The 57,105-nt window shown below is 70.2% G+C and carries 49 protein-coding genes and 2 pseudogenes (1 of these 51 only partly in view); 31 read left to right on the top strand and 20 right to left on the bottom strand.

Features of this window, described 5'->3' with window-relative positions:
* Both J3A75_RS34575 and J3A75_RS34570 read left to right on the top strand, forming a co-directional pair.
* Positions 1-130: the final stretch of a hypothetical protein gene (locus tag J3A75_RS34575; RefSeq protein WP_053622222.1), read on the top strand. It extends 257 nt beyond the left edge of the window; 130 of the gene's 387 nt are visible here — the last part of the coding sequence; its start codon lies off the left edge, out of view; its stop codon occupies positions 128-130.
* Between the two features lie 45 nt (positions 131-175).
* Positions 176-349: a hypothetical protein gene (locus tag J3A75_RS34570; protein WP_209651264.1), complete on the top strand. Its 174-nt coding sequence runs from the start codon at positions 176-178 to the stop codon at positions 347-349.
* A gap of 6 nt (positions 350-355) precedes the next feature.
* On the opposite strand, the gene J3A75_RS34565 is transcribed toward J3A75_RS34570, so the two are convergent.
* The gene (locus J3A75_RS34565) at positions 356-649 is read right to left on the bottom strand and encodes a hypothetical protein (protein WP_012329981.1); all 294 of its coding nucleotides are present in this window, start codon (positions 647-649) and stop codon (positions 356-358) included.
* A gap of 155 nt (positions 650-804) precedes the next feature.
* On the opposite strand from J3A75_RS34565, the gene J3A75_RS34560 reads away from it, so the two are divergent.
* Positions 805-1,062, top strand: coding sequence for a hypothetical protein (locus J3A75_RS34560; RefSeq protein ID WP_053622221.1), 258 nt, complete (start codon positions 805-807; stop codon positions 1,060-1,062).
* A 92-nt stretch (positions 1,063-1,154) separates the two neighbouring features.
* Positions 1,155-1,364, top strand: a complete 210-nt coding sequence (locus tag J3A75_RS34555) for a cold-shock protein (RefSeq protein WP_012329983.1) — start codon at positions 1,155-1,157, stop codon at positions 1,362-1,364.
* 37 nt (positions 1,365-1,401) lie between these two features.
* Here the strand turns inward: J3A75_RS34555 and J3A75_RS34550 are convergent, their stop codons facing one another.
* Entirely contained in the window at positions 1,402-1,653 is a 252-nt protein-coding gene (locus J3A75_RS34550) for a hypothetical protein (protein WP_012329984.1), read from the bottom strand.
* A 159-nt stretch (positions 1,654-1,812) separates the two neighbouring features.
* Here J3A75_RS34550 and J3A75_RS34545 point away from each other — a divergent pair, with 159 nt between their 5' ends.
* Together J3A75_RS34545 and J3A75_RS34540 are read left to right on the top strand one after the other, a co-directional pair.
* Positions 1,813-2,481 carry a spermidine synthase gene (locus tag J3A75_RS34545; protein WP_043342501.1) on the top strand — a complete coding sequence of 223 codons (669 nt, stop codon included), beginning with the start codon at positions 1,813-1,815 and terminating at the stop codon, positions 2,479-2,481.
* 390 nt (positions 2,482-2,871) lie between these two features.
* A complete protein-coding gene (locus J3A75_RS34540) occupies positions 2,872-3,180 on the top strand; it encodes a hypothetical protein (RefSeq protein ID WP_012329986.1) in 309 nt (102 codons plus the stop codon).
* Between the two features lie 18 nt (positions 3,181-3,198).
* Here the strand turns inward: J3A75_RS34540 and J3A75_RS34535 are convergent, their stop codons facing one another.
* A complete protein-coding gene (locus tag J3A75_RS34535) occupies positions 3,199-3,594 on the bottom strand; it encodes a TIGR02300 family protein (RefSeq protein ID WP_012329987.1) in 396 nt (131 codons plus the stop codon).
* A 390-nt stretch (positions 3,595-3,984) separates the two neighbouring features.
* On the bottom strand, positions 3,985-4,179 hold the full coding sequence (locus J3A75_RS34530; RefSeq protein ID WP_029359789.1) for a hypothetical protein: 195 nt from the start codon (positions 4,177-4,179) through the stop codon (positions 3,985-3,987).
* A gap of 2,079 nt (positions 4,180-6,258) precedes the next feature.
* On the opposite strand from J3A75_RS34530, the gene J3A75_RS34525 reads away from it, so the two are divergent.
* Positions 6,259-6,525 carry a hypothetical protein gene (locus J3A75_RS34525; RefSeq protein ID WP_012329992.1) on the top strand — a complete coding sequence of 89 codons (267 nt, stop codon included), beginning with the start codon at positions 6,259-6,261 and terminating at the stop codon, positions 6,523-6,525.
* Between the two features lie 295 nt (positions 6,526-6,820).
* Complete coding sequence (locus J3A75_RS34520; protein ID WP_058608122.1) at positions 6,821-7,051, top strand: hypothetical protein; 231 nt, start codon at positions 6,821-6,823, stop codon at positions 7,049-7,051.
* Here J3A75_RS34520 and J3A75_RS34515 read toward each other — a convergent pair.
* Entirely contained in the window at positions 7,048-7,608 is a 561-nt protein-coding gene (locus J3A75_RS34515) for a PAS domain-containing protein (protein WP_024827416.1), read from the bottom strand. The two genes, J3A75_RS34520 and J3A75_RS34515, sit on opposite strands and share 4 nt — an antisense overlap.
* Before the next feature lie 1,440 nt (positions 7,609-9,048).
* Here J3A75_RS34515 and J3A75_RS34510 point away from each other — a divergent pair.
* From J3A75_RS34510 to J3A75_RS34490, 5 genes are all read left to right on the top strand, one after another.
* Positions 9,049-9,555 carry a DUF2867 domain-containing protein gene (locus J3A75_RS34510; protein WP_175654104.1) on the top strand — a complete coding sequence of 169 codons (507 nt, stop codon included), beginning with the start codon at positions 9,049-9,051 and terminating at the stop codon, positions 9,553-9,555.
* Positions 9,556-10,270: 715 nt separating this feature from the next.
* Entirely contained in the window at positions 10,271-11,320 is a 1,050-nt protein-coding gene (locus J3A75_RS34505) for an ABC transporter ATP-binding protein (RefSeq protein WP_052516987.1), read from the top strand.
* Positions 11,321-11,403: 83 nt separating this feature from the next.
* Entirely contained in the window at positions 11,404-12,429 is a 1,026-nt protein-coding gene (locus J3A75_RS34500; RefSeq protein ID WP_012329997.1) for an extracellular solute-binding protein, read from the top strand.
* A gap of 16 nt (positions 12,430-12,445) precedes the next feature.
* Positions 12,446-14,074, top strand: a complete 1,629-nt coding sequence (locus J3A75_RS34495) for an ABC transporter permease (RefSeq protein WP_058608125.1) — start codon at positions 12,446-12,448, stop codon at positions 14,072-14,074.
* Positions 14,075-14,126: 52 nt separating this feature from the next.
* Complete coding sequence (locus J3A75_RS34490) at positions 14,127-14,813, top strand: HWE histidine kinase domain-containing protein (protein WP_245365099.1); 687 nt, start codon at positions 14,127-14,129, stop codon at positions 14,811-14,813.
* Positions 14,814-14,882: 69 nt separating this feature from the next.
* On the opposite strand, the gene J3A75_RS34485 is transcribed toward J3A75_RS34490, so the two are convergent.
* The 3 genes from J3A75_RS34485 to J3A75_RS34475 form a co-directional block, all read right to left on the bottom strand.
* Positions 14,883-16,211, bottom strand: a complete 1,329-nt coding sequence (locus J3A75_RS34485; RefSeq protein WP_209651263.1) for an HlyD family type I secretion periplasmic adaptor subunit — start codon at positions 16,209-16,211, stop codon at positions 14,883-14,885.
* A complete protein-coding gene (locus J3A75_RS34480) occupies positions 16,208-17,917 on the bottom strand; it encodes a type I secretion system permease/ATPase (protein WP_312892959.1) in 1,710 nt (569 codons plus the stop codon). The genes J3A75_RS34485 and J3A75_RS34480 overlap by 4 nt, the downstream gene beginning before the upstream one ends.
* Before the next feature lie 118 nt (positions 17,918-18,035).
* The gene (locus J3A75_RS34475; RefSeq protein ID WP_209651261.1) at positions 18,036-20,645 is read right to left on the bottom strand and encodes a hypothetical protein; all 2,610 of its coding nucleotides are present in this window, start codon (positions 20,643-20,645) and stop codon (positions 18,036-18,038) included.
* Between the two features lie 507 nt (positions 20,646-21,152).
* On the opposite strand from J3A75_RS34475, the gene J3A75_RS34470 reads away from it, so the two are divergent.
* The gene (locus J3A75_RS34470) at positions 21,153-22,436 is read left to right on the top strand and encodes a family 16 glycosylhydrolase (protein WP_209651260.1); all 1,284 of its coding nucleotides are present in this window, start codon (positions 21,153-21,155) and stop codon (positions 22,434-22,436) included.
* Between the two features lie 336 nt (positions 22,437-22,772).
* A complete protein-coding gene (locus J3A75_RS34465) occupies positions 22,773-23,828 on the top strand; it encodes a YihY/virulence factor BrkB family protein (RefSeq protein WP_043074932.1) in 1,056 nt (351 codons plus the stop codon).
* Between the two features lie 93 nt (positions 23,829-23,921).
* Here the strand turns inward: J3A75_RS34465 and J3A75_RS34460 are convergent, their stop codons facing one another.
* Positions 23,922-24,140, bottom strand: a complete 219-nt coding sequence (locus tag J3A75_RS34460) for a hypothetical protein (protein ID WP_076729047.1) — start codon at positions 24,138-24,140, stop codon at positions 23,922-23,924.
* A complete protein-coding gene (locus J3A75_RS34455) occupies positions 24,137-24,280 on the bottom strand; it encodes a hypothetical protein (protein ID WP_012330005.1) in 144 nt (47 codons plus the stop codon). Before J3A75_RS34455 ends, J3A75_RS34460 begins: the two co-directional genes overlap by 4 nt.
* Before the next feature lie 356 nt (positions 24,281-24,636).
* Between J3A75_RS34455 and J3A75_RS34450 the strand changes: the two genes are divergently transcribed.
* Entirely contained in the window at positions 24,637-24,774 is a 138-nt protein-coding gene (locus tag J3A75_RS34450) for a hypothetical protein (protein ID WP_165851062.1), read from the top strand.
* Positions 24,775-25,427: 653 nt separating this feature from the next.
* Here J3A75_RS34450 and J3A75_RS34440 read toward each other — a convergent pair.
* Complete coding sequence (locus J3A75_RS34440) at positions 25,428-25,793, bottom strand: ArsR/SmtB family transcription factor (RefSeq protein ID WP_029359805.1); 366 nt, start codon at positions 25,791-25,793, stop codon at positions 25,428-25,430.
* Positions 25,794-25,899: 106 nt separating this feature from the next.
* On the opposite strand from J3A75_RS34440, the gene J3A75_RS34435 reads away from it, so the two are divergent.
* From J3A75_RS34435 to J3A75_RS34410, 6 genes are all read left to right on the top strand, one after another.
* Positions 25,900-26,646, top strand: coding sequence for a glucose 1-dehydrogenase (locus tag J3A75_RS34435; protein ID WP_012329512.1), 747 nt, complete (start codon positions 25,900-25,902; stop codon positions 26,644-26,646).
* Positions 26,647-27,223: 577 nt separating this feature from the next.
* Entirely contained in the window at positions 27,224-28,111 is an 888-nt protein-coding gene (locus J3A75_RS34430; RefSeq protein WP_012329513.1) for a VOC family protein, read from the top strand.
* 932 nt (positions 28,112-29,043) lie between these two features.
* A complete protein-coding gene (locus J3A75_RS34425) occupies positions 29,044-31,173 on the top strand; it encodes a chemotaxis protein CheA (protein ID WP_209651259.1) in 2,130 nt (709 codons plus the stop codon).
* Positions 31,173-31,754, top strand: coding sequence for a chemotaxis protein CheW (locus J3A75_RS34420; protein ID WP_071000219.1), 582 nt, complete (start codon positions 31,173-31,175; stop codon positions 31,752-31,754). Before J3A75_RS34425 ends, J3A75_RS34420 begins: the two co-directional genes overlap by 1 nt.
* Before the next feature lie 83 nt (positions 31,755-31,837).
* Entirely contained in the window at positions 31,838-33,955 is a 2,118-nt protein-coding gene (locus tag J3A75_RS34415; RefSeq protein WP_209651345.1) for a methyl-accepting chemotaxis protein, read from the top strand.
* Between the two features lie 113 nt (positions 33,956-34,068).
* Positions 34,069-34,542 carry a chemotaxis protein CheW gene (locus tag J3A75_RS34410; protein WP_024827401.1) on the top strand — a complete coding sequence of 158 codons (474 nt, stop codon included), beginning with the start codon at positions 34,069-34,071 and terminating at the stop codon, positions 34,540-34,542.
* 21 nt (positions 34,543-34,563) lie between these two features.
* On the opposite strand, the gene J3A75_RS34405 is transcribed toward J3A75_RS34410, so the two are convergent.
* On the bottom strand, positions 34,564-34,878 hold the full coding sequence (locus J3A75_RS34405) for a hypothetical protein (protein ID WP_012329519.1): 315 nt from the start codon (positions 34,876-34,878) through the stop codon (positions 34,564-34,566).
* A gap of 164 nt (positions 34,879-35,042) precedes the next feature.
* Positions 35,043-35,404: pseudogene (locus tag J3A75_RS34400) on the bottom strand (hypothetical protein); the annotation flags it as partial.
* A 329-nt stretch (positions 35,405-35,733) separates the two neighbouring features.
* Here J3A75_RS34400 and J3A75_RS37165 point away from each other — a divergent pair.
* A complete protein-coding gene (locus J3A75_RS37165; protein WP_268821237.1) occupies positions 35,734-35,865 on the top strand; it encodes a hypothetical protein in 132 nt (43 codons plus the stop codon).
* A gap of 496 nt (positions 35,866-36,361) precedes the next feature.
* Here J3A75_RS37165 and J3A75_RS34390 read toward each other — a convergent pair whose 3' ends face one another.
* Positions 36,362-37,075, bottom strand: a complete 714-nt coding sequence (locus tag J3A75_RS34390; protein WP_012329521.1) for an SDR family NAD(P)-dependent oxidoreductase — start codon at positions 37,073-37,075, stop codon at positions 36,362-36,364.
* A 900-nt stretch (positions 37,076-37,975) separates the two neighbouring features.
* On the opposite strand from J3A75_RS34390, the gene J3A75_RS34385 reads away from it, so the two are divergent.
* Positions 37,976-38,254 (top strand): hypothetical protein, encoded by a 279-nt coding sequence (locus J3A75_RS34385; protein WP_209651257.1) that lies wholly within the window; start codon positions 37,976-37,978, stop codon positions 38,252-38,254.
* A 149-nt stretch (positions 38,255-38,403) separates the two neighbouring features.
* Here the strand turns inward: J3A75_RS34385 and J3A75_RS34380 are convergent, their stop codons facing one another.
* From J3A75_RS34380 to J3A75_RS34365, 4 genes are all read right to left on the bottom strand, one after another.
* The gene (locus tag J3A75_RS34380; protein ID WP_012329523.1) at positions 38,404-39,363 is read right to left on the bottom strand and encodes a UDP-glucuronic acid decarboxylase family protein; all 960 of its coding nucleotides are present in this window, start codon (positions 39,361-39,363) and stop codon (positions 38,404-38,406) included.
* Positions 39,360-41,255: a hypothetical protein gene (locus J3A75_RS34375; protein WP_029361162.1), complete on the bottom strand. Its 1,896-nt coding sequence runs from the start codon at positions 41,253-41,255 to the stop codon at positions 39,360-39,362. Before J3A75_RS34375 ends, J3A75_RS34380 begins: the two co-directional genes overlap by 4 nt.
* Positions 41,256-41,844: 589 nt before the next feature.
* Positions 41,845-44,229, bottom strand: a complete 2,385-nt coding sequence (locus J3A75_RS34370; protein ID WP_209651256.1) for a hybrid sensor histidine kinase/response regulator — start codon at positions 44,227-44,229, stop codon at positions 41,845-41,847.
* Positions 44,230-44,446: 217 nt separating this feature from the next.
* Positions 44,447-46,063 carry an FAD-dependent oxidoreductase gene (locus J3A75_RS34365; RefSeq protein WP_209651255.1) on the bottom strand — a complete coding sequence of 539 codons (1,617 nt, stop codon included), beginning with the start codon at positions 46,061-46,063 and terminating at the stop codon, positions 44,447-44,449.
* Positions 46,064-46,363: 300 nt separating this feature from the next.
* Here J3A75_RS34365 and J3A75_RS34360 point away from each other — a divergent pair, with 300 nt between their 5' ends.
* The gene (locus J3A75_RS34360) at positions 46,364-46,573 is read left to right on the top strand and encodes a hypothetical protein (protein WP_024827396.1); all 210 of its coding nucleotides are present in this window, start codon (positions 46,364-46,366) and stop codon (positions 46,571-46,573) included.
* 19 nt (positions 46,574-46,592) lie between these two features.
* Here J3A75_RS34360 and J3A75_RS34355 read toward each other — a convergent pair whose 3' ends face one another.
* Together J3A75_RS34355 and J3A75_RS34350 are read right to left on the bottom strand one after the other, a co-directional pair.
* Positions 46,593-46,961: a response regulator gene (locus tag J3A75_RS34355; protein ID WP_012329527.1), complete on the bottom strand. Its 369-nt coding sequence runs from the start codon at positions 46,959-46,961 to the stop codon at positions 46,593-46,595.
* An 888-nt stretch (positions 46,962-47,849) separates the two neighbouring features.
* On the bottom strand, positions 47,850-48,068 hold the full coding sequence (locus tag J3A75_RS34350) for a DUF6894 family protein (protein ID WP_012329528.1): 219 nt from the start codon (positions 48,066-48,068) through the stop codon (positions 47,850-47,852).
* A gap of 270 nt (positions 48,069-48,338) precedes the next feature.
* Here J3A75_RS34350 and J3A75_RS34345 point away from each other — a divergent pair, with 270 nt between their 5' ends.
* The 6 genes and pseudogenes from J3A75_RS34345 to J3A75_RS37160 all read left to right on the top strand — a co-directional run bounded on the left by J3A75_RS34345 (position 48,339) and on the right by J3A75_RS37160 (position 56,806).
* Positions 48,339-48,536 carry a hypothetical protein gene (locus J3A75_RS34345; RefSeq protein ID WP_012329529.1) on the top strand — a complete coding sequence of 66 codons (198 nt, stop codon included), beginning with the start codon at positions 48,339-48,341 and terminating at the stop codon, positions 48,534-48,536.
* A 385-nt stretch (positions 48,537-48,921) separates the two neighbouring features.
* Positions 48,922-49,105, top strand: a pseudogene (locus tag J3A75_RS37450) (AMP-binding enzyme); the annotation flags it as partial.
* Positions 49,106-49,274: 169 nt separating this feature from the next.
* Complete coding sequence (locus J3A75_RS34340; RefSeq protein WP_209651254.1) at positions 49,275-51,422, top strand: PAS domain-containing protein; 2,148 nt, start codon at positions 49,275-49,277, stop codon at positions 51,420-51,422.
* Between the two features lie 597 nt (positions 51,423-52,019).
* Positions 52,020-53,687 carry a methyl-accepting chemotaxis protein gene (locus tag J3A75_RS34335; RefSeq protein ID WP_106427957.1) on the top strand — a complete coding sequence of 556 codons (1,668 nt, stop codon included), beginning with the start codon at positions 52,020-52,022 and terminating at the stop codon, positions 53,685-53,687.
* Positions 53,688-54,119: 432 nt separating this feature from the next.
* Positions 54,120-55,358 (top strand): cache domain-containing protein, encoded by a 1,239-nt coding sequence (locus J3A75_RS34330; RefSeq protein ID WP_209651253.1) that lies wholly within the window; start codon positions 54,120-54,122, stop codon positions 55,356-55,358.
* Entirely contained in the window at positions 55,352-56,806 is a 1,455-nt protein-coding gene (locus tag J3A75_RS37160) for a putative bifunctional diguanylate cyclase/phosphodiesterase (protein WP_312892950.1), read from the top strand. The genes J3A75_RS34330 and J3A75_RS37160 overlap by 7 nt, the downstream gene beginning before the upstream one ends.
* The last annotated feature ends 299 nt before the right edge of the window (positions 56,807-57,105 follow it).

Raw genomic sequence — 57,105 nt, 5'->3', positions numbered from 1 at the left:
GATCACCGGCAACCGGGCTCAGACTGTCGAACCGACGCGGGTGGTGTTCGAGCGCGGCTCGGCCTACCGGACCAAGCAGGGGCAGGTCTGGGGCATTCCGGTCTGGGAGTTCGCGAAGAAGGGCCGCTAACGCGCGACGCAGGGAGCGCTCCGCGGGCCCGATCGTTGCCCCCGGATGCGCACAGCCCTCGTCGTCCTGATCATGCTCGTTCGCTTCGGCCCCGACCTCGTGTACGCGGCGAACGCCACGCTTCCGCAGCCGGACTCGTCGCGCCAGGTGGCAGCGCAGAAGTGGATTGTCAGCCCGCCCGCGGTGGTGGTGATCCGGCCACCGCATCGAGGGCGCTGATCCCGGTCAGTCGCGCCTCGCCTCGGCGCTCGCGCGTTCGACCACGGCCCGCAACGCTGCGCTGCCTTCCACAGCGAACCAAGCGCGCAGCATGCTGGAGGTTTCGGGTGTGTCGTCCGACCGCTCGCGAAAGAGGTCGGCGTAGCGGGCCAGTTCGCGCTCCACGAACATGTCGAGGTAGGCGGCACCGCGCGTCCTGGCGAGATCTGCCAGGGCGTCTTCCAGAACGCGCTGCATCATCTCACCGACCATGGCGGAGACGTAGATCGCCGCCTCGCTACCCTGTTCGAGCTCTTTCAACCAAGCCTCCTACTCCCGTGGAAGCCCGGTCCTAAGCTTGACCGGAGGCACGATGCAACGCTGGCTGAACGGACCGGCGGTCAAGCGGGCCGTCGGCAGCGGCACCCTCAGGCCCACCCCGCGGGTTTCCAGTTCGAAGAGCGTGCGTGAAGCCCATGACCTACACCGTCGAACAACTCGCGCCCGGCAGCTATGACGTGCTGCTGTATCCCGTCGTGACCGCAGCGCTGGTTCGGGTCGTCTCCGGCACGGAGCCGAGCGATGCGTGGCAGATCAAGTTGCTCGATGAGGTGCCACAGGCAGACCGGCCGGCGCCGTTCACATCACAGGGGCACACCTTCAGATCGCGGGCGGCCGCGCTGGAGTGGCTCGGCACCGGCGAGCGTCCCGGAGATCGGACCCGCGGCTCCTGATCGCGGGTGCCTCTGGAACAGCCGGCCGCGGCGACCCGTTCAGGCGTCACGGCCCGTCACGTGGGCGAGCCGGTGACGACCAGGATACAGCCATGGCTACAGGCACCGTGAAGTGGTTCAACGAGACCAAGGGCTACGGATTCATCCAACCCGACGATGGCGGCAAGGACGTGTTCGTTCACATCTCGGCCGTCGAGCGTGCGGGCCTTCGCTCCCTCAACGAGGGTCAGAAGATCGCCTATGACGTCGAGGCGGACCGCCGCAGCGGCAAGGAGAGCGCCGCCAACCTGAAGGCGGGCTGATCACCGCGCGACGAGTGGCCTGTGCAGGGGCCGCTCGTCACAGATCGGGCTTCGAGCTGGGAGCCGGAGACCGCATCAGGCGCTCGATCTCGCGCTTCGGCCTCCCCGATTTGCGGGCAATCTCCTCTTCCTGCTCGCCGATGAGGGCGCGCGCCGGCTCATCGCCGTCGAGGCCACCCAGGATCTCGGCCGGCACGCGTCGATTCGAGGCGCGGCTGCCGTCGGCGTAGGTGACGTCGAACAGTACGAACCCCTGCACCTTCGGCAGAGACTTGGTACGCTTGGCCATGGGAGGTGATACCGGCTTCTCGGTCGAGGCGAACGCCGTCGCGACCCGTGCTCGATGCGAGCGCGGCGCGCGGTCAGGAGCGCGTCTCATAACTCATCCTTCCCGTTTGCCGGAATAATCGAGACGCCGGCCCACAGAGGGACGCCCGTGACATCGTGGATGCATATCGACACCGGCATCGTTCCCGGCGGCACGCCGTTGCACCTGATGCGGCGGGGCCACGAGTTCTCGATCGTCGCCGACACGATCGAGTTGATGAACAGCACCCGCGGCGCCTCCGAAGAGGCGCTGGCGATCCTCGCCTGCGGCCGTGTGCGCGGCCGGGGTGCGGCGCGCGTGCTGGTCGGCGGCCTCGGAATGGGGTTCACCCTGCGCGCGGCCCTGCGCAACCTCGGGCCCGAGGCGAGCGTCACGGTCGCCGAGCTGGTGCCGACGGTAGCGGCTTGGGCACGCGGACCGCTCGCGGGCGTCTTTGCCGGCTGCCTCGACGACGCGCGCGTCGACTTGCGCGAGGCCGATGTCGACGACCTCATCCAGTCCGGTCCGGCCGCGTGGGACGCGATCCTGCTCGATGTCGACAACGGACCAGAAGGATTCGTGCGCCCGGAGAACGATCGCCTCTATGGCAGCCCCGGCTTGGCGTTGGCGCGGCGGGCGCTGCGGCCGGGCGGCGTGCTCGGCGTCTGGTCGGCGACGCCCGACCGCAAGTTCAAGGCGCGCCTCCAGCGCTCGGGTTTCGTCGTCGAGGAGGTTCGGCCCCACGCGAACGGGCACAGCGGCCCGCGGCACGTGGTGTGGATCGCGACGTCCGTCGGCCCAACAGCCTGACCATTCCGCCTCTGCGCCTGAATGAGAGCGCATTGCGGCGCTGACGGCACGGCCTCGGCAGGGGGCCTGCGTCTTCCGCACGCGATCCTTCGCGTCCGCCTGCACCGGTTCGCCGCGGACGGCAGCGACCGCGGCACGGCCCTCATCCGGGCCCGAGACGACGCGGAGGCAAGGGATCGGGCCGACAGCCTGGCCGAAGGGTTGCTGGCCGAGCTGTGGTCAGGGGATCGGCTTCTGGATCACCTCGCACCGGCCGGCCACCCCGTCGCAGATCGCATCCGTCCAACCCGCGATGGCCCTCGAGCCCGCGGACGCGCTGGCCTGCCGGCGATGAGGGCAAGATCCTGTTACATTATTGCATGCCCTCGCGAGAGGTGCGATACGCCGCGGATGTCAGTCGAGGCCACGCTCTGGGATCTGGTGACCGCCGAGCGTATCGCCATTGAAGATGTCGGCGCCGCAATCGACGCCTATCTGGCCGAACCGACCACCCAGGATCACTCGATCGGTCCAGACCACGTGCTCGATCTTGCGGCGGCTGTCGCGGCCCACCCCTCCGCGCCCGCGATCGTGGTTGACGCCGAGGCCAACGAGCCGTCGCGCCGCATGGCGGTACGGGCGGCCCTGCTCATGAGCCGCCCCACCACCCGCTCGAACAGCGACGAAGACCGCACCGACGATCAGCTGTCCACCCAATGACCGGCGGCGCAAGCGCGGCTATTGATCGTCATCGTCATCGTTGACTTCGACGAGATCGCTGGTGTCGTCATCGTCCTCATCGACGACGAGGTTGTCATCGTCGACTTGCTCACCGTCGTCTTCGATATCGAGAGCGTCATCGTCTTCAGCATTGCTGTCCGTGTCTTTCTCGGCCTCTTCAGCCTCGACCTCGTCCAGCGATACGAGCTCGGGGCCCTCCGTCTCATCCTCTTCGTCGCTCGGCGCCTCTTTGCGGGCGACAACGGGAGCGCTCCCCCGCGAGTACGATGTCGCCGCAGCGATCGGCACGACCTCGCCTGAATAGGGCGAGATCACAGGATTCTTGCCGAGGTCGTAGAACTTCCTACCCGTCGTCGGGCAAACACGCTTCGTACCGAGGTCCGGACGCGCCACTGCAACTCTCCCTGAGGGCCATGAGACGCTGGATCGCCAGCGCGCATGCGGTGACGTCTACCACAGTCAGCGGCCCACCGCCCGGCATCTTCACGCCGGCCGAGGCGTGTCTGAGCGTCGGAGGCGTCGAGCCGCGCTGGATCGACTCACCGGCTCCGGATGGCGGCGCCGCGCGCCTCGACCATGTCGCGCGTTCGCGGAGCAGCCGACCTGCGACGGGCGGTGGGGAAGCGCTGGGCGGGGCCGTATTCCGCAGGTGCCGAGAACGGTCGCCCGACCGCGAGGGGACGGGCGGCGCTCGGTCGCGTCTCGACAGTTCAGCCGTGCCTCATCGAGGGTGGACGGGCGCTGCCCGCCGCCCACCTTCACTTCGCGGAGCAGGCGGCATCGTCAGGCCGAACGCCGAGGCGCGATCTGAGCCCTGGCCCACGCGGCCCGTGCCCTCTGGGCAGCAGCCATCTCGGCGAAGGCCCTGGCGGCGCCCGTCGCTTCCATGGCCCGCATCTTCTCGGCCAGGATCGCCGCCTTCATCGCTTCGGTCTCGGCCACGATCGCTTGGGCAACGAACGGATGAGTCAGGGGCATCGGCTTCCTTCGGGCTCGGCCGGCCCGGAGGTCTGCGCGCAGATGGTTAATAAGACGTTGATCGACCCCGGTTGCAGGACTGCCTGCCGGAACAGGCCCACGGGGTTGCCCGGACAGGTCCCGGAGCAAGACATGATGACGGGCGGCCTTCTGTGGTTCTCGGTGGGCCGAGCCCTGTCCTGATCTGGTTCTTCTTCCTGCGCGACCAGTAACGCGCAGCATCGTACGCAGAAGCCCGCGCCGGAGGACCGGGCGGGCTTGCTAGGATCCGCTCAGCGGGGAGTGTCAGAAGCCGCCGCGGCGCCCGTAGCCGTAACCATGGCCGGGCCCATATCCGCGGCCGTAGCCGCGACCATACCCGCGCCCATACCCGCGCCCATAGCCGTAGCCGCGCCCACGGAAGTGCGGGCCACCGTAGCCCCGGCGACCGTAACCGAAGTGCCGTCCGAAGCGCGGGCCGCCGTAGCCATACTGGACGTCTCGCACCGCCGAACCGGCCTCCGGAACGGCTCCGATGCCAATCTGGGCCGCAGATGCCGGGGCGGGGGCGAGAAACATGCTGGCTGCGAACAACCCAGCCGTCAGTGCGGGTACTTTGAACAAGGGCTCTCTCCTGGCCACGGCCGCGAGCCTGCGGCAGTCGCTTCAGGCCAACCGGACGGGCGCAGTCACTGTTCCGTATCGCCCGTCCGCCTTCGCCATCCGACGCCCGTGGTTCAGCACGATGTCGCGGACGCGGTGAGCCGGCGGCCAAGCCGTCCGCCACCCAGGCAGAGCATCATCCGAATAGGGGTAGTGTTCTGCAGCACATCGCGACGTGATGTAAGGTACTCAAACAGGTCTCGCACCATCATCGCCGATGGGACTGTGCGGCGAGGTGCTGGAGGGTCTCCACCATGTTGACTCGCACCGTCGTCAGCCTCGCCGCCCCCGCCCTCCTCGCCACCGCGTGGGCCGCTCCGTCCTCGGCACAGCCAGCCGCGAACGGCGGGCCGAAGTTTCTCATCCACGGCAACTACTGCGGCCCCGGCAACAACGCTCCTCTGCCGCCTGTCGACGCCCTGGACGCCGCTTGCGCCCGTCACGACGCCTGCACGCCGGATGTCGGCCTCCCGACAAAGGCCTGTAACCTTCGGCTGGAACGGGGAGCCGCCGCGGTCGCTCGAGACCCGCGACAACCGGACGATGTACGTTCCCTGGCCGGCTTCGTTGCCTCGTTCGCGGCGTCGAACGCGTCCCGCCCGGCGCCGACAATGCTCCCCGCGAAGCTGGCTCGCTGAGAAGCCGACGTGTCGGCCTCCTCGCCCGTGCGATCGTCAGGCCCCGGCCCGGATCAGATCCCGTGAGAGTGCCGGAAGCTGAGGTCCCTTCCACCTGCGCCCTCTGCCGCCCACGGTCCTGCACGTTGCCGCAGAGCAGGGATCCGGTGGCGGAGACGTCGCACGTGGCAGCCCGCCGCGGCGGCCTGAGCGCGCTGAGATACGCGCGCGTGAGAGCCTACCGTCCGCTGGGCGCGGCGTAGCTGCCGGTGACCCCGTTGCCCCGGCTGCTGCCGCCCGGAGCGCCGGGCGTCTTGTTCCGGACGAAGCTCGCACCGGGATAGCGCCGCTGGATCCGCGACATCGAATGGCGCCGCACGTGATGGCGCCTTATCCGAACGTCGGTGAGCATGTCGGACGGTGACGAGATGCCGGTCACGGGACCGGCTGGCACGGCCGAGGCGGGGACGGCCAGGACGCCGAGGCTCACACCCGCGAGCGCGGCAAGAACTGGAATACGCATGGAGATCCTCCGTGCCTCGGCGAAGTTGGATCGCGTCGGCTTTCAGGCAAAACCTGAAGCACGCGTCTGGTTCAACGATCGGGCCCTGTGAGCGCGATCTGCCGCCCGGTCTCGAAGCCGCGGCGGAGGCAGCCTGTTCGCGCGCGGTCACAGCAGCGCCACCGCCCCGATTAATCCCGGACGCTGCGTGCGCAGCGGCACGCCGCCACGGGACAGCCGTCCCCATATCGGTATCACGCAAGAGAGAGCAGGCCGAACATCTCGGACTGTACTGCGCAAAGGAGCAAGGATTAGTTCATGAAGACCCGCATCGCCGCTGCCGTCACTGCCCTCGCACTCACCGCAGCACCGATCTCGTCCGCGATGTCCTACGACCGTCCCGCCTGGACGGGCTACGCGCCCTACGATGTGGAAACCACGGGCTCGTTCGACGCCCCGTTCGGCAGCCGCTTCGACCGCGACCCCTCGACTTGTCCGCAGAGCTCGGCTGCCGAGGGCAATGCCAACCAGCAGAACTTCCCAGTCAAGCAGTACGGCCAGACCGCGGGCGGCAACCGCTGCTGAGCGCCGGGCGTCATGATGCGCAAGGCCATATGCGCAAGGCCATGTCCTGCGCGATGATCGGCGCCCTCGCTGCCGGTCCCGCGGTGACGGTCACGGGCTTGGCTGGGGTGCTCCGCCCGACGTGTCGCAACCGATCACGCGCAGGCGCATTATCACAGCGGCGCGCCCGCACAGGTTGCAGGCGCCGGATACCGGGCGGTGTCCATCCACATACCTTGGGCAGGTTCGGGTGTTCGTTTCGCTTCCTCCAGCGGTCGCGTACCTGCGACCGTTTACCTGGGGCCGGAGCGCAGCAATGACCGAAGAACGAACCACAAGCGGCAGCATCCTGCGGCGCATCGCTGCAGCGCTCGGGGACGACGTCGCGATCTTCCGGGACAGGCCCGCAAGCGTCAGAGCGGCGGAAGAAGCGCTCGCGCTCTTGACCGCCTTCGAGCGCGTCGTCGATCGCGATGATCGCCGCTCCTGTATTGACTTCGTAAGTTCTGTCGCCGCCCAGCAGGATAGGCATCGAGGAAACTGTTAATTCAGTTGGCGTGCGGTTCGCTTCATCTGGCCGGCCAGAAGCTTTCCGAACTCCAAGAGCGTCGCGTCGATCAGCGTGCGCAGGAGAGGCGAACCGACTTCTGCAACCAGCGGGCGGACCGCGATCAACGCGTCGACGACTCGATCGATCGCTCGAAGCCGCTGGGCTGAAGCGGTCAGGTCGTCCTGGCTGCCATCCCCGAGATCCAGGACGACGCCGAGGCAGCGTTGCCCCTGGCCGCGCGCGTCAACCTCGACCCGGCCTCGTGCAGCGACGCGACGCACGCCACCGGGACCATCGTTGGTCTGGAACTCGGCCTCGAAGCGCCCTGCCGTGTGGTGTGCCTCGTGCACCAGATACGCGACCCGCTCGCGATCGTCGGGATGAACGCCTTCCAGAAACGCCGTCACCGGGACGCCCGCCGCGGCACGCTGCTCGTCGAGGCCGAGCAGGTTGGGCAGAGCCCCCGTCATCGCGACGGTCTGTGTGGCGAGGTCCGTTTCCCAGAAGCCGACATAGCCGGAGGCGGCCAAGGCAGATTGCAGGGACGGCGTCACGGGCGATCTCCCCGGTTGTTCTCGTTCAAGCAACGCAACTTGAGGGTTCAACGAGCCGCGATCTCCATCCGTTCCCCCCGGCACAGTCGCGCAGAAGCGGGATGAGGTCATGGTCGCGATAGACGTCTTCACGATCGCCCCGACAGTGCCGTTGCTCGCGGGATTGCGACCGCTGTCGTCAATCCCGCCCGTCGATCACAAGCATCAATGTCGTCACTTGCAGGCCTGAAGCCGCGCCATGAGGACATCGATCTCGATCACAGGCTCCGTCGACACGCTCGCCACAGACTTTACGCGACGTCTCTACCCGGAGCGGATGCCAGTTCTCCGAGACCTGTACCTCGGCGGATCGGCCGCGCCAGACGACGTCCGGCGGGGTGCGAGCGACGCCGGCTTCCTGGCGGTGCCGGACCGCGAGCCCAACCGCAGGACTGCACCGCGCTCGGCCGCATCCATGCCGGGACGATGATCCGCGCGCCGACCGAGATTGTCCGGAAAGGGCCGGCCGACATGCGCTGCGTCATCGCGGCGGCAGATCCCGGGAGAGCATCTCGGCTCTCCGCCGGCCGGAGGCGAGCTTCGGGCAGCTCCCACCGACGCTTCTGTAAAGAGGTTGGGTCGGACGCAGGATGGTCGCTCTGGGTGGTTACGCGACGGTCCGCTTGCGCGCGACAATTTCGGGGCGGCGGATGTCGTCGCCACGCCTGTCCCGACCCGAAGCAGGCCCTCCCGACGTCCGCCTCGCGTCGTTCCGACGTGTCGGCCTGCTACGACCGGTTCGATCGAGAACGTCGCTTTGCGAGGTCTCACGGCACAGCCGGACCCGACCGATGGCGTTGGCTCGCCGCGTCGATGCCCACGATGAGCCGGCATCAGGCTTGATGCCGGAATCACGGCGCGCTGGATCGAACAGCGACCGGGCGACGTTCCTCACCGCCTAGACTGGCCAAACAGGAGGAACGGTCATGCGTATTCGCCATCTGCTGCCGCTCGTCGGCTTGCTCACGCTCACGGCCTGCAAAGACGAGAAGAAGGCCGAGGCCCCCACGCCTCCGCCACCTCCTGCCAGCACGGCGCCGGCAAACCCTGCGCCTCCGGCAACGACGACGAACCCGGCTCCGGCCAACAAGCCGTAGCCAACGAGCCTAGAAGGTGGCGGGCCCCGTCGCGTAGTCTCGAAAGACGGGCCCGGCCCTTCGCAACCGGGCTGAGGGCGCGGCTCTGTTCATGAAACGCGCACCCACACCGTACCGCTTGGATCGACTGCTCCGGGTGGGACGCTGCCCGTCCGCTTCTGGGCGCCAGAGGCCAGAAGCGGACGGGTCGGAATCAGCTTTGCCGTCGCGCTACGCCGCTGTCAGCGCCGCTCGTTGCGCCGTCTCGCCGGTGTTGGGCGCGTCAGGACACAGGCCAGCTGAGCGCTTGTCCCACGTTCGCTCGATGATGCCGCCGGCCGAGTGCGCGGTGGCCTCTCGGTATCCGGGCGCGGATCTCGTGGACGCCTTCGCGGTGACGCTGCCCGGGCCGGGGCCGCATGACCTGTCAAGGCTGGCTCAAGAAGCGCTCTCGAACCCGGCCCCCTGGATCACGGCAGCCATGGCACTGCGCGACGCGGCTGTGCGCCTCTTCGGGGTTGAGACGTCGGGGGCGATGAGGGCCCGCCTCAAGGCCGACGGCCGGGACCGGATCGACTTCTTTCCGGTACTCTCTCGGTCTGAGCGCGAGATCGTCCTGGGAGAGGACGACCGCCACCTCGATTTTCGCCTGTCGCTTCTTCTCAGCCAGCGCCCGGACGGGCGGGAGGACCTCGTCGCCACCACGGTCGTCCGCTGCCGTAACCGCCTCGGACACGCCTATCTCGCGGCCATCATGCCCGGGCACATCCTCGTTGTCCGCTCCGCGCTGAGAAGGGCCGCGGCATGCCAGGCCGGCCGGATGGCTGTTTGACGGACATCGCAGCCCATCGGCACCGCCAGGGCCGCTCCTGAGTGTGCGGGGCGGCGGATCCCGATCCCACCGCGAGCTGCTGAACCGCTCTCCACCCCGCCCGGCCGTTTCCAGGACCTCCGCGCGGGCTCGGCACGGCTTTCGCGATATTCGAATCCTATCGGGATCGCGCGGCGCCCTGCCCTGCCCTGCCCTGCCCTGCCCTGCCCTTCCCTGCGTCGATGCCACGCGTCGCGGCGTCGACGATGGCTGGCCCGGTCTAGGTGGGCCGAAGCCCCTCCTGATCGGAGGCTCTGTTCCGGCTCAGGCCGTGAACCCCCGCCAGCCCCGGTGCCGAGAGGCCGGTCGCGTTCTCGATCCATCATCGTTCTCGAGAACGAGTCCGTCGGCCCACGATGACAGCGATCGGCGTCCCGCACCCCGGAAGCCGTCGGCTCGACCTCCACCCGACGGCGACGCCCGGCGGCGCATCGGCGCCCGTCGAAGCTTGCCGGAAGGGGCTCATCCGCTCCGGAGACGTTGTCCGGAGAGGTGGTCGCAGGCGGTTCGTCAGCCTGAGCTGAGCGCCATGACCACTGCTGGATGAGAAGGACGGTGTCGGCCGTTCTCCTGCAAGGCCCGCCTCCGGGATTGCCCATCCTTGTTTCGACGACGCACGGTTCCGACGCTCGACACTGCCTCCCGTCCCGCCGCCTCGCGGCTGGTGGTCTCGGGCGTGAGCCGGCGGTTCGGCCGGACGCTCGCCCTGGACCGCGTCTCGTTGACCCTCGAGCCGGGCGAGATCGTGGCGGTGCTCGGCGCCTCCGGCTGCGGGAAGAGCACGCTGCTGCGGCTCATCGCCGGCCTGGACGCGCCGGACGCGGGCGAGATCGCCATCGGCGGCCGGCGCGTCGCCGGCCGCGGCCGCAACGAGTCGCCCGCGACCCGCGGCGTCGGGCTCATGTTCCAGGACTACGCGCTGTTTCCCCATCTCACCGTGCTCGCCAATGTTCGCTTCGGCCTCGCCCATCTCGGTGGCGCGGGGGCGGAGCGCGTCGCCCGCGAGCGGCTCGAGCAGGTGGGCTTGGCGCACCGGGCCGACAGCTATCCGGGCACCCTGTCGGGCGGCGAAGCGCAGCGGGTGGCGCTCGCCCGCGCCCTGGCACCGCGCCCGCGGGTCCTGCTCCTCGACGAGCCGTTCTCGAACCTCGATGCCGGCAACCGCGATCGCGTTCGCGCCGACACCCTCGCCGTCCTGCGCCGGGACCGGACCGGCGCGCTCCTCGTGACCCACGACGCTGCGGAGGCCGTGGCCTTCGCGAACCGCATCGTCCTGATCCACCGCGGCCGGATCGTCCAATCCGGCACGCCCGAGGCGATCTACGGCGCGCCGGAGACGCCCTTCGCCGCCAGGGCGCTCGGCGAGATCATCGAGATTCCGGGCCGGGCGGCGGCCGACCGCATCGCGACGCCGCTCGGTCCGCTGCCCCGGCCTGCCGCCCTGCCGGACGGGGATGTGACGGTGTGCCTTCGCCCGGAGGCGATCCGTCTGAAGGCCTCGCGCGGACCGGCGGGGAACGGGGTGCGCGCCTCCGTCCTCGGCCGCACCTTCGCGGGACCGCGCCTGCGCCTGGATCTCGCGGTGACCGGCCTCGACGCGCCGCTGCGCCTGCACCTCCCGCCGGCGGCCGTTCCCGGAGACGAGGTCGGCATTCACCTTGTGCCGGAACAGGCTCACATCTTCCCTGCAGCAGGCGCCAGCGAAGACGAGCCTGCACTGAATTAGAATATTTAAAAACAAAACTTTCTTGCGATATAATGATTACACGTATACCGCCCTACGCATCGTTTGATGAAGGGGGTTTTGCCGTGTCGTCTCTCTCCGGAAAGTTCGCCTGGTCTGGCCTCGTCCTTTCGCTCGGCCTCGGCGTGACTGCCCACGCGGCGGAGGTGAACCTCTACACGACGCGGGAACCGGGCCTGATCCGCCCCCTGCTCGAAGCCTACACCGCCAAGAGCGGCGTCAAGGTCAACACCGTCTTCGTGGAGAAGGGCCTCGCCGAGCGCGTCGCCGCCGAGGGTGCCCGCTCCTCCGCCGACATCCTCATGACGGTCGATATCGGCAACCTGATCGAACTCGTGGACCGCGATCTCGCCCAGCCGGTGCGCTCGCCCGCGCTGGAGGCGGCGGTGCCTGCGCCCCTGCGCGACGCCGAAGGCCGGTGGTTCGCCCTCTCGATGCGCGCCCGCGTGCTTTACGCCGACGAGACTCTCTCGGGCCTCACCGCCGCGACCTACGAGTCCCTCGCCGATCCGCAGTGGACGGGAAAGGTGTGCCTGCGCTCGGGACAGCACCCCTACAACACCGCCCTGATCTCGGCCTTCCTCGTCCGCCACGGCGCGGAGAAGACCGAAGCGTGGCTGCGCGGGCTGAAGGCCAATCTCGCCCGGAAGGCGGCGGGCGGTGACCGCGACGTGGCCCGGGACATCGCCGCCGACCTCTGCGAGGTCGGTCTCGGGAATTCCTACTATGTCGGGCTGATGCGCTCGGGGCGCGGCGGACCGGACCAGCAGAAATGGGGCAAGGCGATCAAGGTCGTGCTCCCGACCTTCGAGGGCGGCGGCACCCATGTGAACGTCTCGGGCGCCGTCGTCGCCAAGGCGGCGCCCAATCGCGAGGAGGCGGTGAAGCTCCTCGAATATCTCGTCTCCGACGAGGCGCAGGCGGTCTACGCCAACGCCGACTACGAGTATCCCGTGAAGGCCGGCGCCGCGATCGACCCGCTGCTCGCGAGCCTCGGCACCCTGACGATCGATCAGACGCCGCTGCTAGAGATCGCCCGCAACCGCAAGGCGGCGAGCCTGCTCGTCGACAAGGTCGGTTTCGACAACTGAGCCCGTGCGGACGAGGATGGCGGCGACGCGCGGTCTCGGCTGGGCGGGCGCGGCGGCGCTGGCGGCGTTGCTGCTCTCGCCGGTCATCTCCCTGGGGATCGCGGCCCTCGGTGGCGGCAGCGAACTCTGGCCGCATCTGGCCGCCTACGTGTTGCCGCAGGCGATCCGGGACACCGCCCTCCTGCTGGCGGGCGTCGGCCTCCTGGTGATCGGGCTCGGGACCGGGGCCGCGTGGCTGGTCTCGGCCTTCGACTTTCCCGGCCGCCGCGTCCTAGAAGGCGCGCTGCTTCTGCCGCTGGCGATGCCGACCTATGTCGTGGCCTACGCCTATCTCGACCTGTCGCATCCCCTCGGGCCGCTTCAGGCCGGGCTGCGGAGCCTGCTCGGCCTGTCGAGCCCCCGCGACCTGCCCCTGCCGGACCTGCGCTCGCTACCGGGCTGCATCCTGCTCCTCGGCTTCGTCCTGTACCCGTACGTCTACCTGCCGACGCGGGCGCTGTTCCTGATGCAGGCGGGCACGTTGCTGGAGGCCGCGCGGGTGCTCGGCGCCGGGCCGTTCCGCAGCTTCCTGCGGGTCGCCCTCCCGCTTGCCCGCCCGGCGGTGGCGCTCGGCACCGGCCTCGCCCTGATGGAGGCGCTGAACGATGTCGGTGCTGCCGAGTTCCTGGGCGTGCGCACCTTGACCGTACAGGTCTACGCGACTTGGGTGAACCGCTCCGATCTACCCGGCGCGGCGCAGATCGCGCTGGTGATGCTCGCCTGCGTCGTCGCCCTCGTCGGCCTGGAGCGGCTGGCCCGGGGCGGGCGCGGCTATGCCGGCAGCGCCCGCCGGAACGCGGCGGTCACGCGGCGTCGGCTCTCCGGCTGGCGCGCCGGAACCGCCGTGGCCCTCGGCGCGACGCCGGTCGTCCTCGGCTTTCTGCTGCCTGCGGGCCACCTCGCCTGCGAGGCATGGCGGCGGGTCGCGGGCGGGGGATGGCCCGACACGCTGGCGGTCCAGACCGGCAACACGATCCTCTACGCGAGCCTCGCGACGGGGGTGACGGTGGTGGTCGGCCTGCTGGTGGCGGCGGCGCCGTTCCTGTTGAGCGCCCGCGCCGGGCGCGCGCTGATTCGCGCGGCGGGGCTCGGCTATGCCATGCCCGGCACCGTGCTGGCGGTGGGGTTGCTCGGCCCCCTGGCGCTGATCGATTCCGGGTTGCTCGAGGCGGGCTTCGCCACCGTCTCGGTGGGGCTTGGGACGGGCGCAGCCCTGGTCATCGCCTACGCTCTGCGCTTCCTGACCGTGACGGTGGGCGCCAGCGAGGCCGGCCTGGCGCGGATCCCGCACACCATATCGGACGCGGCCCGGGTCCTGGGGCGCGGGCGGCTCGCCACGCTCGCCACCGTGCAGATCCCGCTGGCCTGGCCCGCGATGCTGAGCGGCGGGCTGCTGGCGTTCGTCGACATCGCCAAGGAGCTGCCGGTGACGCTGCTCCTGCGCCCTCTCAACGTCGAGACATTGAGCACGTTTCTCTACGGCGAGGCGGCGCGCGGCACGTACGAGGATGGCGCCGTCGCCGCAGTTCTCATCGTGATGATCGGTCTCGTGCCGGTCACGCTGCTCCTGAGGATCGACGAGAACGCGGTGTGGCGACGGAGATAGATCGTCTCGAGCGGATCGGCGGCGCGTGATCGGGGCGACCATCCACGGCTTCATGCTCGCGAGACCGTCCCGGCAACGCGCTGGACGCGGGGCGCATGGCGCGCGGGCAGGCCAGGGTCGAGGCAATGTTCACCTTCGCGACGGCCGCCTCCGCCTCGGTGCGGCTGCTTGGGCTGTCGGCATCACCGGCCGTCCGACCGCGCGACACCGCCCGGTGCGGCGGCCGGTGTACCAACGACGGCTGTCGCCGGTGCGGCACCCGTTCCGACGCCTCGACCCGTCGCCGCAGTCAGATCAGGACGTCCGCGGCAGCCTGCCCAATCCTTGCCGCACGGTGAGGCAGGGCGGTCCGGTCGTGGCGTTCGAGAAGCGGCTGCGGGCGCTCAGCCGGGCGCGGGCCCTGCTCAGCCATGCGGGGAGCGATACCGTCGAGGTCGGAGCGCTGATCAGGGCTGAGGTGGCGGCGCACGCGAGCGGAGCCCGGGACCGACCGACGATTGCTGGACCGCGGGTCTCTCGGAAGACGCGGCAGATCCAGAGCTTCGCCCCGGCCCTGCACGAGCTGACCACCGATGCGGTGGAGTCCGGTGCGCTGACGGTCGAGACCGGCCGACTCGACGCGACCTGGGAGTCGTCCTCGACCGGCGCGGATGCCGGCGACGGGCCTGGGGCTGGGTCGAGAGCGGTGTCGCCATCAATCCGGAGGCGACGACGCGCCGGGGCTACGGCACGGAGCTGATCCTGGAGGGCGTGGCGCGAGCCTTCGACCGGATCGAGGACACGCGTTTCGCGGGGGAGTCGGAGAGCCTCATTTCTCACGAAAAGCGCGTCGGGCCTGATCGACGAGCGGCTTCGTGAGGTAGGAGAGAACGGTTCGGTCGGCGGTTCGGATGAAGGCCTCCACCGGCATGCCGGGCATCAACTTGGCCCCGTCCAGCCGATTCAACTCCTCCTTCGTCACGCCCAGGCGAACAAGATAGTAGAAGCTGCCCGTCCGCTTGTCTTCGCTCACGTCCGCGGCGATCCGGACGACCCGACCGTTCAGTTCCGGCGTTGTGCGCTGGTCGAAGCTCGGGAAGCGAAGTCCGGCGGCTTGGCCGGTCTGCAGCCGATCGATGTCTTGCGGCGCGACCCGAACCTCCGCGACGAGCGAGTCCGCATTCGGCACGATCAGCATGATCTGCTCGCCCGGGGAGATCACGCCGCCACGGGTGTGGACCGCGAGTTCGTGCACGTAGCCGGTCTGCGGCGCGCGGATCTCGATGCGCTGCAGCTGGTCGAAGGCCGTGATCCTCTGCTCGGTCAGCGTCGCGGCCTTCGCGCGGTTCTCGGCCAGTTCCTTGGCGACGTCGCTGCGCAGATTCTGCTCCAGCTGGATGATCTGAAGCTCGGTCTCCGAGACCTTGCCCTTGGTCTGCGCGATGTTCGCGACGAGGACGCCGCGCTCACCCTTCAGGCGGGACATGTCGCGCTGGAGGCTCGTGAGCCGGGTCAGCTGGATGAGGTTCTTCTTCCAGAGATCCTCGACGCCCTCGTATTCCCGCCCGATGATCGCGGTCTCCTGCTCCTTGGCGGCGGCCTGCTCGGCCAGACCTTTGATCTCCTCGTTCAGCTGACCGATCCGCTCGCGGAGCTGCGCCTTCTGGCCCTGGAGCGCGTCCCGTCGGAAGCGGAACAGCTTGCGCTCGCCGTCGACGATCCGGGCCACTTCCGGTCCGGCTCCCTCGAGCTCGGGGGCGATGGCGAGGCTGTCGCGGCCGTCGCGCTCCGCCTCCAGTCGGGCGTTGCGCGCCGCGATCTCCCACAGGCTCTTGGTGACGCTGTCGTAGGTGGCCCGGGCGGTGGTCGCGTCCAGGCGCACCAGCAGGTCGCCCGCCTGGACGCGCGCACCCTCCTGGATCGGCAGTTCGGCGACGACGCCGCCGGTCGGATGCTGGACCTTCTTGATGTTGCTCTCGACGACCAGCGACCCCGTGGCGATGATGGCGCCGGACAACTCGGTCGCCGCCGTCCAGGCTGCCGCGCCCGTGGCGACCACGATCACGGCGGCGACGCCGGCGACGTGCCGCCGCAAGGAGCGCCGCGTCTCGCGGGTCGGATCCGCCCCCGGCCCGATGGGCGTGTGACCCGTCGTCATGCAACCCTCGTGGGCGTCCGTCGCGTCAGGGCATTGAGCTTCGACAGAACGTCGTCGCGCGGACCGTGCAGCTGCACGCGCCCCTCCCCCAGGACCAGGATGCGATCGACCGCCGCCAGGGCACTGGGCCGGTGGGCGATCACCACCACGATGCCGCCGCGGGCGCGCACGCCCTGCACGGCGGCCGACAGGGCGCGGTCGCCGTCGACGTCGAGATTCGAGTTCGGCTCGTCGAGGACCACGAGGAAGGGATCGCCGTAGAGCGCCCGCGCGAGCGCGATCCGCTGCCGCTGACCGCCGGAGAGGCCCAGGCCGCCAGAACCGACGCGGGCATCGTAGCCGCCCGGCAGGCGGAGCACGACCTCGTGCACGCCGGCGGCCTGGGCGGCCGCGAGCAGGGCCTCGGGGTTGGGCTCGGGATCGAAGCGCGTGATGTTCTCGGCGATCGTGCCGTCGAACATCTCGATGTCCTGCGGCAGGTAGCCGACCGCGCGCCCGAGGGCATCGGAGTCCCACTGATCGATCGACGCGCCGTCGAGGCGGATCACGCCGCGACTCGGGCGCGCCAGCCCGACGAGGGCACGGGCGAAGGTAGACTTGCCGGAGCCGCTGGCCCCGATCACGCCGAGGGCGCTGCCGGGGGCGAGGGCGACGTTGACGTCGTGGAGCACCAGGGTGTCGGTTCCGGGCGCCGCGATCGACAGGGCCGTCACGCGGACGCTCTCCCGCGGCGCCGGGAGCGGCGTGAGGGCGGCGGGCTCCCGCCGGGGCAGGAACGCGACGAGGCGGCCCCAGGCCTGTCGGGCGCCCGAGAACGACTTCCAGTTGGCGATCGCCAGGTCGACCGGCGCGAGGGCGCGGGCGGACAGGATCGTGGCGGCCAGCATCACGCCGGCCGTCGCCTCCTCGCGCACCACCAGGAAGGCTCCCAGACCGAGGATGCTGGATTGCAGCACCGTGCGCAGCAGGCGTGCCGTCGTGCCGAAGCCGATGGCCAGATCGTTTCCGTACGCCGCGACGTCGAGGTTCCGCCGGGCCCGGACCTGCCAGAGTTCCGCCATGCGGGACCGCATTCCGAGGGCCGAGAGCAGCGGTGCCGTCCGGTGCGCCATGTCGGTGAAGGACCGGCGCTCACCGGCCGTCCGGACGGCTTCCTGAGTGGAGGCGGACGAGGCCCAGTCCGTGAGGACCGTCAGCACGCACAGGAACAGGGCGCCCCCGGCCACCGCCGCGCCGAGCCAGGGATGGAACAGGAAGCAGACCGCGACGTAGAGCGGCACCCAGGGCAGGTCGAAGAAGGCGCTGACCGCCATGCTCGACACGAAGCCGCGGACGGTATCGAGATCGCGCAGGGCCTGGGGTCCGTCGTCGCCGCGCGGCATCTCGGCGCCGCGGGCCAGCAGGGCCCGGAAGATCCGCGGCCCCAGGCGCTCGTCGACGAGGCGACCGAAGCGCGCCAGAATGCGGGCCCGGAAGATCTCGAAGATGCTCTGGATCACGAGCAGCATCAGCGTGATGCCGGCGAGACCGACGAGCGTCGCGATGCTCCGGCTCGGCAGCACCCGGTCGTAGACCTGCAGCATGAAGATCGGGGCCGTGAGCATCAGCAGGTTGATGAAACCGCTGATGATCATCACGGTGATCAGGCACGTGCGTCCGGCCCGAACCGCGGACCAGAACTCCCGGCGCCTCGCGACACGCAACACGCGTTCGTCGGTCACAGATCGATCCCTCGGCTTTGCAGGTCAGCGAAGCGGTTCAGGCCGACGCGACGCGGGCCGCAGCGTCGGGACGGCCCCGCCGCGGAAGCGGCGGGGCCGGATCTCACAGGCCGAGCAGATGCAGGCCGCTCGTGGCCGTGTGGGGAGTCGGGTCCGCGTGCTGAACCTCGGCGTGGCCGCCGAGATCGATCGTGGCGATGCCGAGATCGACGCTGACGCCCTGAGCGGCACCCGCCCCGGCCGGCGCGGCGGATGTCGCCGACACCGCGTCCACGAGGTGGCCGACGAGGGAATCGGCGCCGCCGCCGGTCTGCGGCAGGTGAATGCTGTCGCTGCCGAGCAGGTTCGCCGTGGCCAAACTCGGCTGATCGGCACTCACCGCGATCGCGCTCACCTCGACGGCGTGCGCCGGATCGGCGGAGGGCGTGAGCACGGCGACGTCCGCGACCGGGGTCGCGGTGGTCGGCCCCGCCGACGCGTCGATCAATGGGTGGGTCCCGGCTCCCGCCTCACCCGATGGGCCGCCGGTGAGTTCGCCGAGCAGGCTGCCGACGGCGCCGCCCGCCGCACCGGCATCGCCCCCGCCCAGGACCGTGGTGACGGCCGCGACGACGCCGTCGACCGGAGTGCCGGTCTGGTGACCGTCCCCGCCGGCCGCAGGAAGGATCCCCGCGACCGAACCCAGCACGCTGCCAGCCGCACCGGTCACGGATCCGACGTCGCTCGCCACCTGCGCCACCGCGGGTGCCCCGTCGCCGGCCAGCACCGCGCCCGGCAGGTTGACGACATCGGTCACGAGATTGCTCGACTCGCCGAGTTCTCCCAAGCCGACCGCGGTTCCGAGGTTGATCACGGCGTGGAGCGGGTCGTTCAGGGCCGGCACAGCGTGGCCGACCTGTTCCACGCCGGCATGGACGCCGTCGATCAGCGTATTGGCGACATCCCCGACCGGCTGCAGCGGCGCGTTCGTCCCGAGGAGCGCGCCGGTCACGCCGGAGCCCGTGCCGCCGTTCAGGCCGCCCAGCAGACCGTCGACGGCACCGGTACCCTGGCCACCCGTGAGGCCGCCGAGCGCGGAGGTGACCGGTGCCAGGAGGCCACCGCCCGGCAGGCCGGCTCCGAGACCGCCGCCGGCCGTGTCGAGGAGACCGGTCGCCGAGCCGACAACGCCGCCCAGCGCGTCCGCCACGGGCCCGAGATCGTCGGCGACCTGAGCCACGCCGCCAGGCCCGTTTCCGGTCAGGATCGCGCCGGGCAGGTTGATGGTGTCGGTGAGCAAATTGTGGGTGTCGCCGAGTTCACCCAATCCGACCGTGTTGCCCAGCGCGATCACCGCATGGAGCGGGTCGTTGAGGATCGGAACATCGTGTCCGACCTGCTCCAGCGTCGCGTGAACGGCGTCGATCACGGTGTTGGCGACATTGCCCACCGGCTGCAGCGGTGCGTTCGACCCGAGCAGAGCCCCGGTTCCGTCCAGAGCGCCGCCGGTCACGCCGCCGAGCAGGCCGTCGACCGCGGCGGTGACGGGGGCGAGGAGACTCCCCGTGCCCGGCGCTCCCGCACCACCCAGGTCGCCGACGATGCCGGTGACGCCGCCGAGCAGGCCGCCGGCAGCGCCGGCCACCGCGCCGACATCGCCGAGGATAGGGGACAGCGCCCCGAGTCCCTGACCGCCCAGGAGGGCACCGGGCAGGGCCGCGGCGTCGGTCAGCAGGTTTCCGGCCTCGCCCAGATGGCCGAGGCCGAGGGTCTCGCCGAGATTGGTCAGGCCGTGGACGGCCCCGTTCAGCAGCGGGATCTCGTGCCCGAGGTTCTCGAGGGTCATGTGGACGTCGAGGACGGCGGTGTTCGCGAGGTTCGTGACCGGGGCAAGAAGGCCGCCCGGCGCGAGCAGGCCACCGGCGGTCGCGGTGCCCGTGACGGCGGTGATCAGCGTGTCGGTCGCTCCGAGAACGGGACCGAGATCCGTAAGGACCGGACTGGCCGAGGCGAGGCCGCCGCCACTCAGAATCGACCCCGGCACGGCGAGCGTGTCCGTCAGGAGATTGCCTGCCGCGCCGATGTGACCGAGGCCGACCGTCTCGCCGAGGCCGGTGAGGGCGTGAATCGGCGCGTTGAGCACCGGGATCTGGTGGCCGGCATCCTCGAGCGTCGTGTGCAGGTCGAGGACGGCTTGGTTTAGGATCCCCGTCACCGGCGCCAGCGTGCCGCCGGAGCCGACGAGGCCGTTGCCGGCCACGGGCAGTGCCGTGACGGTATTCAGCAAGGTTCCGGCAGCCTCGGCGGCCTGGCCGGCATCGCTCAGCACCGGAACGACGGCGCCGGTCTCGGTCGGGTTGGCGACGGCGCCGGACAGATCCGTGATCAGGTTGCCGCGCTCGCCGATATGACCGAGCCCGATCGTCTCGCCGAGATGGGTCAGCCCGTGGAGCGGACCGTTCAACGCTGCGATCTGATGACCCGTGTCCTCGAGTTGGGCATGCGTGTCGAGGACGATCCGGTTGGCGGTGTCCGTCAGCGCGTCGGGGAGCAGCGACCCACCCTCGTCCGCGGCGCCGACATCGACGGCACTCTCGACGAGGGAGGCAATCGGGCCGAGGCTCGTCAGCTGCCCGGTCGAGAGTGCGGTGGAGGACAACAGTGCGCTCGACCCGACGAGCCATTCGAGCGAGCGTGACGACGGGTTGAGCGCGGCGAGCGAGGACGACGTCATGAGCACCTCCGGTTTTGATTCGTAACCGGCAGTACAATTTTGGGTTGCAAAAGCGCGCGTCCGTAGTGATTACCGAGCCGGGGACCTCCCGTTGCTGCGCGCTGGCTTTCGGAAGGCCGACGGACGGAGCCGGCCGACCCTCTCGACTTTCGGCCCGAGCCCGAGACTGTCCGCCTCCTCAACGAAGCCTTTGACTCCTGCGAGCCGTCACCGAAGCGATCTGATACTGGAGGAGAGCGGGGTCATACGCGTGCTCGCTTCAAAGGGGCAGGACGCCTGTCGCCCTGAGGCCCGAGCCGGCGCCTCATCCAACGCAGAGTATCGCCGCACGGAACCCGCGCGCCGTCGCTCCGCGCGCAGCGAAAGCGGCACCCCGCGTGCCGTGCCGTCCCCGAAACCGTGCGCGCCATCACGGCCGGAACCGGCCCACGGTTCCCGTATTACAGCTTATGATTGTACAATCCGGTGCAACCGCTCCGTTGCGTGCGGCGACTGTGCAGGTGACCCGTGGGTATCGATCCGAGCAATCTCGCCCAGACAGCGACCCTGACGTACAGCGAGGACTTCGACAGGCTGACGCTCTGGGACGGCACCGCGGGTCTCGACACGTCCGGCGGTCCGCAATGGAGCATCTACGTCACGTCGACCGGAACGCTCCCCTTCAATCAAGAGCAGCAATGGTATGTCCGCGCCGATCAGCCCGCCGGCAGCGCGCTCGCGAGCCCGTTCAGCGTTCACGACGGCATCCTGAGCATCACCGCCGCGCCGTCCGACCCGTCTCAACTCCAGGAGTTGGGAGGGCAGCCCTACACCTCGGGGATGATCAATACCTTCCACAGTTTCAGCCAGACCTACGGCTACTTCGAGATGCGGGCCGAGCTACCCGCCGGTCAGGGCTTCTGGCCCGCCTTCTGGTTGCTCCCGGAGGACGGTTCCTGGCCGCCCGAGATCGACGTGATGGAGATGCTCGGCCACGATCCCGGCACGCTCTACACCACGGTGCACAGCCTGGCGCCCGGCCAGACCCCCGGCAACCACACCGTGAGCCAGGGTATCTCCGCCGTCGCCGACATGAGCGGCGGCTACCACACGTACGGCGTCGATTGGCAGCCGGACACGCTGACCTTCTACTTCGACGGACAGGAGATCTACCGGACACCGACGCCGGCCGGTCTGGACAAACCCATGTACATGATCGCGAACCTGGCCGTCGGCGGCTCGTGGCCGGGCGACGCCGACGCGACGACGCCGTTTCCCGCGCAGATGAACATCGACTACATGCGCGCCTATCAGGCTAATCCGGGCGCCCCCGCGGCGCTGGAGCCGGTGTTCCACTTCTATGACGCGTCCACCGGGCAGCATTTCTACACGGCGAGCGCGGCAGAACGCGCGCATCTGGAGAGCACTCAGTCGGGCTATGCCTATCAGGGCGTCGGCTGGGCCGCCCCGGTGTCGTCGTCGGCCACCGACGACGTCTTTCGATTCACCAACCCGACGACCGGCGACCACTTCTACACGACCAGCACCGCGGAGCGCGACGGGCTTCTCTCGGACGGCTCCGGCTACCACTATGACGGCGTTGCGTTCGACGCCTACGCGAGTTCGGCTGCCGCCGGACCGGGCGCGTTGAACATCGAGCGGTTCGTCAACACCGAGAGCGGGCGCCACTATTACGCTTCCAGCGCCGACGAGATCAGCTACATCGAGCAAGGTCACGCCGGAAGCGGCTGGATCGATGAGGGCCATGCCTTCACGCTGCATGCTCCGACGACGAGCATGTTCGGCATGTGACGATCGATCCCCGACGCTCGACGGGTTCAGAACGCAGGCTCGGACAACGCGGGATCGCGTTCGGGCCGCGAATCGCGCTCGGCCTCGTCAGCCAGGGGTTCCCATCACCGCGGCGCATCGGTCACGGTGGCGCCGGAAGCCGCAACGGCGCCGGTTCTCGGGACGAGAGCCGCCCGGGGGATGGCCGCTCTCGGAGATTGCAAAAGGCCTCCGGAGCGGGTGGTATGGGCGCGAGGCCGAGCCGCGCCACGTGATGCGGCGAGACGGCCGACGCGGCTGGCACCACGCCCGGACAGCGCCTCGTGCGCCCGCGTAGACCGCCGCGCAGGATCCCGCGTGAACCCGGACGAGAGCCACGACGAGGATGAGGGCGACGATTGGCGCTCCGTCAGCACGCGCCGCCCCGACCCGAGAAGCCTCAGCCTCGCCCAGAGCCGCGCGCGCGAACCCGGGCGCGGTCGAACCGCAGATGATCCTGCCCAAATCCCGGCTGTGGGATGGAAGGACGTCCTCTTCAGGGTCGTGTACTCGTTCCCGCGCGATCGCGTGCTCGCCACGGCCGGCGGCGTCGCCTTCTTCGCGCTGTTGGCGACTTTCCCGGCCCTCGCGACCGTCGTGTCGGTCTACAGTCTGTTTGCCGACCCGCACGCCATCAGCCAGCACGTGAGCCTCCTCGCGGGCGTGCTGCCGAGCGGCGTCCTCGACCTCCTGTCCGACCAGCTGATACGCGTTGCCCAGCAGAGCACCGGTGCGCTCAGCACAGCCTCGCTGGTGAGCGTCTTGATCGCCTTCTGGAGCGCGAATTCGGGGGTGAGCGCCCTCTTCGACGCGCTCAACGTGATCTACCGGGAGCGCGAGAAGCGTTCGCTGATGCGCTTCTACGCCACCACCTTCCTGTTCACGCTCAGCGGCATCCTGTTCGCCCTGACAGCCACCAGCTTGGTCGTCGTCCTTCCGATCGCGCTCAACCAGCTCGGTCTGGGCGCCCTGACGGACGCTCTGCTGCGTCTGGTGCGCTGGCCGGGACTGCTCATCCTCGTGAGCCTGGGCCTGGCCGTGACGTATCGGTACGGACCCAGTCGGCGCGACGCCAAGTGGCGTTGGGTGAGTTGGGGCGGCGCCGCCGCGGCCGTCTCCTGGGTCTGCGCCTCGGTCTCGTTCTCGTGGTACGTGGCCAGCTTCGACAGCTACAACAGGATCTACGGCTCGCTCGGCGCGGGCATCGGATTCATGACGTGGATCTGGTTCTCGGTCGTGATCGTGCTTCTCGGGGCCAAGTTGAACGCCGAGATCGAACGTCAGACCGCGCGCGACAGCACGACCGGGCCGCCGAAGCCGCTCGGGTCCCGCGAGGCCCATGCGGCCGATACCGTTGGCCCGCCAGAGGGCTGAACGCGGGTCGGTGAGGCAACGGGATCGCGGCCTGGACGCGAAGCCGCTGCGCCGGCCGGCTGAGAGCGGAACGGCCGCTCCCTTTCTCGCTGCTCAGGACAGAGACGGGAGCGGGCCGGTGAGGTCGGGCCGCTCCTCGATCGTCCAGACGGCGTCGAGGATACGGCGAACCGCGCGCGTGCCGAGACGCTCACCGGCATCCATGCGAACCTCGCGCTCGACGGCGTCCCGGGTCATCGGCCGTGCCACGAAGCCCGGGCCATCGTCGGCCTGGCGGCCGATCTCGCGCCCGTCCGCCAGTGCGGCGGTCACGCGGTTCGGCACCGTTCCGGCTGCGTGGTCGTCAGGGCGGCCTCCTCGGCCGCGGTGACCCGGTCGATGAGCGCCAGCGGGGATGGGTCGCGGAGTCGGTCCTGGGCGTAGCTGGCGCTGGGAATGGCGACGTCGAGCATCGCCCGCGCGGATAAAGGGCTGGCCGTGGTCGGCCGTGTCCCTTGTCGTGGGGCGCCACTTCTCGTGAAGCGGCCGGCGGTGACGTAGCCGCGATGCGTCGCTGCCGGGTCGGGCAGGTCCCGACACGGCTTACGGGATCTCGGCCCGTCGGGCGGGGAGCCCGCCTCCTCACGTGGGCGAGCCCCCTCACCCCGTCCTCGCGCGCATGATCGTCGGGCCGAGCACCGGCGACCGCCGCTCCTAATCCCGGCACGCACATGCAGGCGCCGCATGCCTGGCGTGAGGAATGTGGCATACCAAGGCGCCGTGTGCGGTGCGATATCGCCCTCACGCACCGCACAACAGGACGCCGCCGATGACCCTCTTCGCCGCTCTCGCGCTTCTCCCCTTCGCCGCTATCGCCAACTTCGCGCTCGTGGTGGCGCTGGCAAATCAGTTCGACGACGACCGGCCGGCCGCGGGCTTCCCCGGCGCGGTCCCGACCCTCGCCTGAGCTGCGTCCAGCCCGCCTCACGCGGGTGAGATCTAGCCTCCCCCGGAACCTGGTCCGGGCGTCAAGGAGCCTCCGGGACTTCCCGGAGTTGCTCCTGTCAGTGGTCCACCTCCGACGCGCGCTCGCGAGCCGTGGCGGCCGGGTCAGAATTTGCGAGGCGTCGAGCCGCCCTGAGCCGCATCGGCACGATCGTCGCTGTCGGGGTGCCTCCGGTCCCGGGCGCCCTCACGGCCCTCGGCCAGGGTCGGAACGGCAAGGCCTTCCGGCACGCCGGACGCAGGTGCGCCACCGCGTCCAGAGTCTCGTCACCGGAATGGGGCGGAAGTCGGCTCTCGGATTGAGCGAGAGCGCTTCTCGCGTGCGGCAATCGACGACCGTCGGGATCCGGAGCGGACGCCCGTCGAACGGGCGGACCTGAAGTCCATCACCCAGACCACGTCAGGGCCGCCGGATCTCCGGCAGACCGCGTCCGCCATCGCACCGCTCCCCGCCTGCCGCAGGGCGGAAGCGATCGGCTGCCTCGCGAGGTGGTCGGGCGGCACGGCATCCATCCCCATCGGGATCCGGGATCACCCGAAAATTCGCCCTCAACGCGGACCGGTCTGCCGGGTCAGGGCCAGGAGCGGTCCCCGACGCGGACCCAGGCCGCGTATTCAGCGCGACGCGGTGGTCTTCGCGGCCTGCAGCTCGGAGCCCGCGTCCGAGGCGTAGGCGTTGATGATCCCCGCCAGCAGACCGGGAAAGCGTGCCTCCACCTCGAGCCAGCGGGAATGGTTGCGCACCTCGACGCCGTGGCGTTCGCTGCGGATCAAACCGGCCTCGCGCAGCACCTTGAAGTGGTTGGACAACGAGGATTTCGGGATGACCCGGTCCCCGACCGCCGAGACGGCCGAGCAGGCCTCGACACAGCCCGCCTGCATGATCTTGGCGAAGATGGCTGCCCGGCTCGGGTCGGCGAGCGCGTGCAGGATCGCCTCCGGACGCACGTCCTCGATAGCGGGGTGAAACAGCGGTCTCATATTTCGTCCCTATGGGGTCTTGAACGACGCTCCGTTAGTTCCGAAGTTCCGAACTATGGGTCGATGGCTGCCATACCGGAGCCGGCCCATATCGGAGATAGCACACATGTCGAAGCTTGCGGGCAAGGTCGCCGTGGTGACCGGGGCATCCAAGGGCATCGGTGCGGGGATCGCCAAGGCGCTGGCACAGGATGGCGCCGCTGTGGTGGTGAACTACGCGTCCAGCAAGTCCGGGGCCGACGCCGTCGTGGCGGCGATCACCTCGGCCGGCGGCAGGGCCATCGCGGTCCAGGGGGACGTCTCCAGAGCGTCCGAGGCGCAGGGGGTGATCGAGGCGGCGGTGCGGGAATTCGGGCGGCTCGACGTGCTCGTCAACAATTCCGGCATCTACGAGTTCGCGGCGATCGAGGAGGTCACCGAGGAACACTATCGCCGCCAATTCGACGTCAACGTGCTCGGCATCCTGCTGGCGACGCGGGCGGCCGCGAAGCATCTCGGCGCGGGCGCGAGCATCGTGAACATCTCCTCGGCGATCACGCACGTGCACACGCCGACGGCGGCGGTGTACGCGGGCACCAAGGGCGCGGTGAACGCCATATCGGGGGTGCTCGCCAACGAGCTGGCCCCGCGCAAGATACGCGTGAACGTCGTCAGCCCGGGCTTCGTGGTCACTGAGGGCACGCACACAGCGGGCGTCGTCGGTTCCGAGATGGAAACCGGTCTCGTCGCGCAGACGCCGCTCGGCCGTGCCGGTCAGCCGGACGACATCGCCACGGTCGTGGCCTTCCTCGCGTCCGACGACGCGCGCTGGCTCACCGGCGAGAACATCACCGCCAGCGGCGGCATCCGCTGATACACGACGACGACACCTGCGCGCAGGGTCCAGGCAGACTGCGCGCAGGGGCGGATGCAGGGCGGCGATGAGCGGGCCGGTGCCGAGGACGGCCCTCAGCCGCACCGTGCCGCGGACGGATCTACGGCGTCGGAAGTCGATCGCGGCCGACAGCAGGACCGTCGGCGGCGGGCCCTGGCCCAGGACGTCCCTGCCGGTCGGCGCCCAGTGGGCTTGCCCGACACGTTGACGACGTTCGCCGGCAGGGTCAGCGCCCGGTCCCGGAACGTGGGAGCGCAGCGCAGGCCGACATCGCGGGTCGCCCCGTCCGGGATCTTCTGGCTCTTGGCGCGGTCGTGGTATTGCGCCGACGTGTCGGTCACCCGGCCGGTGAGCGTCAGGCCTGGAACGCGGCCCGGCGGCAGGTCGTACCCGCCGTAGAGGTTGAGCGGCAAGGACGCTGGGCCCGCACCGGCAGGCCGTCGAGCAAACTGACCCCGACTGGGACACGGATGCCCGCCACCGGGGAGACGAGAACCCACTGAGGGCCGGCCGCAATCCCGTCTCTCAAACGGGCCGAGCACTCTGGAGACGGACCATGGCGACGCCAGCTTCAAGCCAGCCCCCGGTCGGACCGGACCGCGTCCTGGCCGAGGCGCCGTACCGGATCGGTACGGTGACCCTCGTCGTGCGCGACCTCGGCGCGCTCACGCGGTTCTACCGGGACATCCTGGGGCTCCGCATCCTCTCGGAAGCCGACGGTGCCGTGCAGCTCGGGACGGGCGACGCCACGCTCCTCGTCCTTCGGCACGACCCGGATGCGCGGCCACGGGCGCCACGTGAGGCCGGCCTGTTCCACACGGCGTTCCTGCTCCCCGGCCGGGGCGACCTCGGAGCTTGGCTCCTGCACGCGGAGAAACACGGCATCGCGCTCACCGGCGGCGCCGACCACCTCGTGAGCGAGGCCGTGTACCTCGACGATCCGGAAGGCAACGGCGTGGAGATCTACGTCGACCGCCCCGCCTCCGCGTGGCAGCGCGCCTCGGACGGTACGGTCGTGATGCGCAACGAACGGCTCGATCAGGCCGGGCTCGTCGCGGCCGCGACACGTCCCTGGTCGGAGATGCCGGCCGCTGCCTGCGTCGGGCACGTCCATCTCCAGGTGGGCGCGCTCGAAGCTGCGGAGCGCTTCTACGCGAAGCTGCTCGGTTTCGACGTGATGTGCCGCTATCCCGGTGCCCTGTTCCTCGGCTCCGGCGGCTATCACCACCAGCTCGCCGGCAACGTCTGGAACAGCCGAGGTGCGGCCGTCCGATCCGAGGGGCTGACGGGCCTCGCCGAGGTGGCCCTGCTGGTCGATGGACCGACCCTGGCATCGGCAAGAGACCGGCTGCGCGAGGCCGCCGGGGTGCTTGGCGGAGCCGGCGGCACGCTCGTCGTCCGCGATCCTTGGGGCATCCCCGTGCGGCTCGTGCCCGCGGATTGACAGCGCCGCTGGCGCGCGATCGGACGGATACCTGCGGTGCGCGATCTGGACAATATTCGCTGCCTGAGGATCGCCTACGGCTGAAGCCCGATAGTCTAGCGATCAGCGCCTCTGCCCTCTTCGCAGGAACCTTCCCGATCGTGACTGACTGGTCGGAGATCGCCGCTGTTCATCCCGTCGAGATGCCCGAGTCCTCCGTCTCGTCGACGTCGAAGCCGCCGTCGCGTTGAGGCACGGTCCCGCGCCGGACATGCAACGCGCGAGAGGCTTGCGCCACGACCGTTCGGCTCGGAGGCGCGATGCTGGATCGGCATGCCGAGATGTAGCGGCGGGAGGAGCGCGGGGCCGGCTCGGGCAACAGTCGGAGATATGAGGACCGGCGCGTCCGGCCCCGGAGAGCGATCACCTCGGATCTCCCGCCGGACGCCGGCACCGCGGTCAACCTTCAGAAGGCGCTGGGCCATACTGCCGACATCGCCGGCGGTGCCGACGTCGCGGGCCGTGATCCAGGCCCACCGCGGATCGGGCCGATCCGCGGTGGGCCGCCTGTCCGTCATAGAACCCGGAGATCGCCATGCGCCGGCCGGCACGCGAGATCGCCGGCCGCTCCCTCGATCCTGTGATCCACCTTTCCATATATCTCAGTATAACATGAATATATTTGAGTCATTGCGTCGGCGACGATCGACGACCGCGCACAATATATGTCGTTAACTCAAAATTTGCGGTCGTCTTATAGATGTCTATAGAGATCGTGACTCTGAACTGCGTGGTTTTCTGCTCCCTTTGACGGGAGATGATGGCCAAGGCAGTCCAGCGGGTGTCCCGGTCTCGGCAAGGTTCGCGCGGATCAGCACCGGAGACATCCGCTCGCTGCAGTCCGCGCGCTCCGCTCTGTCCGTGCATTTCGCGTGCGAGGGTCCGATCGTCCCATGACTGCCCTGGATCCCGCGGAGATCTTCCGCGCCGAGGCCGCCGAGCTGCTCGCCTGCCTGGAGACGACCCTGCTCGACCTCGGCGACCGGCCCGAGGACCGGACCCTGATCGACACCGCCTTCCGCGCCCTACACACCATCAAGGGCTCGGGCGCCATGTTCGGCTTCGAGCAGGTCGCCGCCTTCACCCACGACTTCGAGACCGCCTTCGACCGCGTCCGCCGCGGCGAGGTCCCGGTCGGCCGCGACCTCGTCAACGTCTCCCTCTCGGCCAAGGACTTCATCCGCGGCCTCATCGAGGAGCCCGAGGCCAGCGCGCCCATCATCGGCGAGGCCATCCTGGCCGAGCTCGAGCAGCTCCTCGGCGCCGCGGGCGCCGACGCGGCCCAGGCCGCTGCCGATACCGCTGCCGATACCGCCGCCGCTTCCGCCGCCGCTTCCGCCGCCGCTTCCGCCGCCCCGCCCGCCGAGGCCGGCTGGCGGATCGGCATCGCCTTCGCCCTGGACGTCCTGCGCAACGGCACCAACCCGCTCGCCCTCCTCGACGAGCTGCGCGACCTCGGCGCCTGCACGGTCGTGCCGCGGCTCGAGGCCCTGCCCGAGCTGCCCGGCCTCGATCCCGAGAGCCTCGCCCTCGGCTGGGACGTCACGCTGCGCGGGCCCGTCAGCCGCGCGGCGGTCGAGGACGTGTTCCTGTTCGTGCGCGACGAGATGGTCCTGACCCTGGAGCCGGCGGGCCCGGCGCTGCCGGACGCCGCCCCGCCCGAGCCGGTGCCGGCCCAGGCGCGCGCCCCCGCTCCGGTCGCGGCGGAGCCGGCACCACCGGCCGCGCCCGCTGCCGCTGCCGCTGCCGCCCCGGCCGTCGCCGCCCCGCCCGTCGCCGCTGCCGCGCCGGCCGATGCCCGGGCGCCGGCGCGGCGGGCCGAGGACCGGCCGGCCAGCAGCGTGCGGGTCGAGGCCGAGCGGCTCGACGAGCTGATGGACCGGGTCGGCGAACTCGTCATCGCCCAGGCCCGCCTCGGCCAGCTCGCCGGCCTGCACGCCGATCCCGGCCTCAAGACCGTCGCGGAGGAGATCGAGCGCCTCTCGGCGCGCCTGCGCGACACCACGATGAGCATCCGCATGGTCGCCATCGGCGCCCTGTTCGGCCGCTTCCGCCGCCTCGTCCACGACCTCGCGCGCGACCTCGGCAAGCCGGTCGAGTTCGTCACCGGCGGCGAGGAGACCGAGCTCGACAAGACCGTGATCGAGCGCCTGGCCGACCCGCTCGTCCACCTGATCCGCAACGCCATCGACCACGGCATCGAGGCGCCCGCGCAGCGCGCGGCCGCCGCCAAGCCCGCCACGGGCCGGATCACGCTCACCGCCGAGCATGTCGGCGCCCAGGTGCTGGTGAGCGTGCGCGACGACGGCGCCGGGCTCGACGCGGCGCGCATCCGCGCCAAGGCCGAGGAGCGGGGCCTGTGCGCGCCCGGCGCGGTGCTGAGCGACCAGCAGATCTACCAGTTCCTGTTCGCGCCGGGCTTCTCGACCGCGCCGACGATCTCGGCGCTGTCGGGGCGCGGGGTCGGCATGGACGTGGTCAAGAAGACGATCGAGAGCCTGCGCGGCACGATCGACATCACCACCGAGCCGGGGGGCGGGACCTGCGTGGCGCTGCGCCTGCCGCTGACCCTGGCGATCATCGAGGGGCTGCTGATCCGGGTCGGCGCGGGGCGCTACGTGATCCCGCTGGCGGCGGTGGAGGAGTGCGTCGCGCTGCCCGCGGGCGAGCGCGGCGGGCGCGGGCGGGACTTCCTGAACATCCGCGGCGCGCTGGTGCCGTTCCTGCGGCTGCGCGACCTGTTCGGGGCGCCGGGCGAGCCGGAGGAGCACCAGAAGGTGATCGTGGTGTCGGCGGGCGAGGCGCGGGTCGGCCTGGTGGCGGACCAGATCATCGGCAACCACCAGACGGTGATCAAGTCGCTGTCGAAGCTGCACGCGGACGTGGCGACGTTCTCGGGGGCGACGATCCTGGGCGACGGCACGGCCGCGCTGATCGTCGATGTCGGCCGGCTCGTGGGCGGCGGCGAGCGGGCGCACGAGAGCCCGCGCGAGAGCCCGCGCGCCTACCAGGAGGTGGCGTGATGAGCGGCGGCGTGACGAGTGGCGTGATGAGCGGCGTGACGCGCGGCGTGACGCGCGGGTCTCCCGGGTCCGGGCCGCAGGCGGGCGCGCAGTCTGACGCGCAGGTGGGCGCTCAGCCTGGCGCGCGGGTGGGCGGTCCGGCGGGTCAGCGGGGCGGCCGGCAGGTGGTGATGTTCCGGATCGGCACGGAGAGCTTCGCGCTGGAGGCCGGGATGGTGCGCGAGATCATCGACCCGATCCCGGCGACCCGGGTGGCGGGGGCGCGGGCGCATGTCGACCGGATCGTGAACGTGCGCGGCAACGTCGTGCCGCTGGCCGACATCCGCGGGCGGTTCGGGATGCCGGCGGCGGCCGACAGCCCGGACACGCGCTTCCTGGTCCTGGAGGTGGCGGTGGCGGGCGATCCGGTGGTGGTCGCGCTGGTGGCCGACAAGGTGTTCGCGGTCACCGAGGTCGACCCGGCCGATTGCGAGGCGGTGCCGCCGGTCGGGACGACGTGGCGGCCCGAGTACATCCGCGCGATCGTCAAGGCGGGCGACGACTTCATCATCGTCCCCGACCTCGAGCAGATCCTCAACTGAAGTCCTTCCGGAGACCTGTGGGGATCTCGCCCCGGCTCAGCTCCGATCGTTTCGAATTCCGTGCACACATGGGGGCAAGTATGATGCGTTTCACAATCAAGGCCAAGCTCGGGATCGCCTTCGGGGTGATCCTGCTGCTCCTGGGCGGCGCCGGCTACCTCGCCGTGTCGAGCCTGAGCAGCTCCAACGACCGGATGCAGGCCTTCGCGGCTCGCCCGTTCACTCAGGTCCAGCGCGTCCTGCGCTTCGAGGCCATGTCGTTCGATGCCGCCCGCATGTTCGCGCGGTCGATGCTGGAGCCGACCAACGCGGCCCGCGAGAAGCTGTTCGCCGATTTCCGGGCGCACGACGCGAAATTCCAGGCTCTGTTCAAGGACTACCAGGATCTCGTCCCGGCGGACGAGCGTGCCCGTGTCCAGCCCCTGCGTGACGACTGGTCGAAGCTCAGCGAGGCGGTGACCAAGGGCATGGAGTTCGCGGTCCAGAACGGCAACAACACCGCCAACGCGCTCGCCACCGGCGAGCAGCTGGCCGCGTTCACCGCGGTCATGGCCAAGATCGACGACATCAAGGCGCGCCCCGACCTCTCGACCGAGGACCGCAGCCAGATCAACGTCATCGAACTGAAGATGGTTCGTCTGCGCGGCGAGATCTACCGGGAGATCGTGATCACCGACGACGCCCTCCTCGCGAAGATCGCCGGCGAGTTCAAGCAAACCCTGACGGTCCTGGAGCGCGATCTCGCCAAGTTCACCGAGATGTCGCGCGGAACGGGCTTTGCCGATGGGACCAGCGCGCTCAACGCCGCGGTGAAGGCCTGGACCCCGTCGGCCGAGAAGGTCTTCGCCCTCGGACTGGCGAACACGGACGCCAAGGCGCTCCAGTATTACGTCGGCCCGTTCACGGACGCCCGGAAGGCCGTGGTCGAGGACGTGGCCAAGCTGCGCGCCTACGAGGAGAGCGTGGCGAACGGCTTCGTGCAGAGCACGCAGGCAGCCTTCGAGTCGACCCGCACGATCATGATCGCCGTCGTGACCGGCGCCGTCGTGCTCGGTCTCGCCATGGCGCTCTGGATCGCGATCAGCATCTCTCGCGGCCTGTCGAAGGCGGTCTCCGCCGCTCAGAGCGTCGCCGCGGGCGACCTGACCCGGGACGTGGCCGTGACCGGTCGCGACGAGGTGTCCGACCTCCTGCAGGCGATCCAGGCGATGAACGTGAAGCTGCGCGAGGTGGTCGGCCAGGTGGTCAACGCGGCGAGCAACGTGTCTGCGGGGTCCCAGGAGCTGTCGGCGTCGGCCGAGCAGCTGTCGCAGGGCTCGACCGAGCAGGCGGCCTCGACCGAGGAGGCCTCGGCGTCGATGGAGGAGATGGCCGCCAACGTGAAGCAGAACGCCGAGAACGCCAGCCAGACCGAGACGATCGCCCGGCAGTCGGCCCAGGACGCCGAGGCCAGCGGCGTCGCCGTCGGCCGGGCCGTGGAGGCCATGCAGACCATCGCCCAGAAGATCACCATCGTGCAGGAGATCGCCCGCCAGACTGACCTCCTGGCCCTCAACGCCGCCGTCGAGGCCGCCCGGGCCGGCGAGCACGGGCGCGGCTTCGCGGTGGTGGCCAGCGAGGTGCGCAAGCTCGCCGAGCGCAGCCAGGCGGCCGCGGCCGAGATCGGCACGCTCTCGGCCGACACCGTCAAGGCCGCCCAGCAGGCCGGCGACATGCTGGGCCGGCTCGTGCCCGACATCAAGAAGACCGCCGGCCTGGTCGAGGAGATCACCGCCGCCTGCCGGGAGCAGGATGTCGGCTCGGGCCAGATCAACCAGGCGATCCAGCAGCTCGACAAGGTCACCCAGCAGAACGCCAGCGCCTCCGAGCAGGTCTCGGCCACCTCCGAGGAGCTGGCCACCCAGGCCGAGAAGCTGCAGGCGACGATCGCCTACTTCCGCCTCGCCGAGGCGTCCGCGCCGGGCGCGCCCCTGGCGGGTGTCCCCCTGGCCGGCGTCGATCAGGCGGTGACGCGCCTGCGCGCGACCGCGGCGCGGATGGGCACGGCCTCGGCGGGCCCGGCCTCGGGCGCTTCCTCGGCGGCGATCCGCTCGCCGAGCCCGAAGCGGGCGGGCGGGCGCGGCCCGGCCGCGGGCGGCGGCTTCGCCCTCGACATGGGCGCGGGCGACGCGCAGGACGCCGCCTTCACCCGCGTCGCCTGACCCGCCGCCCGAAGCCCGGATCCGCGCGGCACCTGTCGCCGCGCGGATCCCGCCGCCGGGCCGCAGCCGCAGCCGCAGCCGCAGCCGCGCCCCGATCCATCCGGAGATCCCGCATGTCCAGTGTGTGGCAGTACCTGACCCTTGGCCTCGGGGCCGAGACCTTCGGGATCGACGTCGAGCACGTCCACGAGATCCTCGACTACCGGGTGCCGGCGGCGCTGCCGCAGGCGCCGGCCTTCCTGCTGGGGATGATCGACGTGCGCGGGCAGAGCTACCCGGTGGTCGACCTGCGGACCAAGCTCGGCCTGCCGCCGGTCGCGCGCACGCCGGCGACGCGGATCATCCTGCTCAACGTTCCGATGCCGGGCCGGGCGCTGCGGGTCGGGTTCGTGGCCGACCGGGTGATCGAGGTGACGGAACTCGACAGCGCCGAGATGGAGGCCGCGCCCGAGGTCGGCGGGCGCTGGAACGCGCGCTACATCGCGGGCATCGGCCGCCGGGGCGAGGCGTTCGTGGTCGTGTTCGACCTCGTCGCGCTCATGGACGGCGACGGCCCGGCGCTGGCCGCACCCTCGCAGGCCGCCTGAGGGATCCGCTCCGGCCCGCGCTCACGCCGTCGGGGCCTCGCGGGCCAGCTCACGGACGAACATCTCCGCCTGGTCGATGAGCAGGTTCAGATCGGCCACGCTGCTGCTCATTCGGCCGGCCAGCTCCGCGGTGAGCACGGTCAGCCGGGTGTCGGCACTCGGCTGCACGCTCTGGAGGTTGGCGATCTGGGCCGCCAGCTCGGTCCGTCTCCGATGCAGCACCTTCAGGAGCGCCTCGATCCGAGCCGCGACCAGATCCGCGGTGAGCGCGTCCGTCCGTGCGCCGCTGGCGGTCCCATCCTCCTCGGAGCGCGGTGGGATGATCGTTCCGGTCATGGCAACCTTGCTCTGCCTCGGGACGAACGGCTTAGGCCGTGACGCATTCCTCAGGCTGACCGGCGCTGGCGATGGACGCTCCGGCGGCCGACCCTTCCTCTCATCCGAACCGGCGGCACGCGCGCGGCCGGGGCCTGCGGTCCGCGTCGGAGTTCGAGCAAGTCTCAGGCCGCCCGGACGGTCGCGACGAAGCGAGCCACCTCCGCACAAGATGCTCGGACGGGCGGGACAGCCCGTTTGCCGCGTCGAGCGCCTGGGCCGCGCCCATCTCCTCGGAGGCCGCTGCCGCGCCGGCGACGTTGCGCGTCACCTCGCCCGTGCCCGTCGCCGCCCGAGCGACGTCGCGCAGGATCTCCTGCGTGGCGGCGGCCCGCTCCTCGACCGCCGCGCCGTTGACCTCCCGGATCCGCCCGGCGATCACTCCGACGGCACCGACCGCCCCGGCGGTCACGCCCTGCCCGCGCGCAGTCTGAACCGAGATCTCCGCGGTGGCCCTGGCCGTCTGCGCGGCGAGCGCCGTGACCCCGGCGGCGGCCGGTTTCAGGCCGCCCTCGATATAGTGAGACGGCATGATCTATCTGAGCGCATCGGCCCGCGTGTCATCGCCGATTTTCCCGCGGGACGGCAGGATCTGCCGCGTCTGCGCACCGATATAGCCGCTCGATCGCCTGTGTTGCCTGATCTCATCCTCCGTCATACGCCGCTTGGTCGCGACAGCAGCGGTGAAGACGGAGCCGATCTGACCCGCGCAGTCACGCAACTCCGTCGCCGTCCGGACCATCGTCAGCCAGGAGCCGCACGGAGCTCTCCGCGCAGCGCGCGGTCTCGGATCCAACCTTCGTCCGCGCCGAGGACGTGCTCGGTGAGCCGGACGTCGTTGACCTGACCGCGCTGACCTACACCTACGTGACCGTCGTCATGCTGCTGAGCATGGCTGGGGAAGGCGTGCCGCCCGGTCAGGAGCCGCTGTCCGAGCCCGGCGACTGAGCGCGACACGCGTCGAACGGCGCGATCCGGAGGGCAGGCACGCTCGCGCCGCGCCCCACGCGCGTCCGCCCCGCGCGGCCTCGCGGCTCCCTCGGGCCGGCAGGAGCGGCCGTGGTATCGCTGGCGCGGGCAGAAAAAAAAGGCCGCCCCGTCGGAGCGGCCCGAAGTCTTGGGAGGAAACGCTCTCGGAGAGGGCTGCAGGATCGCGACGCCATCGCGACCCGGCACGGTCGATCTGGGCACCGGCCGTGCCGCGGACAACCGAGGGCAGGTGGGATCGCGTGCATAAGCGGCACTGTTCGGCCCGCCGGGTGCGATTCCACACCATGGCGGGTTCCGGCCGCCGGTCGTGCCGGCGTCTGGACCCGAGCAGAGCGGCGGCGGCGGGGCCGCTCCGGGGCCGCACAGGAACGGGGCGCAAACGCAGACGTTCACGGACCATGCCGGCTCAAAGGCAGGCTCCCATGTCCGCTCCGATGTCCGGGTCGGGCCGGCATCACGGCGGGATCCGCTGCCCGTCCCACGCCAGGGTGTGACCGGAATCTTCGGCCTGCAGCCCGGACACCACCTGCAGCAGCCGGGCCGCACACTCGTCCGGCGCGAAGACGCCGGGCGTCCCGGCATCCGGGCGGAACGGCCGGGACAGTGCCGTCCGCACGGTTCCGGGATGGAGACCGACGACGATCAGCTCCGGATGGGTGCGCGCCGTCTCGACGGCGAGCGTGCGGAGGATCTGGTTGAGCGCCGCCTTCGAGGCCCTGTAGGCGTACCATCCGCCCAGGCGATTGTCGCCGATCGATCCGACGCGCGCCGAGAGCGCGGCGAAAACGCCGTGCCCGGCGCGCGGCATCAGCGGGATGAAGTGCTTGGCCACGAGGGCGGGACCGACGGTGTTGACGGCGAACACGGCGGTCATCGCGGCCGGATCGAGCGCGCGGATCGCCTTCTCCGGTGCGATGCCCGCCCCGTGCAGCAGACCGCTGGCGACGAGGACCAGCCCGACCGGTCCCGCGGCGCCGACAGCCTCGGCCGCCGCCGCGATCGAGGCCTCGTCCGTGATGTCGACGGACAGGGACTGCACGGATTCGGGCTGGGACGCCTGCGACCGCGAGAGGGCGAAGATGCGCGCGTACGTTCCGGTCTCCGCGAGAGCTGCGACGAGCGCCTGACCGATCCCGCCCGAAGCTCCGAAGACGACTGCACTGCTCATTCGGCACACCGCGAACGGGACGTCTTCCCGGGCTCTACACTCAACGGATCCGGGGCGTCGCCCGCAAGGTCTGCGAACCCGCATCGGACGGCTATCCCGCGCCCGGAAGGAAGATCTGAGGACCGGCCGGGCAGAGCCTCACCGCAACAGGCGAAACGCTCGGCCCCGCGGAGCCCGAATCCCCGGACCCGGCAGGGAGGCCCGGACAGACCGGCGACCCGCCCAGGGCGGCTGACGGCGCGAGACCGGGGCAGAGCCGGATGCTGCCCGCCCCGTCCCCGGTCGCGTCCGTGAAGCGGTCCGGCCCGTCGATGCGGACGGCGTGGCGCTCGACGGCACGACCGAGACGGGGCCCGCCGGACTGCCGGCAGTCCTGCTCGACGCGGAAGTCGTTGCCGTGGCATCGGCTCACAGGTCCAGCAGCCGCTGGCGACCGTGGTCGTGGTCGGAGGATCGTCGGCCCGGTGACGCTGTTGTCGGTGATCCCGGCCCTCCGGCGCGTGCTCCCGACGGCGGATCGGGACGCATCGCGCGCCTCGTCGTGACACGCAGAGCGGCGCGCGACCGTCGGGCGGCGCCTCCGCCCGAAGAGGCGCCGCCCGACGGTCGCGCGCCTGTGGTCGCGGGAACGGGATCTCGAACAGGCGTCACGAAGCGGCGAGCCGCCGGGGATGCGCGGCCGGAGCGCTTGACCGGACAGGGCCCCCGTGGCTTCTGGCGACTGCGCGAACGGCCGGTCACGGCTCCGCGCGTCACCGTCAGGACTCCTGAACCCCATGCCCAGCGACAGTCACAGTCGATTGTCCGCGCCGTTCGCGCCGGCCGCCGCTCGCATGGACGCCTGATCGGCGCGCCTCGGGACACGGTCGCGCGAGCGGCCGGACGCCTCCGAGGTGCCGTATGAAGACGATCATCCCCCACAGCGCAGGCGCGCGCGTCGCGCCGTTCGCCGAGCGCCGGCAAGCCCCGTTCGACGCGCACCGCGTCCGTGTTCCGAGGCCGGTCGAGCGCGGCCTCCGCGCTCCTCTGCGGGCACGCTGGTCGATCGATCCCGCCAGCGGGCGCCTGGCGTGCAGATGGGTGTCGGACGACGAGGTGCCGGACAGTCCGCATCGTCGAGACCGCAGCCCGATGAGCGACGCCTCTGATCGCACCGCGTGCGATCGGCTCGCCGCCTAGCACGCCTCTTCGACGGGACGGCCGACGCCCCGTCGATGATGGCGAGGCCATCGGGCTTCGAGGTGGATCCGCCGGACAGGCAGGCGGGTTCGTGACGCCCCGACTTCAACACGCGGCGTCCCCTCGACGCGGGCGGCGTCCGAGTAAGGTCATGCCGGCCGGATCTGCTCCGAGGCCAGCAACCTCTCGAAGTAGGCGATGGTTTTCATGAGCCCTTCCCGCAGCGGCACCGTCGGGCGCCAGTCGAGGAGCTGCTCGGCCAGGGCGATGTCGGGCCGCCGCTGTCGCGGATCGTCCACCGGGAGCGGGGCGTGAACGAGCTTCGAGCGCGAGCCCGACAAGTCGACGACGAGGTCGGCCAGCTGTCGGATGGTGAACTCGTCCGCATTGCCCAGATTGACGGGACCGGTGATCGCCGCCCCGGTGGCCATCATCGCCTGGAGGCCCAGGACCAGGTCGTCGACGTAGCAGAACGAACGGGTTTGATGCCCTTCGCCGAAGACCGTGATCGGCGCGCCGCGCAGGGCCTGAACGACGAAGTTGGAGACGACCCGCCCGTCGCTGGGATGCATGCGCGGGCCGTAGGTGTTGAAGATCCGCACGACCTTGATCGGGACGCGATGCTGCCTGTGATAGTCGAAGAACAGGGTCTCGGCGCAGCGCTTGCCCTCGTCGTAGCAGGAGCGGGGCCCGAGCGGATTGACGTTGCCCCAGTACCCCTCGGGCTGCGGGTGCACGAGCGGATCCCCGTAGACCTCCGAGGTCGAGGCCTGGAGGATCGGCACGCGGAGCCGCTTCGCCAGCCCCAGCATGTTGATGGCCCCCATCACGCTGGTCTTGGTCGTTTGGACAGGATCGAACTGGTAATGGATCGGGGAGGCCGGGCAGGCGAGATTGTAGATCCGGTCCACTTCGACGAAGAGCGGATGCGTGACATCGTGCCGTACGAGCTCGAAGCGCGGGTTGTCGAACAGGTGAGCGATGTTGCTCTTCCTGCCCGTGAAGAAATTGTCGACGCAGAGGACCTCGTGGCCCTGCTCCAGCAGGCGCTCGCTGAGGTGCGAGCCGATGAAGCCGCCGCCGCCGGTGATCAGGATCCGGTCGCTCATCTGTGACGGTCCCAGCAATCAGGGCCTTGCCGTGTCGGCGTGGCGCGGTTTCTGAAGAAGTTCAGCCGTCCGAGCCAGCGCGCGCGCGCCGCGCGCTTCTTCGGCAGGCATTCCTCGACGAAGCGGGCAAACTCCTCGAGGTCGAGATCGAAATCCTCGCGCTCCCTGCTGCCGGGGACGTGCAGGGCGTTGCTCGAGGTGTCGAGATCCGTCACCCGCTCGGCGGGAAAGTAGAAACAGGCCGACACGTTCTCGCGAAAGATCTCGGTGTCGTAGATGCGCAGATCGTCCTTTCCGCTGAGCACGGATCGGCTCGATATGACGCATCCGGGCGCGTTGGCGACCCATTTGTACTTGGCGAGACCGGCTCCGAAATGCGTCACGAACAGGTCGGTGTGGAGCGCGGCCACGAGGCTCGCGCCCATCGAGCAGGGCACGAGCGGCAGCAGGTCGACGTTGGCGATATCCGCCACCCGCCGGCGGAGCGCGTCGATCAGGTCGATCTCCATCTGGACGATGGAGGGCACGGTCCCCGTCGCGGGGACGAGGCTCTCGCAGTAGCTCTCGACGAAGCCGCCCTTCGCGCGCGCGAGCGTGTTGTGCCCGTCGACGAGGACCAGAAACCGCTCCCCCCGCCTCCGGCCGAGGCGTCGGATCAGGCCAACATACCCGTCGAGCTGCCGGACCCACTGGCGATTCTCCAGCCGCAGGCCGATGAGGACGATCGTGGCCCGGCGCGCCGCGTCCGCCAGGCGGGCATCGAGCGCGGGCTCGGCGCTCCGCGCCAGGGCCGCGAGACGATCGGCCAAGCGCTGGCTCACGCGGTAGGAGCGGAACGGCAGGAAGGTCGCCGCGCCGGTGACGGCAGCCTGCAACAGGGGCAGCGGGCCTTCGATCCCGCGATACACACGTCCGGCGACTTCCGGAAAGACGGCGTCGACCGGAAAGATCGGCTCGTTGCAGCTGGCGAACAGGAACACCGCCGGCGAGCGACCGAGCGACAGCACGTCGTCGACCGCGGCCAGCTCGTTCCAGATGGCGTGACTGATGTGCGCGTGTTCGAAGACGATCCCGACGCGTGTCGACCGGGCCGCGCCGTCGATCAGGGCCGGGAGAAGGTACTGCCGCCACAGCCGGACCTGCACGAGGGTCGCGGCGTCGAACCCGACGCTCGCCAGGTTGGGCCGGGCGTAGGCCGTGTTGGTTCGAACGTCCAGCAGGGCCGATGCGAGGCGGGAGTTCTTGCCGATCAGCGTGCACAGCGTCTCGTTCCGGTCCGCCGAGTAGCCGACAAACCGGAAGCCCGGCATGGGCAGGTAGATCGAGAAGCGGAGATCGCCGCCGTCCGGATGGCGCGTCTCCTGCCCGCCGCGCGCGACGATCTCCTTCGTCACCAGTTCGGGCAGATGGGGCGGAGACCCCGCCGGCGCGCCGTTGAGCCGCGCCAGCGCCGCGTGCATCGCCTGTGCCCGCGGATCGGAACCGCCGCCCGTCACGACCCGGACAGCCTGCTCCGGGTTGGCGGCAGCCGCGCGCGCGAGGGCTTCGATCAGGAGATGGATATCCTCGATCATGGCCCGCGAGCCCGCCGCGCCATCGTCGTCGGTGAGAAGCGCCTCCGCCTGCCAGTCGAGAGGCCCCGCCCCGTCCCGTGGCGCGGCGAGGAACTCCGCCGCGCAGGATGCCAGCGGCGCGCCGTCCGGGTTCAGGAACCGGAACGCGCGCGCGTCGTCGGGACCCACGAGCGCGACCACCGTGGCGCGCCCGCCGAGATCGATCAGGCCGAGCGCGGACCAGCCGGACTCGGCCGGACAATGCGCCACGAGTCGCCCGTCGCGGCTCGTGACCGCGTCCCCCGATCGCTGCAGCCTACGGGTATGGCGGATGATCATAGGCGCCCGTCCTCGGCATCGTCCGAGCGGGTTTGTCGAACTTCAGGCATTGCCACAAGGAGACCCGTGGGCGCGTCGCCCGGACAGGCCGACCCGATCGCCTTCACCGCGCCAGCCACACCGTCGCTGCCCCCTCCCCCCGAACGCCTCACTGGGGCCCGGCCGGGAGTGGCAGCGGACGGCCGGACGGCCGCCTGCCTCGAGAACGGGGTCGATAAGGCGGCCCATCGTCGTCGGGCGGGCGCCGCGGCCCCGGCGAGCCCGCGCATCCTCGACCGCGGCGAACGCTGCCGGCGAGCGCGGGATCGCCTGTCCCGCGGACACGGCAGAGCGGGATCCCTGCGACCGGCCTCGTTCGATGACGGTCATGATCGACACGGCGGCCGGCTCCGGAGTGTTGGCGCGCGGCGATCGGCGCGATCGGCCACCCGCGGCTGCGACAGGTGTCGGATCTGGCGCTGTCCGAGGTCGGACGAGCGCTGGCGCAGCGCGCTCGGGCGTAACGCCGCCCGTCCAGGCCGCGAACCGCACGCGCGGATGACGCGCCCGCCCGGCGCCGGCCTGGAGGATCGAGGCTAGGCCGTGCCGGTCATGCCGCCGGTCGCGACCGGTCGGCCGCCCCCGCGAGGTTGCGCTCGATGACGGCGCGCAGATGGGCGCGGTCGAAGGGCTTGCCGACGTGGTCATCGACGCCGGCCGCCCGGAGCGCCCGGACCTGCTCGGGCAGGACATGGGCCGTCATCGCGATGATCGGCACCGCGCCGAGCGCACCGTCGAGGCCGCGGATCGAGCGCGTCGCCGCGATGCCGTCCATCACCGGCATCTCAACGTCCATCAGCACGAGATCGTAGGCCTGCGCCCGGACCAGGGCCACGGCCTCCTGGCCGTTGCAGGCGACGGAGACGCGGTACCCCATCGCCTCCAGAACCATCTGGGCGATCTCGCGGTTGATCGCCCCGTCCTCGACGAGGAGCAGGTGCGCGCGCTGCGCCCCGTCCGCCGCGGCCGCGTGCGGCGGAGCCGCCAGGATCGACCGTTCGAGCGCCGGGGCGTCCGTCGCCGCGCGCGGGAGGACCACGTCGAACCAGAAGGTCGAGCCCGCGCCGTCGCGGCTGTCCAGCCCCATGGTACCGCCCATCGTCTCGATCAGGCCCTTGGCGATCGCGAGCCCCAGTCCCGTGCCGCCGAAGCGCCGGGTCGTGGAGCTGTCGGCCTGGGCGAAGCGGGTGAAGAGCCGCGCCTGCGCGTCGACCGGGATCCCGATCCCGGTGTCGCGGACGGCGACCCGCAGAGCGACGCCATCCGGGCTCGGCGTCTGCGTGAGCGCGACCGTCACGGAGCCGCGGTGCGTGAACTTGACCGCGTTGTTGACGAGGTTCAGCAGCACCTGCCTCAGCCGCGTCTTGTCCCCGATGAGGGGCTGATCCGTGCCCGCGTCGCTGTCCCAGCGCAGGTCGAGGCCCTTGCGCTCGGCGGTTCCGGCGACGAGGGCCACGGTCTCCTCCACGAGCGCGCGCGGCGAGAACGGCGCAGCCTCCAGCGCGACGCCATCCGCCTCGATGCGCGCGTAGTCGAGGATGTCGTTGACCACCGTCGTCAGGACCTCGCATCCGACCCGCATCTGGTCGACGCAGCGCTGCTGGCTCGGGGTCAGGGTGGGGTCGTCGCGGAGCAGGTCACCGAAGCCCACGATGGCGTTCAGCGGGGTGCGAACCTCGTGGCTCATCGTGGCCAGGAAGTCGCTCTTGGCCCGCTCACCGGCCTCGGCACGCGCCTGTGCCGCTTCGGCCCGGTCGCAGGCATCGGCGAGTTCCGCGGTCCGGTCGGACACGCGACGCTCGAGATCGACATTGGCGAGTGCCAGGGCTTGGTCGCGTTCACCCAGGCGCGCCAGCAGCGAGGTCAGCGCGTCCGTCAGCTCGGCGATCTCCCGGTAGCCGCGCGGCTTCGGCAGGCGGGCATCGCCGGTGGACGTGTCGATGCCGCTGGCCGCCTTGGCCAGCGCGCGAAGCGGATGGGCGAGGCGCTCCGCCGCCGACCAGCCCAGCAGCGCGAACAGGAGCGTGAAGGCCACCCCGCCGAGCATCAGCCGGTTGATGATCGGATCGGAGATCGCCTTCGCCACCTCGACGGGCTGCCGCACCAGGACCGTCCAGGGCAGGGTCGGCTGATCGATCGAGGGGCTGCCGCGGCTCGCGCCGGTGAAGTAGTCACCACCGTCGGGCCACGTTCCGCGCGCGCTCGCGAGTTCGGCGCCGGTCGTCAGCGCCGGCAGAGCGGGCAGGACGGCGTCGATGCGCCGGCCGGCCTGATCGCCGGGGCCGAGGATGACGGTGCCGTCGCCGGCGAGGATGAGCACCTCGACGCTCGGCTCGCGCCTCAGAGCCTTGGCGATGGCCGCCCGGCTCATCTCGCGCATCCACGTGATGCTGAGATGGCCGCCGACCACGCCGATCCGGTCTCCGGACGCGTCGCGGAGCGGCATCGCGACGTCGATGAAGCGCCAGGGCTCCCCGTAGGGGAGCGCCGGCAGGCGTTTCGCGAGGAGCTTCGCGTCGTGGACGTCGATGACGGCCGGGGCCTCGATGCCCCTCTGGAACCACGGGCGCGCGGCCACGCTCTCCCCCTCCAGCATGCCGCCGGTACTGGCCACGACGGTGCCGGACCGGTCCGCGAAACCGATCCAGGCATAGGCGGGGAAACTCTCGCGCAGGGCATCGACCCACGCGCGCTGCGCTTCGGGCCTCGTGGCGTTCGTCCGGGCGACCGCCGACAGCACGGCCATGTCGCCGAGCCGCTCGGCGATGTTGGCGTCGATGATCTGGCGCAGATGCTCCGCGAGTTCGGCGATGTGCGCCTCGGCGCGGATCTGCACGCGCGCGGCGACGAATTGCGAGACCAGGGTCGTGGCGGCGGCCGTCAGGAGCAGCGCTCCGGCGGCGAAGACGAGGGCGAGGAGGGTGCGCAGCCGCATGATGCATCGGGCCCGGGACGCCCGATCGTCGCACGCGGGCGGTTAATGCGAGGCTGTTGAGGTCCGGACAATCCGGATTGCCGAACGGAAACAGCGCTCTCGATCCCGCAGGAGAACCGCCGAATAGAGATCGATACATCGAAGGTCGGTCTGCGGATCCGTATCGACGTGTCGGCGGCCTCGGCGGCTGCCAGATCCGGGGCGCGGACGGCGTGACTCAGGTCCGGATGTGCTCCCACACCTTCGAGATGACGACCGAGCCCTCGCCGACCGAGGCCGCGACGCGCTTGACGGAGCCGGCCCGCACATCGCCGACCGCGAAGATGCCGGGATGCGACGTCGCGTAGGGAGACTGGGCGCCGATCGCGTCTCCCGTCAGGACGAACCCGTGGCTATCGAGGTCGACGAGCCCGGACAGCCAGCCCGTATTGGGCGCGGCGCCGACCATGACGAACACGGCACAGGTCGGGACCTCGCGCGTCGTTCGATCGGCGAGGGTGCGGATCGTGACCGCTTCGAGGTGGGTGTCGCCGTGCAGGGCCGTGAGTTCGGCGCCGTACTCGATGGTGATCGACGGCTCCGCTTCCAGCCGGCTCGACAGGTAGCTCGACATGGAGGTCGCGAGCGACGGCCCGCGCACGAGCAGGCGCACGTGCCGGGCGGATCGGCTGAGATACATCGCCGCCTGCCCCGCCGAGTTGCCACCGCCGACGATGATCGCCTCGGCATTCCTGCAGTAGCGGGCCTCGATCTCGGTCGCCGCGTAGTAGATGCCGGCCCCCTCGAACGACTCCAGGCGCGGGATCGGCAGTCTCCGGTACTGAACGCCGGTCGCGACGACCACGGCCTGACCGCGGACCCGCCGACCGTTGTCGAAGGTCGCGCAGAAGGCGCCGTCCGCGAGCCGCTCCAGCTTCGCAACGCGCCGCGGCATCGCGAACCGCGTGCCGAATTTCATCGCCTGGACCTCTCCGCGCCAGACGAGATCGGCTCCCGAGATGCCGGTCGGGAATCCCATGTAGTTCTCGATCCGGCTCGAGGTGCCGGCCTGACCGCCGATCGCCACGTCCTCGATCACCAGCGCGCGGAGCCCCTCCGCGCCGGCGTAGACGCCGGCGGCCACCCCGGCCGGGCCACCGCCCACGATCAGGACGTCGAAGACCTCGTCGTCCACGAGGCTATAGTCCAGGCCGAGCAACCGCGCGACCTTGGCGGGGGTCGGATCGGCCACGACGACGCCCCGACCGAAGATGACGGCCGGCCGCTCGGCCGCGATCGCGCAGCTCTCGGCCACGCTCGCCGCCTCCGGGCTGCCAAGGGGATAGGACCTGTAGGGAAGGCGGTTGCGGCTCGCGAACTCCGCGATCCGCCGCACGCTCCGGTCCCCGTCCTCGCCGATGAGCACCAGCGTGCCGTCATGCGAGTCGAGCTGCCGCCGTCGCCGTGCGGCGAGGACCGTGATGATGATGTCCGACATCTCCGGGATCTCGGACATCAGGCGCAGCATCGCCGGACGCGGCACCTCGGTGACGGCGGTATCGGCGCTCGCCCGCATCGGCATCGACCAGACGCCGCCGTTCAGGAACGAGATCTCGCCCATGAACTGGGTCGGCCCGAGCGTCGAGGGCAGATGCCGCTCGTCGGTGAACGGGTTGACCACTTCGATCTCGCCGGCCTCGACATAGTAGAAGCGGTCGGCCAGGTCGCCGGCGCGCACTAGGAAGGTGCCGGCCGGGTAGTGCCTCACGACCCCGAGGCCCCGAAGCGCCGCGACATGCGATGCGGCGAGCGGGATGCGCTGCATCTCCCCCAGGTCACGACCGATCGATTCCATGGATCGTCCCCATCGCGAGTCGCGCGCGGCGGCGCAGCATCGATGGCCGGGCCGCGGGAGGCAAGATCCGCGTCCTCGCGTCCGCCGGCACCGCGGACCGGGGCCTATTCCTGGAATGATCGACGTCGCGGGTGCGCGCTCCTGAACCGGCGCGGCCGCAGAGTCGGCCGGCGCGGATCTCTCCGGATTGCGACGCGCGCGGATCAGTGTTCGCGCGCGTGTGCCGGAGCACGGTCGACGATCTTGGGCCGTGAGAATTTACCGGCACGTCGAGAGATCAATATTCCCGTAGAGGCTCCCATGGCTGATGCTGCTGCGATCCGCGAGACGATACGCCTCGACGAAGGCGACGTGATCGTCCTGCTCCCCGGCAACCTGTCCCCGACGAGCATCGGCCTGCTCCAGGCCAAGCTCGACGGCCTGGCCGCGGACCTGAACGCGCGCTGCCTGGAGGACAGTCGCGCTTCCCTGTCGGGACTGGCCGGGCTCGCCGCCTTCCTCGCCAACTGAGGTAGCGCCGACGGCGCACTCAGTGCAGGTGAAGGGCCTTGAGCGCCTGCCGCACCCGTTTCTCCCCGCAGGGCTTGGCGATGAAATGGGCCTCCTCGGGCAGCAGCGTCGCCTCGCGCGGATCGCAGCCCGAGCAGACGATGATGCGGGTCTCCGGCCAGCGTGCCCGGACGGCGTGCGCCAGATCGCAGCCGTCCATGGCGCCGGGCATGTTGATGTCGGTGTAGAGCAGGACGGCCCCGTCGTAAGCCTCCAGATGCTGGAGCGCGCCGTGGGCATGTTCCGCCTCCAGCACCTCGAATCCCAGCGTCGTCAGCATGTCGGCTGCGACGCGGCGGCTGAACTCTTCGTCCTCGGCGAGGACGGCGATGGGGCGAGGTCCTGACATACATCAGAAACTGCACCGACGGGCGCCTGTTTCAGCGTTGCCGCAGATTTTCAGACCGGCGCGGCCGGACGGTGGGCACGCGGGACGGGCGCGCTCGGAACGGGCGAGGCCCGGTAAGTGCGGGTCGTCGTCCGGGATCGGAGCGCGCCGTCCGGACGCCGTCGCGGCGCGTGAGCGCTCACCCGGAACGCGGCGCGTCGCGAGTGGAGGAATGACCGGCGCGGAGCCCGACCACACCCTGTTCGACCGGGTCCCGGTCCGCCGGACCGGACCGCGGGACGGCCGGTCGCGGCTCCTCGCGATCGCATCCCGCGACCGATGCGACGGGCCCGGCGCCACCGGCGGGGCGGGCCGTCCGCCGCCCACCGCGTCGGCTCAGCGCTCCGACCGCGCGGCTCCGGCGGAACGCCGCGCTCCGAGATCCGGCCAATCGTCGCCGCGGTCGGTCCGGCCCTGGAGCGCTGTCGGCGAGATCAGAAATGGATGAGACGAGGCTTCTCTCCCGAAGAGTCGAGCACGCATCTCCGCTGTTGCATCGGTTCCTCCCAGTGGATGCGTCGTGCTTCCTGCCGCCTGCGCGCCCGCGGAGATTCCAGGACTGAAATCCAGGTTATTCCGCCGGATCCGTTGTCGGACGAGGCGTCTCAGCCCGCGTAGAGACGGCCGTATCCTGTAGGGCGAAACCTGACTTATGATGGTTGCAACGGTTTGCTAAGGTTGATGGTTACTGCTCGCGAAAAGCGTGGAGAGCTCGATGTACGCCTCGGTTCTGGGTGATCCGGAGATATCGGTTGAGCCTCCGGATGTCGGTCCGACGCCTGAGGCCCTCATCCTCCGCGAGCACATCCGCCGGATCCTGCGCAAGCTTCCGCGCCCCGCGGCCAGTGCTCAGTACAGCTGAAGGGAGCGGAGCACGACGCCGTCGGCGGTGTGGATCTCCACGCACCAGCGTTCGTCAGGATCGGGCAATTCGCCCCGCGCGTGCATCTCGGCGATCAGCTGCGTCGCCTCGGCCACGGCGACCTCGATCGAGCTTGCCAGCACGCCCTCCTCGTCCTCGATGACCTCGCTCGGTCCCCTCAGGCGGAAATGGTACCGCTCTACCATGTCGCTCCTGCTCACACCGTCGGCACAGCACTCCAACAACGCGAGGGTAACATCGAATGGTCGGATAAAGCCAAGCTGGCATGCCAAGTCGGCGCCGACCGGGGCGGAGTGCGTCCGAGCCGGCACGTGTTCCTGCCTGTGATCTGCGGGGATGTCGGGGGCAAGCCCGGGGCTGGCCGACGCAGGTTGTTGCGCCGGTCAAGCTCTTAACGCGGCTGGCCTTTTTCAGGCGCATGGTGCGGGCATGTCCCAGTGCCCGACGAGCCCGCCATGCATTTCGAGATCCGCGCGACCGACACCCGTCTGTGGACCTGGGTGCTCCTCGATGCGACGCAGATGCCGGTCCTGACATCGGACCGGACCTTCCCTTCCGAGGCGCAGGCCTCGGCGGCCGCGCTGGCGTTCGCCAAACTCGTGACGCGGGCCGGCAGGACCCTGACCGCAGCGCCGCCGGGCGGCCTGCTCTGAGGCGAATGCTGTTCTCCGGCGCGATCAGGGTCGATCGGTGACGCCTGACGCAACCCTGCAGCGCCATGTCGCGGCGCGACGATCGCCGCGTCACGCGGCGGGTCGAGGGACCGCAGCTCGAAGTTCGCGATGAGACCCTTCTGCTTCTCCTCGAGATGGTACGTGACGGGGTGGGCCACGAAGGCGCCGAGACGGACCGTCGGCCCGCCGGACGCCGTCGCCGGCGCCGCGTCGGCCCGCGCCAGCAACGTCCCCACGCGCTCCGGACGGTGTCTGACAGCAGATCCTGCTTGCTGCGGGATATGATCGTCGAGCGAGGCCGCCTGGATCCCGGCCTCGGCGGAAAGCCCAGGGTCATCGCCGCGTAGCCGGACGATAGACCAGCCGGGACATGGTCATACGCGGCGGCGAGCGTGTCCATCCGCGCGAGATCGCGGAGGTCGTCTTCCGGCATCCGCGGATCCAGGATGTCCGTCTTCGGGGTCCCCGACTCGATATTCGGGGCGGAGCTGTGCGCCTGGATCAGGCTGCGCGACGGTGAGACCTCGTCGGAGCAGGCGGTGCGCGCGTCCTGACGATCGCCCGGATCCCGCGCATGCTGCCGCCGGTCGGCGACGTGATGGATTCGACCTCCGGTGGAGCGCGGTCGTTGCTGCGAGCGCCGCGAGCGGACATGCTGGCGCGCGACATCATCGAGGCGGCGTATCAGTGTCGGCATGGCCACAGGGCGGCGGCGAGATGGCCGCGCGCATCCGCGACTTCGCTTGGGAGCGGACCCCGCTGGGGCCGTCCGCCCGCTGGCCGGAGCGCCTCAAGGTGATGGTCGAGCAGGTGCTCGCCAGCCCGCTGGTCGCGTCCCTCGTCTGCGGGCCCGAGCGCCTCCTGATCTACAACGATGCCGCCGCCCGGCTCTACGGCGCCCGGCACCCGGAGGGCCTCGGCCGGCCGCTCGCGCGCACGTTCCCGGAGGGGTGGGGGACGGTGGCGGCCTTCTACGCGCGCGCCTTCGCGGGCGAGGCCGTACAGGTGGCCGGTCAACCGCTGGACACCCGCGGCGCCGCGGAGGACGTCTTCGACGCGCTCCTGGTGCCGGTGCGCGACGCCGACGGGCAGGTGATGGCCGTCCACATGACCGGCTTCGAGATCGGTGAGCGGCTGCGCACCGAGGCCAAGTTGCGGATGAGCGAGGCCCGGTACCGCCGCCTCTTCGACGCCATCGACGAGGGCTTCTGCACCATCGAGGTCCTGGTCGACGCGGCCGGGCAGGCGGTCGACTACCGATTCCTGTCCGTGAACGCGGCCTTCGAGCAGCAGACCGGGCTCAGCGACGCGGTCGGCCGGACGGTCCGGGCGCTGGCGCCCGACCTCGAGCGACACTGGTTCGAGACCTACGGCCGGATCGTGCGCACCGGCAAAGCCGAGCGCTTCGAGGACCGCGCCGACGCGCTCGGGCGCTGGTACGAGGTCTACGCCTTCCCGATCGGGGCGCCGGAACGGCGGCAGGTCGGGGTGCTGTTCAAGGACATCCTCCAGCGCAAGCGCGCCGAAGACCGGCTGCGCGCGAGCGAGGAGCGGTTCCGCGCCCTCGTCACCGCCAGTTCGGACGTCATCTACCGCATGAGCCCGGACTGGAGCGAGCTGCGCGTCCTGGAGGGCCGCGGCTTCCTGGTCGATACCGTCACCCCGAACGACGACTGGCTGAGCGCCTACATCGACCCAGCCGACCAGCCGCGCCTGCGCGAGGCGATCCAGCGGGCGATCCGATCCAAGACGATGTTCGAGCTGGAGCATCCCGTCCGGCAGGCGGACGGGAGCCGGGGCTGGGCGCTGTCCCGGGCCGTGCCGCTGCTCGACGATGACGGCGAGATCCGCGAATGGTTCGGCGCCGCCAGCGACGTGACCGCGCGCAAGCGGGCGGAGGACGACCTGCGCGCGAGCGAGGAGCGGTTCCGCGGGCTGGTCGAGGGGTTCGGTCAGTTCAGCTGGGAGGCCTCGGCCGAGGGCCTCATCGAGGCCGACAGTCCGGGCTGGCGCGCGTTCACCGGGCAGCGCCTGGACGAGTGGCTCGGGCGCGGCTGGGTCCACGCGATCCACGCCGACGACCGGGCGCTCACGGAAGCGAAGTGGCGGCAGGCGGTCGCGACGCGGACGGCGGTCGATCACGAGTACCGCCTGTGGCACGCCGCGAGCGCGTCGTGGCGGTGGTCGAACGTCCGCGCGGTGCCGATTACGAACCCGGACGGGTCGATCCGCAAGTGGTCGGGCGTGAACATCGACGTCACGGATCACCACAGATTGCTGGCGCGGCAGGAGGTGCTGATCAACGAGCTGCAGCACCGCACGCGCAACCTGCTCGGTGTCGTGAGTGCCGTGGCTGGCAGGACGCTGCGGGAGGGCAGCCCGGTCGAGGCGTTCGAGGCGCGGCTGCAGGCGCTCAGCCGCGCGCAGGGCCTGCTCAGCCAGTACGGCAGCGACACGGTCGAGGTGGGCGCACTGGTGCGGGCCGAACTGGCCGCCTACGTCGACGGCGCGGCCGGGCGCATGACCGTCGCCGGCCCCGAGGTGCATCTGAGCGCGCGGCAGGTGCAGAACTTCGCCCTGGCCGTCCATGAACTGACCACGAACGCGGTCAAGCACGGGGCGCTCAAGACCGGGATCGGCCATCTCAGCGTCACCTGGGAGATCGTGCGCGACCGGCGCGAGCGCCGCCGACTGGCCCTGAGCTGGATCGAGACCGGCCTGCCCGAGCAGGGGGCGCGCGTGACCCGTCGCGGCTATGGGACCGAGCTGATCCAGGAAGCGCTGGCCTACGCCCTGGGTGCCAAGGTCGATTACGCGCTCGACCGCGACGGCGTGCGCTGCCGCATCGAGATGCCCGTGTCTTAGCCCGTGAGACGGCCTGGATGCCCGCGCGCAGTCGGATCGCGGTCCTTTCCGCCGCCGACGCGCTCCGCGCGGGGCGTCCCGTATCTACTCGCCACGGACGAGGCGACGCCGATGCGGCCGGTAGCCGCTCTCCCCGGCCGATCCAACGGCCGGGAAGGCCCCGGTGCCGGGAGATCCCGCGGCTCCCGCGCACCACCTGCCGGCCGCGGTCGCCAGGATCGGTCGGGATGTCTCGGACTGACCAGGTCGTGGGATCCGGCGGGCCGTTTTCAACCCATGCCCGTCGGATCCTGCGGCGCGCCCCTGCCGCTGAGAACCGCTGCCACCGCGCGATTGCAACCTGCGGTCACAATCTCGTCTAAAGTAGAGTTCCCGCGCCGTCGGATTCGGGCGATCCCATCATCCGCCGGTTGAAGGCACACTTCTTCATGCTCGATATCACAAATTTGAGACCACTGAACGGACACTCAGCAGGAAACTGGGTGAGATAAATTTTAATCAATTCGCCTATATTTTGCGCGACTTGCTCATGACTGCGCATCCAGACTTGCCCGCCCGGGCCCTGGATACCGGAGCCTGAAAGTCTGCCCTATGAAAATGACGATCCAACTGCGGCTCGTGGCGCTGCTCGGCGGCCTCGGCCTGGTCCTGCTCGCGACAGCCGCGCTGGGAAATTTCGCGCTATATTGGAGTCATCAAAGCCTCAAAACCGTATTCGATGACCGGGTCGTCTGTCTTCGGCAATTCAGCACCATTCGTGACGCCTATGATGACCTGATCGATGCCTCGCGCCTGCTGCGCAACAAGCAGATCGAGCCCGCCCGGGCCAGGGACAAGATCGAGCGCGATCTCTCGAAGCTCCACACCGAGTGGTCGGCCTACCTGGCGACCTACCTGACTCCGGAGGAGGATGTCCTCGCCAAGGACCTGCAGGGGCGCATCGATCGGAACGACACGATCGCCGCCGAGATCCTCAAACGCGTCGCCGCCGGTGCCGGCTCGGATTTCGAGGCCACGCATGCGGATCTGCTGAAGAGCATGCAGGCCACCAACGCGACGCTGAGCAAGCTGACCGCGCTGCAGGTCCGGGAAGCCGAGGCAGAATACCGCCGCTCCGAGACGACCGCCGGCTGGTCGCGCCTCGCGCTCCTGGCCGCGCTCGTCCTCGCCGCGCTCAGCATCGCCTACGGCGTCTACGTGATCGTCCTGCAGGTCGCCCGCCCGCTCGGCAACCTCGTCGGCGTGCTGCAGCGGATGGCCCGCGGCGAGGTCGACGCGGAGATCCGCGAGGCCGGCCGCGGCGACGAGATCGGCGCCGTCGGCAAGGCGGTCGAGGGCATCAAGGCCATGGTCGCCCGCAAGGCCGCCGAGGAGGCCGAGGTCAAGCGCCTGGCCGACGCGGCCGCCGCCGCCGAGCGGAAGCGCACCATGATCGAGCTCGCCGACGGCTTCGAGCGCGCCGTCGGCGGCATCGTCGGCCTGGTCTCGTCCTCGGCCACCGAGCTCCAGGCCACCGCCCAGCAGATGACCGCCACCGCCCAGGAGACCGCCGCGCAATCGACCACCGTGGCCGCCGCAGCGGAAGAGGCCGCCACCAACGTCAACACGGTCGCGGCCGCGGCCGAGGAGCTCGGCTCGTCGGTGCAGGAGATCGGCCGGCAGGTGCAGGGCTCGGCCCATCTCGCCCAGGCCGCGGTGGGCGAGGCCGACCAGACTGCGCACCTCGTCCAGGCGCTCAGCCAGAACGCGGCGCGGATCGGCGACATGGTCGGGATGATCTCGGGCATCGCCGGCCAGACCAACCTCTTGGCGCTCAACGCCACGATCGAGGCGGCGCGCGCCGGCGCGGCGGGGCGGGGCTTCGCGGTGGTGGCCTCCGAGGTGAAGGCGCTGGCCGAGCAGACCGCCAAGGCGACCGAGGAGATCGCGCGCCAGATCGGCGAGGTTCAGGGGGTGACCGCGCAGGCGGTGACGGCGATCGGCGGGATCACGGGGCGGATCCGGGAGATCGACGGCGTGGCGACGTCGATCGCGGCGGCGGTGGAGCAGCAGGGTGCGGCGACCCAGGAGATCGTGCGCAACGTGGCGCAGGCCTCGACCGGCGCCGGCGAGGTGACGGGCAACATCGCGGGCGTGGCGCAGGCCTCGGAGGAGACGGGGGCCGCGGCCGGTCAGGTCCTGTCGGCGGCCTCGGAGCTGTCGCGGCAATCCGAGCATCTCCGCGCCGAAGTCGCACGCTTCCTCGCCACCGTCCGCGCCGCTTGACCCATCCCTCTCGTCGCTCTGGTGCGCAACGAGGCGGCCCAGCTTCGAGGTTCGCCTCCGCCTCCTCGACGAGCGGAAGCGGACCGGCAGAGATCGACCCGTGCGCTCATCCGGGCCGTGATCGGCGGCCCCGAGGGCGGCTGTGTCAGGCTGGCAACGATGTATTAGTCGATTGTGTGCGATCTATATGCCGGGCGGCGCAGCGGCCGCCCCGAGGCCAACCGCGGAGCGGCTCGGACCACCATCTGTCGGAGCCGACCGCCACGCTCTGTTTTCCGGCCCAGACACGATCACCGAACTCCGCGCGCTCGACGGTAAGGGTCTGAACATCTGCGAAGCGCCGGAAGCTGGGCATGCACTGAGATAACAGCCCGAGTCTATGAGTTCGCCTTTTGCTCCCGCGCCAGAGAAGGGCGACAGATGAGGGCCGGGATGGCAGCGATGTTCGGATCACCTGATCGGTCATACCCCGCTCTCGTCACGTCACTGGTCGTTCTAGCTCTCGCGATCGCCTCGGGCGGGGCCATCTTGATCTCCGACATGTACGGCCAGGCGCTGCAGGATACCGAGCGCAACCTCGTCGGCCTCTCCACGATCCTCGCTGATCAGGCCGACCGTTCGCTCCAGGCCCTCGAGATCGTTCAGGAAGCCATCATCGAGGATATGGCCGGCGCAAAGGTAGCCACTCCTTCGCAGTACGCTGCGGCGGCAAGCCGACACGACTTACATGAGGCACTCAAAGCGCGCGTCGCCGCCTTGCCGCAGGTCAACGCGGTCACGATTATCGATCACACCGGCCAGCTCCTGAACTTCAGCCGCTTCTGGCCGATCCCGAACGTCAACATCGCAGATCGTGATTACTTCAAGGCGCTCGCTTCGGACCCGAAGCTGCAACGCTTCATCAGCCAGCCGGTCCAGAACCGCGGCGACGGTGCCTGGACGATCTACATCGCGCGGAAGGTCACGGCGCCCGACGGAACGTTCCTCGGCCTCGTGCTCGGCGCAATCGAGCTCGGCTATTTCGAACGACTGTACCGGCAGATCGCGCCGACCGACGACGCCGTGGTCTCGGTCTTCCGCCACGACGGGATGCTGCTCGTCCGTCACCCCTATCGGGAAAACGTGATCGGCAAGATCCTGCCGACCACGGGGGCCGCGCTGATCGCCCAGAAGAATCCTCTGGGCGGCGTGATGCGCAACGTGAGCCCCGTCGATGATCAAGAACGCATCATCGCGACGAAGGCGCTCGCCGGCTATCCGCTCATTCTCAGCATCAGCCGCACGACAGAAGCGTGCCTGGCCCCCTTCCGCCGGCAGGCGCTCGCGGTCGGTTCAGCAACAGCCCTCCTCCTGGTGTGCATCGCGGCGCTGTTTCAACTCTTTCTTCGGGGGGCGAGCGCCGAGCGGCGGATCGCGAGCGCCGAAGAACGTGCCCGCAGCGAGCGCGACTTACGGGCCCATTACGAGCGGTTCGGCGTCGCGCTCGACAACATGGTCCAGGGACTATGCCTGTTCGACGTCGACGAGCGGCTCGTCATCTTGAATGAGCGCTTCGCCACGCTCTACGCGATCCCCGATCAACTTCGGCAACCCGGCACGAAAGCCAAGGATCTGCGCGGGTTCGTGCTGGCGCAGCACCGCGACGCGGGGGGGCCTGGGACGAAGTGCTGACGCCACCATCGCCCCGGGCCCCTTCGGACACGGCGAGCGTCGTTCACATGACCGACGATCGGGACATCAGCGTCCTCCGCGTTCTCCTTCCGGACGGAGGCTGGATTTCGACGCATGAGGACATCACGGAGCGCCGCCGGAGCGAAGCGCGCCTGCGCTTCCTCGCGCGGCACGACGTTCTGACCCAATTGCCGAACCGCCTGCATTTCGAGGAGGTCGTCGAACGCGAGCTGGCAGTGCGCGCCGATCGAGCCGAGGCAGTGGCCCTTCTCTGCCTCGATCTCGACGGCTTCAAGCAGGTCAACGATCTCTTCGGTCATCCGGCCGGGGACCGCCTGCTGATCGAGGTCGCCGCGCGCCTGAAGGCATTGATCGGCGCGCGCGGCGCGGTCGCGCGCCTCGGCGGCGACGAATTCGCGGTGCTGGCGACAGATCTCGCCGCCGGGCAAGCTGCCGCGCGGGCCCAGGCTATCATCGATGCGATCTCAGCGCCCTACGCGGACGGCGAGCTGAGGTATTCCATCAGTTGCAGCGTCGGCATCGCCCTCTTCCCGCATGATGGCGACACCTACGACGCGGTGCTGTCCGCTTCCGATATGGCGCTCGTGCGCGCCAAGAAGGAAGGCAAGGGAACCTACCGCTTCTTCGAGGCGGATATGGACAAGGCGGCTTTCGAGCGGCAACGATTGGCTCTGGACCTGCGCGCGGCCATCGGGACGGGGCAGTTCGCGCTGCATTACCAGCCCCAGTTCAGGATCGCCGCCGATCGCGCCTGCGGCTTCGAGGCGCTCCTGCGATGGACCCATCCGACCGGCGGGCCGATTTCGCCGGCGCAGTTCATACCGCTGGCAGAGGAGACAGGGGCGATCCTCCCACTCGGCGAGTGGGTGCTCCGTGAGGCCTGCCGCGAGGCTGCGAGCTGGGCGTTGCCCCTCGGCATCGCTGTCAATCTCTCGATCGCGCAGCTGCAGCAAGCTGGCCTGTGCGATGTCGTCGGTGCGGTGCTCGAGGAGACCGGACTGAAGGCCGACCGTCTCGAACTCGAGGTGACCGAGAGCCTCTTCCTGAAGGGGTCGGCACGCGCGCAGGAGGTGCTGCGCGACCTGAAAGCGCTCGGCGTGCGCATCTCGATGGATGATTTCGGCACCGGATACTCATCACTGGCAACGTTGGAAGCTTTTCCGTTCGACAAGATCAAGATCGATCGGTCGTTCGTATGGCAGATCGGCGTGACCAGCAAAGGCGGCGCGATCGTCCGGGCGATCCTGAGTCTCGGCGAGAGCTTGGACATTCCGGTCATCGCGGAGGGCGTCGAGACTGAGGGGCAGGTGGCCTTCTTGCGGCAACACGGTTGTGCAGAGATACAAGGCTATCTGCGCGGCAAACCGCAGCCGATCGCCTCTTACCGCGCGCTTGTCGGTCCCGATCGTGATCTCAAGGTCGCCTAGCGGCGACTTGTGTCCGCCCAACGAGCGGTTCTCGAATACTCCTCGACAGCGAAACCGCTATCGCCAGAGGAAGAAGCCCCGAAGCCCGTCCCGCTTCCCATCGATCCGAGCGACCGGCCTGAGGGAGCATGAGAGGCCCCAAGAACAGGACTTTCCCGCCGGCGCACGCTGATGTCGTCGAATGCGGTGAACAGCGACACTTTCGCGGCTGGCATCATGGCATTGGCCACGGGCGCGCATCGGCCGCGCGGAATCGGAGTCGCACTCTGCCTTGTCAAGCGAGACCGATATCGAAGTCG

It is taken from the genome of Methylobacterium sp. PvP105 (assembly GCF_017876975.1).
Taxonomy (GTDB): Bacteria; Pseudomonadota; Alphaproteobacteria; order Rhizobiales; family Beijerinckiaceae; genus Methylobacterium; species Methylobacterium radiotolerans.
Note: the sequence above shows the minus strand (reverse complement) of the source record. Positions and strands in the feature narration are given on the sequence as shown.

Bases quoted from the DNA above. Each gene is read 5' to 3' on its own strand.
- J3A75_RS34440 (WP_029359805.1), bottom strand. From the start codon at position 25,793: ATGAGACCGCTGTTTCACCCCGCTATCGAGGACGTGCGTCCGGAGGCG.
- J3A75_RS34570 (WP_209651264.1), top strand. From the start codon at position 176: ATGCGCACAGCCCTCGTCGTCCTGATCATGCTCGTTCGCTTCGGCCCC.
- J3A75_RS34350 (WP_012329528.1), bottom strand. From the start codon at position 48,068: ATGGTAGAGCGGTACCATTTCCGCCTGAGGGGACCGAGCGAGGTCATC.
- J3A75_RS34560 (WP_053622221.1), top strand. From the start codon at position 805: ATGACCTACACCGTCGAACAACTCGCGCCCGGCAGCTATGACGTGCTG.
- J3A75_RS34555 (WP_012329983.1), top strand. From the start codon at position 1,155: ATGGCTACAGGCACCGTGAAGTGGTTCAACGAGACCAAGGGCTACGGA.
- J3A75_RS34545 (WP_043342501.1), top strand. From the start codon at position 1,813: ATGCATATCGACACCGGCATCGTTCCCGGCGGCACGCCGTTGCACCTG.
- J3A75_RS34430 (WP_012329513.1), top strand. From the start codon at position 27,224: ATGGCGACGCCAGCTTCAAGCCAGCCCCCGGTCGGACCGGACCGCGTC.
- J3A75_RS34550 (WP_012329984.1), bottom strand. From the start codon at position 1,653: ATGGCCAAGCGTACCAAGTCTCTGCCGAAGGTGCAGGGGTTCGTACTG.
- J3A75_RS34355 (WP_012329527.1), bottom strand. From the start codon at position 46,961: ATGTCAGGACCTCGCCCCATCGCCGTCCTCGCCGAGGACGAAGAGTTC.
- J3A75_RS34435 (WP_012329512.1), top strand. From the start codon at position 25,900: ATGTCGAAGCTTGCGGGCAAGGTCGCCGTGGTGACCGGGGCATCCAAG.
- J3A75_RS34495 (WP_058608125.1), top strand. From the start codon at position 12,446: ATGGCGGCGACGCGCGGTCTCGGCTGGGCGGGCGCGGCGGCGCTGGCG.
- J3A75_RS34345 (WP_012329529.1), top strand. From the start codon at position 48,339: ATGCATTTCGAGATCCGCGCGACCGACACCCGTCTGTGGACCTGGGTG.
- J3A75_RS34365 (WP_209651255.1), bottom strand. From the start codon at position 46,063: ATGGAATCGATCGGTCGTGACCTGGGGGAGATGCAGCGCATCCCGCTC.
- J3A75_RS34425 (WP_209651259.1), top strand. From the start codon at position 29,044: ATGACTGCCCTGGATCCCGCGGAGATCTTCCGCGCCGAGGCCGCCGAG.
- J3A75_RS34420 (WP_071000219.1), top strand. From the start codon at position 31,173: ATGAGCGGCGGCGTGACGAGTGGCGTGATGAGCGGCGTGACGCGCGGC.
- J3A75_RS34385 (WP_209651257.1), top strand. From the start codon at position 37,976: ATGAAGACGATCATCCCCCACAGCGCAGGCGCGCGCGTCGCGCCGTTC.
- J3A75_RS34370 (WP_209651256.1), bottom strand. From the start codon at position 44,229: ATGCGGCTGCGCACCCTCCTCGCCCTCGTCTTCGCCGCCGGAGCGCTG.
- J3A75_RS34540 (WP_012329986.1), top strand. From the start codon at position 2,872: ATGTCAGTCGAGGCCACGCTCTGGGATCTGGTGACCGCCGAGCGTATC.
- J3A75_RS34405 (WP_012329519.1), bottom strand. From the start codon at position 34,878: ATGACCGGAACGATCATCCCACCGCGCTCCGAGGAGGATGGGACCGCC.
- J3A75_RS34340 (WP_209651254.1), top strand. From the start codon at position 49,275: ATGGCCGCGCGCATCCGCGACTTCGCTTGGGAGCGGACCCCGCTGGGG.
- J3A75_RS34415 (WP_209651345.1), top strand. From the start codon at position 31,838: ATGCGTTTCACAATCAAGGCCAAGCTCGGGATCGCCTTCGGGGTGATC.
- J3A75_RS34490 (WP_245365099.1), top strand. From the start codon at position 14,127: ATGCTCGCGAGACCGTCCCGGCAACGCGCTGGACGCGGGGCGCATGGC.
- J3A75_RS34520 (WP_058608122.1), top strand. From the start codon at position 6,821: ATGACCGAAGAACGAACCACAAGCGGCAGCATCCTGCGGCGCATCGCT.
- J3A75_RS34330 (WP_209651253.1), top strand. From the start codon at position 54,120: ATGGCAGCGATGTTCGGATCACCTGATCGGTCATACCCCGCTCTCGTC.
- J3A75_RS34475 (WP_209651261.1), bottom strand. From the start codon at position 20,645: ATGACGTCGTCCTCGCTCGCCGCGCTCAACCCGTCGTCACGCTCGCTC.
- J3A75_RS34390 (WP_012329521.1), bottom strand. From the start codon at position 37,075: ATGAGCAGTGCAGTCGTCTTCGGAGCTTCGGGCGGGATCGGTCAGGCG.
- J3A75_RS34380 (WP_012329523.1), bottom strand. From the start codon at position 39,363: ATGAGCGACCGGATCCTGATCACCGGCGGCGGCGGCTTCATCGGCTCG.
- J3A75_RS34450 (WP_165851062.1), top strand. From the start codon at position 24,637: ATGACCCTCTTCGCCGCTCTCGCGCTTCTCCCCTTCGCCGCTATCGCC.
- J3A75_RS34360 (WP_024827396.1), top strand. From the start codon at position 46,364: ATGGCTGATGCTGCTGCGATCCGCGAGACGATACGCCTCGACGAAGGC.
- J3A75_RS34375 (WP_029361162.1), bottom strand. From the start codon at position 41,255: ATGATCATCCGCCATACCCGTAGGCTGCAGCGATCGGGGGACGCGGTC.
- J3A75_RS34530 (WP_029359789.1), bottom strand. From the start codon at position 4,179: ATGCCCCTGACTCATCCGTTCGTTGCCCAAGCGATCGTGGCCGAGACC.
- J3A75_RS34455 (WP_012330005.1), bottom strand. From the start codon at position 24,280: ATGCTCGACGTCGCCATTCCCAGCGCCAGCTACGCCCAGGACCGACTC.
- J3A75_RS34510 (WP_175654104.1), top strand. From the start codon at position 9,049: ATGATGCCGCCGGCCGAGTGCGCGGTGGCCTCTCGGTATCCGGGCGCG.
- J3A75_RS34335 (WP_106427957.1), top strand. From the start codon at position 52,020: ATGACGATCCAACTGCGGCTCGTGGCGCTGCTCGGCGGCCTCGGCCTG.
- J3A75_RS34410 (WP_024827401.1), top strand. From the start codon at position 34,069: ATGTCCAGTGTGTGGCAGTACCTGACCCTTGGCCTCGGGGCCGAGACC.
- J3A75_RS34525 (WP_012329992.1), top strand. From the start codon at position 6,259: ATGAAGACCCGCATCGCCGCTGCCGTCACTGCCCTCGCACTCACCGCA.
- J3A75_RS34485 (WP_209651263.1), bottom strand. From the start codon at position 16,211: ATGACGACGGGTCACACGCCCATCGGGCCGGGGGCGGATCCGACCCGC.